37 protein-coding genes and 1 pseudogene (1 of these 38 only partly in view) are annotated in these 42,997 nt (G+C 68.5%); 22 read left to right on the forward strand and 16 right to left on the reverse strand.

What is annotated here, in order from left to right; translation table 11 throughout:
• The 3 genes in view from fdhF to AB3G45_RS29380 are tightly spaced (at most 11 nt apart) and all read right to left on the reverse strand, a layout consistent with a single transcriptional unit that may run on beyond the window.
• A protein-coding gene (gene fdhF, locus AB3G45_RS29370; RefSeq protein WP_367834063.1) for a formate dehydrogenase subunit alpha crosses the window boundary here: on the reverse strand, window positions 1-1,391 show its 5' end (the start). 1,474 nt of this gene lie to the left of the window's left edge; only the first 1,391 of its 2,865 coding nucleotides appear in the window; its start codon is at window positions 1,389-1,391; the stop codon falls past the left edge of the window.
• A gap of 11 nt (window positions 1,392-1,402) precedes the next feature.
• The gene (locus tag AB3G45_RS29375; protein WP_367834064.1) at window positions 1,403-2,959 is read right to left on the reverse strand and encodes a formate dehydrogenase beta subunit; all 1,557 of its coding nucleotides are present in this window, start codon (window positions 2,957-2,959) and stop codon (window positions 1,403-1,405) included.
• The gene (locus tag AB3G45_RS29380) at window positions 2,956-3,414 is read right to left on the reverse strand and encodes a formate dehydrogenase subunit gamma (RefSeq protein WP_367834100.1); all 459 of its coding nucleotides are present in this window, start codon (window positions 3,412-3,414) and stop codon (window positions 2,956-2,958) included. The genes AB3G45_RS29375 and AB3G45_RS29380 overlap by 4 nt, the downstream gene beginning before the upstream one ends.
• A 248-nt stretch (window positions 3,415-3,662) precedes the next feature.
• Between AB3G45_RS29380 and AB3G45_RS29385 the strand changes: the two genes are divergently transcribed.
• Entirely contained in the window at window positions 3,663-4,610 is a 948-nt protein-coding gene (locus tag AB3G45_RS29385; RefSeq protein WP_367834101.1) for an MYG1 family protein, read from the forward strand.
• 147 nt (window positions 4,611-4,757) lie between these two features.
• Window positions 4,758-6,197, forward strand: a complete 1,440-nt coding sequence (locus tag AB3G45_RS29390) for a calcium-binding protein (protein WP_367834065.1) — start codon at window positions 4,758-4,760, stop codon at window positions 6,195-6,197.
• A 19-nt stretch (window positions 6,198-6,216) separates the two neighbouring features.
• Here AB3G45_RS29390 and AB3G45_RS29395 read toward each other — a convergent pair whose 3' ends face one another.
• The 5 genes from AB3G45_RS29395 to AB3G45_RS29415 all read right to left on the reverse strand — a co-directional run bounded on the left by AB3G45_RS29395 (window position 6,217) and on the right by AB3G45_RS29415 (window position 13,246).
• On the reverse strand, window positions 6,217-8,199 hold the full coding sequence (locus AB3G45_RS29395; RefSeq protein WP_367834066.1) for a polysaccharide biosynthesis protein: 1,983 nt from the start codon (window positions 8,197-8,199) through the stop codon (window positions 6,217-6,219).
• Window positions 8,200-8,601: 402 nt separating this feature from the next.
• Window positions 8,602-9,855 (reverse strand): MFS transporter, encoded by a 1,254-nt coding sequence (locus tag AB3G45_RS29400; protein WP_367834067.1) that lies wholly within the window; start codon window positions 9,853-9,855, stop codon window positions 8,602-8,604.
• Between the two features lie 148 nt (window positions 9,856-10,003).
• Entirely contained in the window at window positions 10,004-10,234 is a 231-nt protein-coding gene (locus AB3G45_RS29405) for a hypothetical protein (protein ID WP_367834068.1), read from the reverse strand.
• A gap of 160 nt (window positions 10,235-10,394) precedes the next feature.
• Window positions 10,395-12,287 (reverse strand): tetratricopeptide repeat protein, encoded by a 1,893-nt coding sequence (locus tag AB3G45_RS29410; RefSeq protein WP_367834069.1) that lies wholly within the window; start codon window positions 12,285-12,287, stop codon window positions 10,395-10,397.
• A gap of 95 nt (window positions 12,288-12,382) precedes the next feature.
• Window positions 12,383-13,246, reverse strand: a complete 864-nt coding sequence (locus tag AB3G45_RS29415; RefSeq protein WP_367834070.1) for a LysR substrate-binding domain-containing protein — start codon at window positions 13,244-13,246, stop codon at window positions 12,383-12,385.
• 110 nt (window positions 13,247-13,356) lie between these two features.
• Between AB3G45_RS29415 and AB3G45_RS29420 the strand changes: the two genes are divergently transcribed.
• The 4 genes from AB3G45_RS29420 to AB3G45_RS29435 all read left to right on the forward strand — a co-directional run bounded on the left by AB3G45_RS29420 (window position 13,357) and on the right by AB3G45_RS29435 (window position 16,757).
• A complete protein-coding gene (locus tag AB3G45_RS29420) occupies window positions 13,357-13,905 on the forward strand; it encodes an amino acid synthesis family protein (RefSeq protein WP_367834071.1) in 549 nt (182 codons plus the stop codon).
• A 1-nt stretch (window position 13,906) separates the two neighbouring features.
• Entirely contained in the window at window positions 13,907-14,209 is a 303-nt protein-coding gene (locus tag AB3G45_RS29425; RefSeq protein WP_367834072.1) for an EthD family reductase, read from the forward strand.
• Window positions 14,210-14,211: 2 nt separating this feature from the next.
• Complete coding sequence (locus tag AB3G45_RS29430; RefSeq protein WP_367834073.1) at window positions 14,212-15,570, forward strand: aspartate aminotransferase family protein; 1,359 nt, start codon at window positions 14,212-14,214, stop codon at window positions 15,568-15,570.
• A gap of 62 nt (window positions 15,571-15,632) precedes the next feature.
• The gene (locus AB3G45_RS29435) at window positions 15,633-16,757 is read left to right on the forward strand and encodes a branched-chain amino acid ABC transporter substrate-binding protein (RefSeq protein WP_367834074.1); all 1,125 of its coding nucleotides are present in this window, start codon (window positions 15,633-15,635) and stop codon (window positions 16,755-16,757) included.
• Between the two features lie 153 nt (window positions 16,758-16,910).
• Here the strand turns inward: AB3G45_RS29435 and otsA are convergent, their stop codons facing one another.
• The 4 genes and pseudogenes from otsA to AB3G45_RS29455 form a co-directional block, all read right to left on the reverse strand.
• Window positions 16,911-18,398 (reverse strand): alpha,alpha-trehalose-phosphate synthase (UDP-forming), encoded by a 1,488-nt coding sequence (gene otsA / locus AB3G45_RS29440; RefSeq protein WP_367834075.1) that lies wholly within the window; start codon window positions 18,396-18,398, stop codon window positions 16,911-16,913.
• Window positions 18,399-18,566: 168 nt separating this feature from the next.
• Entirely contained in the window at window positions 18,567-19,385 is an 819-nt protein-coding gene (locus AB3G45_RS29445; protein WP_367834076.1) for a hypothetical protein, read from the reverse strand.
• An 84-nt stretch (window positions 19,386-19,469) separates the two neighbouring features.
• Window positions 19,470-19,679, reverse strand: coding sequence for a hypothetical protein (locus AB3G45_RS29450; RefSeq protein ID WP_367834077.1), 210 nt, complete (start codon window positions 19,677-19,679; stop codon window positions 19,470-19,472).
• Window positions 19,680-19,775: 96 nt separating this feature from the next.
• Window positions 19,776-21,053: pseudogene (locus AB3G45_RS29455) on the reverse strand (cytochrome c biogenesis protein DipZ); the annotation flags it as partial.
• A gap of 333 nt (window positions 21,054-21,386) precedes the next feature.
• Here AB3G45_RS29455 and AB3G45_RS29460 point away from each other — a divergent pair.
• The 5 genes from AB3G45_RS29460 (at window position 21,387) to AB3G45_RS29480 (ending at window position 25,704) form a co-directional block, all read left to right on the forward strand.
• Window positions 21,387-22,127 (forward strand): response regulator, encoded by a 741-nt coding sequence (locus AB3G45_RS29460; RefSeq protein ID WP_367834078.1) that lies wholly within the window; start codon window positions 21,387-21,389, stop codon window positions 22,125-22,127.
• Window positions 22,124-23,434, forward strand: coding sequence for a sensor histidine kinase (locus AB3G45_RS29465; protein WP_367834079.1), 1,311 nt, complete (start codon window positions 22,124-22,126; stop codon window positions 23,432-23,434). Before AB3G45_RS29460 ends, AB3G45_RS29465 begins: the two co-directional genes overlap by 4 nt.
• A gap of 139 nt (window positions 23,435-23,573) precedes the next feature.
• The gene (locus tag AB3G45_RS29470; RefSeq protein WP_367834080.1) at window positions 23,574-23,990 is read left to right on the forward strand and encodes an organic hydroperoxide resistance protein; all 417 of its coding nucleotides are present in this window, start codon (window positions 23,574-23,576) and stop codon (window positions 23,988-23,990) included.
• 110 nt (window positions 23,991-24,100) lie between these two features.
• Window positions 24,101-24,226 (forward strand): hypothetical protein, encoded by a 126-nt coding sequence (locus tag AB3G45_RS29475; RefSeq protein ID WP_367834081.1) that lies wholly within the window; start codon window positions 24,101-24,103, stop codon window positions 24,224-24,226.
• A 116-nt stretch (window positions 24,227-24,342) separates the two neighbouring features.
• The gene (locus AB3G45_RS29480) at window positions 24,343-25,704 is read left to right on the forward strand and encodes an amidase (protein WP_367834082.1); all 1,362 of its coding nucleotides are present in this window, start codon (window positions 24,343-24,345) and stop codon (window positions 25,702-25,704) included.
• Window positions 25,705-25,800: 96 nt separating this feature from the next.
• On the opposite strand, the gene lhgO is transcribed toward AB3G45_RS29480, so the two are convergent.
• Window positions 25,801-26,991 (reverse strand): L-2-hydroxyglutarate oxidase, encoded by a 1,191-nt coding sequence (gene lhgO, locus AB3G45_RS29485; RefSeq protein WP_367834102.1) that lies wholly within the window; start codon window positions 26,989-26,991, stop codon window positions 25,801-25,803.
• Between the two features lie 170 nt (window positions 26,992-27,161).
• Between lhgO and yghU the strand changes: the two genes are divergently transcribed.
• Complete coding sequence (gene yghU / locus AB3G45_RS29490; RefSeq protein ID WP_367834083.1) at window positions 27,162-28,079, forward strand: glutathione-dependent disulfide-bond oxidoreductase; 918 nt, start codon at window positions 27,162-27,164, stop codon at window positions 28,077-28,079.
• A 145-nt stretch (window positions 28,080-28,224) separates the two neighbouring features.
• Here the strand turns inward: yghU and AB3G45_RS29495 are convergent, their stop codons facing one another.
• From AB3G45_RS29495 to AB3G45_RS29505, 3 genes are all read right to left on the reverse strand, one after another.
• The gene (locus AB3G45_RS29495) at window positions 28,225-30,945 is read right to left on the reverse strand and encodes an EAL domain-containing protein (protein ID WP_367834084.1); all 2,721 of its coding nucleotides are present in this window, start codon (window positions 30,943-30,945) and stop codon (window positions 28,225-28,227) included.
• Window positions 30,942-32,042, reverse strand: a complete 1,101-nt coding sequence (locus AB3G45_RS29500) for a TRAP transporter substrate-binding protein (RefSeq protein WP_367834085.1) — start codon at window positions 32,040-32,042, stop codon at window positions 30,942-30,944. Before AB3G45_RS29500 ends, AB3G45_RS29495 begins: the two co-directional genes overlap by 4 nt.
• A 210-nt stretch (window positions 32,043-32,252) precedes the next feature.
• Window positions 32,253-33,125 (reverse strand): GntR family transcriptional regulator, encoded by an 873-nt coding sequence (locus AB3G45_RS29505; RefSeq protein ID WP_367834086.1) that lies wholly within the window; start codon window positions 33,123-33,125, stop codon window positions 32,253-32,255.
• A 214-nt stretch (window positions 33,126-33,339) separates the two neighbouring features.
• On the opposite strand from AB3G45_RS29505, the gene AB3G45_RS29510 reads away from it, so the two are divergent.
• The 10 genes from AB3G45_RS29510 to AB3G45_RS29555 all read left to right on the forward strand — a co-directional run bounded on the left by AB3G45_RS29510 (window position 33,340) and on the right by AB3G45_RS29555 (window position 42,820).
• Window positions 33,340-34,260, forward strand: coding sequence for an FCD domain-containing protein (locus AB3G45_RS29510; RefSeq protein ID WP_367834087.1), 921 nt, complete (start codon window positions 33,340-33,342; stop codon window positions 34,258-34,260).
• Window positions 34,257-35,615 (forward strand): acyclic terpene utilization AtuA family protein, encoded by a 1,359-nt coding sequence (locus AB3G45_RS29515; RefSeq protein WP_367834088.1) that lies wholly within the window; start codon window positions 34,257-34,259, stop codon window positions 35,613-35,615. The genes AB3G45_RS29510 and AB3G45_RS29515 overlap by 4 nt, the downstream gene beginning before the upstream one ends.
• Window positions 35,608-35,910, forward strand: a complete 303-nt coding sequence (locus AB3G45_RS29520; RefSeq protein ID WP_367834089.1) for a DUF4387 family protein — start codon at window positions 35,608-35,610, stop codon at window positions 35,908-35,910. The genes AB3G45_RS29515 and AB3G45_RS29520 overlap by 8 nt, the downstream gene beginning before the upstream one ends.
• Before the next feature lie 198 nt (window positions 35,911-36,108).
• Window positions 36,109-37,062, forward strand: coding sequence for a tripartite tricarboxylate transporter substrate binding protein (locus tag AB3G45_RS29525; protein WP_367834090.1), 954 nt, complete (start codon window positions 36,109-36,111; stop codon window positions 37,060-37,062).
• 30 nt (window positions 37,063-37,092) lie between these two features.
• A complete protein-coding gene (locus AB3G45_RS29530; protein ID WP_367834091.1) occupies window positions 37,093-37,566 on the forward strand; it encodes a tripartite tricarboxylate transporter TctB family protein in 474 nt (157 codons plus the stop codon).
• A gap of 1 nt (window position 37,567) precedes the next feature.
• Entirely contained in the window at window positions 37,568-39,085 is a 1,518-nt protein-coding gene (locus AB3G45_RS29535; RefSeq protein WP_367834092.1) for a tripartite tricarboxylate transporter permease, read from the forward strand.
• 81 nt (window positions 39,086-39,166) lie between these two features.
• The gene (locus AB3G45_RS29540) at window positions 39,167-40,246 is read left to right on the forward strand and encodes an Ldh family oxidoreductase (protein ID WP_367834093.1); all 1,080 of its coding nucleotides are present in this window, start codon (window positions 39,167-39,169) and stop codon (window positions 40,244-40,246) included.
• A complete protein-coding gene (locus AB3G45_RS29545) occupies window positions 40,246-41,031 on the forward strand; it encodes a hydroxypyruvate isomerase family protein (RefSeq protein ID WP_367834094.1) in 786 nt (261 codons plus the stop codon). Before AB3G45_RS29540 ends, AB3G45_RS29545 begins: the two co-directional genes overlap by 1 nt.
• Window positions 41,028-42,404 (forward strand): NAD-dependent succinate-semialdehyde dehydrogenase, encoded by a 1,377-nt coding sequence (locus AB3G45_RS29550; protein WP_367834095.1) that lies wholly within the window; start codon window positions 41,028-41,030, stop codon window positions 42,402-42,404. The genes AB3G45_RS29545 and AB3G45_RS29550 overlap by 4 nt, the downstream gene beginning before the upstream one ends.
• Window positions 42,405-42,412: 8 nt before the next feature.
• Entirely contained in the window at window positions 42,413-42,820 is a 408-nt protein-coding gene (locus AB3G45_RS29555) for a cupin domain-containing protein (protein ID WP_367834096.1), read from the forward strand.
• The last annotated feature ends 177 nt before the right edge of the window (window positions 42,821-42,997 follow it).

A 42,997-nucleotide genomic window follows, 5' to 3' on the forward strand; every position in this document is an offset into this window, starting at 1 on the left:
CCCGGCAGCGTCGGCAGGTGATAGGCCGCCTCGATATGCGGCGAGCGGACGAGGTTGGTGCGCCGCGGGTCGATGACGATCAGCCTGGCGCCCTGGCGCAGGCGCTGCTTCATGCGCGAGGCGAAGACCGGATGGGCGTCCGACGGGTTGGCGCCGATGACCAGCATCACGTCGGTCTCTTCGACGGAATCGAAGTCCTGCGTGCCGGCCGAGGTGCCGAAGGTCTTGCCGAGCCCGTAGCCGGTCGGCGAATGACAGACGCGCGCGCAGGTGTCGACATTGTTGTTGCCGAAGCCGGCGCGCACCAGCTTCTGCACGAGGAACGTCTCCTCGTCGGTACAGCGCGACGAGGTCAGCGCGCCGACCGAGCGCGTGCCGTATTTCGCCTGGATGCGCTTGAACTCGGCGGCGGCGTGGCTTATCGCCTCCTCCCAGCTCACCTCGCGCCAGGGATCGGTGATCCGCGCGCGGATCATCGGGTTGAGGATGCGGTCGCGGTGGTTGGTGTAGCCCCAGGCGAAGCGGCCCTTGACACAGGAATGGCCGTGGTTGGCCTGCCCGTCCTTCCAGGGGACCATGCGCACGACGTCCTCGCCCTTCATCTCCACCTTGAAGGAGCAGCCGACGCCGCAATAGGCGCAGGTGGTGATCTTCGACCATTCGGGCTTGCCCATGTCCAGCACGGTCTTCTCGCGCAGCGAGCCGGTCGGGCAGGCCTGCACGCAGGCCCCGCACGACACGCAGTCGGACTCCAGGAAGGATTGATCGCTGCCGGCCGCCATCAGCGAGCCGAAGCCGCGGCCGGTGATGGTGAGCGCGAAGGTGCCCTGCACGTCATCGCAGGCCCGCACGCAGCGCGAGCAGACGATGCACTGCGCCGGGTCGTAGGTGAAATAGGGGTTGGATTGGTCGATGCCGGTGTCGCGGTGCTTGACCGCTTCGAAGCCGTAGCGCACCTCTTCCAGGCCCACGGCGGCGGCCACCTCCAGAAGGTCGCCGCCGCGCTCGCCGTCCGGTTCGAGCGAGGTCACCGGATGGTCGGAGACGTAGAGTTCCATCACGCCCTTGCGCAGGCGGTCGAGGCGCTCGGAGCGCGTGACGACCGTCATGCCGTCTGCGACCGGCGTGGTGCAGGAGGCGGGCGTTCCGGCGCGGCCCTCGATCTCGACGAGACAGATGCGGCACGAGCCGAACGCGTCGAGCATGTCGGTGGCGCACAGCTTGGGGATCTCGGTGCCGATCTCCATCGCCGCGCGCATGATCGAGGTGCCGGCGGCGACGGTCGCCGTGCGCCCGTCGATGGTCAGCGTCACCGTTTCCGCCGCCTTCGAGGCCGGCGTGCCGTAGTCGGTTTCCTCGATCAGCCCGTGGGCCTCTTGTCCCTTTGCCATCGCACGCTCCTTTATTCGGCCGCCTGGCGGGCGGGCGGCGTTATGCCGAAATCCTCTGGGAAATGCGTCAGCGCGCTCATCACCGGATAGGGCGTGAAGCCCCCCAGCGCACAGAGCGAGCCGAATTTCATGGTCTCGCACAGGTCCTTGAGCAGCTCGATATTGGCAAGGCGCTCCTCGTCCCGGATGATCCGGTCGACCACGTCGACGCCGCGGGTCGAGCCGACCCGGCAGGGCGTGCACTTGCCGCAGGATTCCACGGCGCAGAATTCCATGGCGAAGCGCGCCTGGCGCGCCATGTCCACGGTATCGTCGAACACCACGATGCCGCCGTGGCCGATCAGGCCGTCATTGGCGGCGAAGGCCTCGTAGTCGAAGGGCGTGTCGAACAGTTCGCGCGGGAAATAGGCGCCGAGCGGCCCGCCCACCTGGACGGCGCGTACCGGCCGGCCGCTCGCCGTGCCGCCGCCGATCTCCTCCACCAGCTCGCCGAGCGTGACGCCGAAGGCCGCCTCGAACAGGCCGGCATGGCGGATGTTGCCCGCAAGCTGGATCGGCATCGTGCCGCGCGAGCGGCCCATGCCGAGGTCGCGGTAGGCGGCCGCGCCCCTGTCGAGGATGACGGGCACGGAGGCGAGCGACAGGACGTTGTTGATGACGGTCGGCCGGCCGAACAGCCCCTTGTGGGCGGGCAGCGGCGGCTTGGCGCGCACGACGCCGCGCCGTCCCTCCAGGCTGTCGAGCAGCGCCGTCTCCTCGCCGCAGACATAGGCGCCGGCGCCGACGCGCACCTCCATGTCGAACGCGTGGGGAGAGCCCGCGACGGACGCCCCGAGCATGCGACATCGCCGCGCCGCGGCGATCGCCGCCTCCATGGCCGCGATGGCGTGCGGATATTCGGAGCGGATGTAGATGTAGCCGCAGGTGGCGCCGGTGGCGATGCCGGCGATCGTCATGCCCTCGATCAGCACGAAGGGATCGCCTTCCATGATCATGCGGTCGGCGAAGGTGCCGCTGTCGCCCTCGTCGGCATTGCAGACGATGTATTTCTGCGGGGCCGCCGCCTTGGCCACCGTGTCCCACTTGATGCCGGTGGGGAAACCCGCCCCGCCGCGCCCGCGCAGGCCCGATTCGGTGACCGCGGCGACGATGGCCGCCGGGCCGATCTCCAGCGCGCGGGCAAGGCCGCGATAGCCGCCATGGGCGCGATAGTCCTCGACCGATTTCGGATCGACGATGCCGCATCGGGCAAAGGTGAGCCGCGTCTGCCGCTTGAGGAAGGGGATCTCCTGCGGATCGCCGAGCCGGAGCGGATGGGCGGTCCCGTCCACCACGGCGTCGAGCACGCCGGCCGCGTCCGCCGGCGTGACGGGTCCGTAGGCGATGCGGCCGTCCGGCCCCGCCGCCTCGACCATCGGCTCCAGCCAGTGCAGGCCGCGCGAGCCGGTGCGGACGATCTCGACGGCGATGCCGCGCGCCGCGGCCTGCCCAAGCAGGGCCTCCGCGACGCGGTCGGCATCCAGCGCCACCGCCACGGCATCGCAGGGAACGAACAATCGCAGGCTCATCGTGCTGCCTCCGTCAGGAGGGCGTCGAGCTTGGCCTCGTCGAGGCGCGCGGTGATCCGTCCGTCGAGCATGGCGGACGGCGCGGCGGAACAGAGCCCGAGACAGTAGACGGGTTCGAGGCCGATGCGCCCGTCCGCGGTGGCCTCGCCGAAGTCGACGCCGAGCCGGGCCTTGGCCCGTGCCGCGAGCCGGTCGCCGCCCATCGACTGGCAGGCCTCGGCGCGACAGAGCTTCAGCGTGTGGGCGGGCGGCGGCGACTGGCGGAAGTCGTGGTAGAAGGTGACGACGCCGTGCACTTCGGCGCGCGAGATGTTCAGGGCCTCGGCGATCAGCGCTTCCGCCGCGCGGTCGATATAGCCGAAGGTTTCCTGCAGCGTATGCAGGATGGGCAGCAGCGCGCCGGGCGCGCCTTTCGCGTCATCGATGAGATCGCGTGCGACCGTATCGTTCCACAGGCTCCACTTGCTCACGGCATCTCCTCCCGACGCGTTGACAAACTGGGTTCCGCGCCAAGGAGCGGAACGGTTTGATTGTCGTCAAAAGGGTGGAACTGTTGAATATGAAATTATGTCCGCATGAGAATATGAAGTCGAATGCCACTATGGTGCCGGGCGCCGGCCCGCGCGGCCGCCCCCTTGAAACCCCGGCCTGCAATGGGTATCCGACGCCGGTGATCCGCAACAGGAACGGCAGGTTGAACAGCATGGTCCCCGACTTTCTCGTAACCCATTCCGGCGGCTTCCATGCCGATGAGCTCCTGTCGAGCGTGATCCTGACGCGCCTGTTCCCCGATGCCCGCCTCGTGCGCAGCCGCGCGCCGGAATGGATCACGCCCGGGCCGGACAGGATCGTCTACGACGTCGGCGGGGCCTTCGATCCGGCCGCCGGGATCTTCGACCATCACCAGCGCGGCGCGCCGCTGCGCGACGACGGCAGGCCGTTCAGCTCCTTCGGGCTGGTCTGGCGGCAGTTCGGGCGGGATTTCCTGAAGGCCCTCGACGTCCCCGCCGCCGATGTCGATGCCCTCCATGCGGCCTTCGACCTCGATTTCGTGCTGCCGGTCGACCTGATGGACAACGGCGCCCTGGAGCCCTCGGCCGCCGGTGCCCTTGCCAAGCTGACGCTGCCCGTCCTCCTGGAAACGCTGAAGCCGGTCTTCGACGACAGGACGCCGGAGGCCGACGACCGGGCGTTCCACGCGGCGCTCTCCATCGCGCGCAGCCTCGTGGAGGCCGCCTTAAAGCAGGGCGCCGCCAAGTTGCGCGCGGAGGCGATCGTGCTGCGGGCGATCGCGGCGGCCGGCGAGGGGCGGGTGCTGGAGCTTCCCCTGGGCATGCCGTTCCGGCCCGCCATCGTGAAGGCGGGCGCAGACCATCTCCTGTTCGTCGTCCATCCGCGGGAAACCGACTGGTGCCTGACGGGCATACGCCGGTCGGGCGACGGGTTCGCGCTGCGCGCCGACCTGCCGGCGGCCTGGGCGGGGCTGACCGGGGAGGACCTTGCGGCGGCCTGCGGCGTGGCCGGCGCAACCTTCTGCCACAACGGCCGCTTCATCGCCGCGGCACGGACGCGGGAGGCCGCGCTCGCCATGGCGGGGATCGCGGTCGCGCAGGCGCTCGCGCCGGACGGGACGTCCCCCGTTCCGGCCTGACGGGAAGCTTGTCCCGCGAAGGGGCATCGCCCGCACGCCAAGAGCATTTCCCGCTTTTCCTGCCGCATTGACAGGGTTTTTCGGAGGAAAGATACTATAGACGGGATGTATCGCCGGCAGGCGATGCGGTCGGCCGGGGAGGCATGAATGGCAAGCGTACAGCTATATTCGGAGTTTACCCAGGGTGACACGTATAACGAAGATCTATATGGCGGCGAATTCGATCGTTATCCGGTCTTCGAGTTGGACAGGGACGTCGTCGGACGTTACAAGGGGTCTCTCAGCGAATATCTTGGACAGGATACTGCCGATTACTTCGCGCTCGACATAGCAAAGTCCGGCCTGAAGCCGGGGGACAAGGTTACGGTCTCCTTCTCCAGCTCTTCCGGGACGGATATCCATGTCGGCTGGGGTGATTATACCTACACCTACATGGAAACCTTCGGGCCGAATTTCAAGCTCAACTTCCTGAGCGACGAAAAGATGACCGGCACCCTGACGATACCCGCGGGTGCCGATGTCATCTCCTTCCAGGTCTACAACCACGGCGACCAGGGTACCTATCAGGTCGACCTGCTGCACCATGCCAAATTGCGCACGACCCTGGCTTTCATGGGCGTCGGCAACCGGCCGGAGCTTTTCAGGGTTTCCGATGCGACGGAACCGGTCAAGGTCGTGGCCGGGAAAGGCGACGACTTCGCCTGGACCGGCAAGGTCGCCGACGAGATCCAGATGGGACCCGGCCGCGACATCGCGGTCGGCCTCGACGGCGACGACTTCATCTACGGTTACGGCAAGTCGGACATTTCCGGCCTGGAAGCCAACGGTTCCGACGCGGCGGCCAAGGACGGGGCCGACCAGCTGCTGGGCGGGCGCGGCAAGGACAAGATGTATGGCGGTGCCGGCGGCGACTACATGCATGGCGAGTGGGGCAACGACACCCTCTACGGCGAATCCGGCAGCGACCTGATGTATGGCGGCTACGGCAAGGACGTGATGAACGGCGGCAGCGGCAACGACCGCATGTATGGCGGCTCGGAGAAAAAGCTCCGCGGGGACTGGTTCGGCGAGGCGCTGACGCTGACCTGGGACGGGACGACGGGCAAGACGATGACGCCGCAGAAATGGTCGATCCCCGGCGAGGTGCAGGCGGACGACAAGAGCAACGACCGCATGTCGGGCGGCAGCGGCAACGACCGCATGTGGGGCCAGGGCGGCAATGACAAGCTCTTCGGCGGCCTCGGCAAGGATTTCCTGTCCGGCGGCAGCGGCAATGACAGTTTCGTCTTCGACACGAAGCTCGGCTCCACCAATGTCGACACGATCGACGACTTCTCCGTGAAGGACGACACGATCCTGCTCGACAGGACGATCTTCACCAAGGTCGGCAAGGTCGGCGACCTGTCGTCCGGTGCCTTCTACGCCGGCGCGAAGGCGCACGACGCCTCCGACCGCATCCTCTACGACAAGGCGAGCGGCAAGCTGTGGTACGACGCCGACGGCAATGGCGGCGGCAAGGCCGTGCTGTTCGCGATCCTCGACAAGGGCCTCTCCGTGACCGTCTCGGACTTCGACATCATCTCCTGACCGGGCGGCTGCGGGCGGCTCATCCCGCCAGGATCGGTTCCCCGTATCCCGGCAGCGAGGGGCCGGTCCGCCCGTCGCCTTCCGCCGCGCCGCTCCAGGTCGGATCGGCGAAGTCCTCGCCGGCGGGCGAATACCGGATCGGCAGGTCGATGAGCAGCGCCTTGATCGTCGGAAGGTCGCCGGTCTCGCAGGCGGCGCTCAGCCTGCCCAGCACGAGGCTCAACGCCTGCCACGGCACGGTCTCCTCCATCGCGGTCAGGATGCGCGGATGCCGGGTCGGCGCCGCACCGTCGCCGATCAGCAGCTCCTCGTAGAGCTTCTCGCCGGGACGCAGCGCGGTGAAGACGATCTCGATGTCGCCCGACTGGAGGGCCTGGCCCTGCCCCTGCTCGCCGGTCATGACGGGCGTCAGGCCGCTGAGGCGCACCATCTTGGCGGCAAGGTCGGCGATCCGCACGGGCTGGCCCATGTCGAGGACGAAGACGTCGCCGCCCCGCGCCATGGCGCCGGCCTGGATGACCAGCTGGGCGGCTTCTGGGATGGTCATGAAATAGCGCGTGATCTGCGGATGGGTGACCGTCACCGGCCCGCCGGCCGCGATCTGCCGGCGAAACAGCGGGATGACCGAGCCCGACGATCCGAGGACATTGCCGAAGCGGACCATCGAGAACCGCGTGGCCTGCTGCTCCCCGGCCAGCCCCTGGCAGATGAGCTCCGCCAGCCGCTTCGACGCGCCCATGACATTGGTGGGGCGCACCGCCTTGTCGGTGGAGATCAGGATGAAGGCCCGCACGCCGGTCTCCACCGCCGCCCGGGCGACCGTCAGGGTGCCGAGGATGTTGTTGCGGACGCCTTCGATGATGTTCTGCTCGACGAGCGGGACATGCTTGTAGGCGGCGGCGTGATAGACCGTCTCCACGCGGAAGCGGCGCAATATCGCCTCGATGCGCCGGCTGTCGCGCACGGAGCCGACCAGCGGCACGATGTCCAGCGAAAGGCCCTCGCGAAGGGCGGCCTGCCGCAGTTCCAGATCGATCGTGTAGAGGGCGAACTCGGAAATCTCCAGCAGAAGCAGCCGGGACGGCCCGAGACGGAGGATCTGGCGGCACAATTCGCTGCCGATGGACCCGCCCGCGCCCGTCACGAGCACGGTCCTGCCGCGTATGTCCTTATCGAGCAGGTCCTGCCGCGGAGGCACCGGATCGCGGCCGAGCAGGTCCTCGATGGAGACGTCGGCGATCTCGTTGATCCGGGCCCTGCCCGACACGAGGTCGGCCATGCCGGGAATGGTCCGCACATGCAGCGGGTAGGCTTCCAGCTTCCGCAGGATCGCCGCGCGCTGGCCCATGCTCGCGCTCGGAATGGCGAGGAGGACGCTCTGGGCGCCGAAGGTCTTGATGATCCACGGCAGCTTGTCCGGCGCATAGACATGGGTCGCGCCGACGACGGTGCCCTGCAGGAGCGGGGAATCGTCGACGAAGGCGACGGGGGCGAATTCGGGCCCTTCCCGCAGGGAGGAGAGGATCTGCCGTCCGGATTCGCCCGCGCCGTAGATGACGACCCGGGTCTTGCGCCGCGATTCCCGGCTGAGGAACAGCGCGCGCAGGACGAACCGCGCCCCGCCTATATGCATGAGCGCGATGGGAACGTAGATGGCCGGCACGGAGCGGGGAACCGGCAGCCCGATCAGCAGGATGACGAGTTGCAGCACCGAGGCGGAGGCGACGATGCCGAGGAGGATCGTCGGCAGCACGCGCAGGCCGATGAAGCGGATGACGATGCGATAGAAGCCGAGCCGGGCGAACACGATGAGGCTGGTGGGAACCAGGATGAGCAGCGCATACCAGACCCGGTGGTCGGCCATGAAGGCAAGGCCGTCCAGCCTGAGCAGCATCGCCAGAAAGAAGCTGAAGGCGATCAGCCCGGTATCCACCAGCACCTGGACCATGCGCTTCTGCCAGCGCCGCAGCTTGAACAGCCTGGAAAGGGCCTGATGGTTCATCTCGGCCCCCGCGCCTTGGAGGGCGGGCAGATGCCCGCAGCCGCCCGCGACAGGCCGGCGGCCGCGCCGTCCGCGGCGTGCCGGAATGCGACACGGTCCCGCTGCACGTTGAAATTGCCGAAACGGACTTCCCCGGAAAACGCCACGCCCTTGCCCCCCGCCAGGACACGGGAAGCCGCAGCCCCCGCCGTCCGGAAACGCCTACAAACAAAGTCAAACCGGAAAGCGCGTTGAGCCCCCACTCGCCCCTTGGAGGAAGTTCTAATGCAATCTAGGGTTTTTTGCCAGAGCGCGAGTGCCGAAAACGACGTCAACCATGCGTTTAGTGCGTATTAATGTTAACGCAGGAGGCGCCGGCGGCATGGAGCGGGGGTAAAGGGGCCGCGACGGCGCGGTGCATCGTCACGCGCCGGGGCTTTGCCGGCGGTCCGGCGCATCGAGCGTGTCGATCCTGCGCAATTGCGGGAAGCCCCAGGCCCAGAGCACCGAGACGGCCAGCGTGCCGATGCCGCCGATGACGACGGCCGGAACGGCCCCGATGAAATGCGCCATCAGGCCCGCGCGGAATTCGCCGAGTTCGTTGGACGCGCCGATGAAGACCGAATTGACCGCGTTGACGCGTCCGCGCACCTCGTCCGGCGTCCACAGCGCCATCAGGGTTTCGCGCACATAGACCGAGATCATGTCGCCGGCGCCCATGATGGCGAGCGCCAGGATCGAGAGCCAGGGCGTCTGCGACAGGCCGAAAACCATCGTGCCGAGGCCGAAGGCGGCGACGCCGACGAACATCTTGATCCCCGAACCGTGCCGGATCGGGAAGGTGGCGAGGAAGATCGCCATGGTGATCGCGCCGACGCCCGGCGCGGCGCGCAGGAGGCCGAGGCCGAGCGGGCCGAGCACCAGGATGTCGGAGGCGAAGATCGGCATCAGCGCCACGGCCCCGCCGAGCAGCACCGCGAAGAGATCCAGCGAGATCGCGCCGAGCACCACCTTCTCCAGGCGGATGAACCGGAAGCCGGCGAGGATGTAGGACCAGCTCGTCGGCTCGCCCACCTTGCGCTGGGCAGGCTTGGGGATGACGAAGACCAGCGCCGCTGCCGCCGTCATGAAGGCGAGGGCCACCGAATAGGCCACGGTCGGGCCGAGCCCGTAGAGCAGGCCGCCCGCCATCGGGCCGACGATCGAGGCCGTCTGCCAGGACGAGGCGTTCCAGGCGAAGGAGTTGGCAAGGTCCTTCTCCGGCACGAGGTTTGGCGAAAGCGACTGCACCGCCGGCCCCATGAAGGCGCGCTCGATGCCGAAGACGAGGAGGACGGCGAAGACGGGAACGGGCGCGAAGGTGCCGGTGAGGGTGAGCAGCAGCAGGGCGATGGCGCAGAGCGCGCTGACGACGAGGCAGATCGAGACGATGGAGCGCCGGCTGTAGCGGTCGGTCACCGGGCCGGTGACCAGGATGAGCAGCAGCGAGGGCAGGAACTGCACGAGCCCGATCATGCCGAGCAGGAAGGCGCTCTTCGTGACCTCGTACATCTGCCAGCCGACCGCGACGGAAATGATCTGGATCGCGAAGGCGGCGAGGAAACGGGCGAAGAAGAAGAGGGTGTAGGACCGGTGCCGGAACGCGGCGAAGCGGTCGTCCGCCGATGAAGTATGCATGCGAGGCTCTTGCGGGAAGGACGGCTGGCCGTGGCTGACGGGATGCGCGCCGGGCTGGCGGGCTCTCGGCGGATATGAAGCCGAGGCGTAGACATCTGTCAACGGCAAACGGCGCCGGCGCCTCTCATGGCCGCGCGGGCGGCGGCGGTCAGATCCGCGACCATTCCGCGCCCGGCGGCGGCGCGGCCGGCCGGTTGCCGCGGGAGAATTCCACGAGGTCGACGGGCGCGAGGATCGCCTGGCGGGCGGCGAGAGACTGGATTCCGGCGGTCTGGCCGAGGCTGCGGGCCAGGCTTCCCGGCCCGAAGGCCTCGGCGCCTTGCGCGCCGGCGAACAGCGCGGATGTACATGCGGCGACTGCCATGAGCGTCTTGAACATTGTCCGGTCCCCGTCTTCGTTCCTGGATGTCGGCCGGGTCTCTGTCCATCGCCGTCCGATGGCCCTTTCTACACCCGGGCCGGTTGCGGCGGGCTTAAACGGTTGCGGACAATTTTATCGATGTGTCGTTTCGGGGCATTGCCCTCCCGTGCGCGGTGCGTCACGGGGCGGCGGGGACGTCGAAATGATCGGGCGCCAGGCCGGCGCGTGCGCGCCGCACCATCTCTTCCAGCCCCGCCTCCAGATGGCGGCAGAAGCGCCCGGAATCAAAGAGCGGCACATGGAGCCGCCCGGCGCGGAGCTTTTCCCTGTAGCCTGCGACGGCCTGCGGATCGGCGGCGAGGTCGACGGCCTTCGCCACGTAGCCGTCCGCGTCCGCCGCCACGAGATCGGGCAGCCCTGCCGCATTCAAAAGGCTCTCGCTGACGCGGGAGGCGAAGTTCGTCCCCCTGTAGGCCAGGACAGGCAGGCCGCTCCACAGCGCGTCGGATGTCGTCGTGTGGCCGTTGCAGGGATAGGTGTCGAGGGCGAGATCGGCGCACGGCATCCGGCTGATGTGCCGCGCATAGTCCGCCTGCCCGGCGAAGACGATGCGGTCGCGATCGATGCCGAGGGAGGCGAAGCGGGCGGCAAGGTTCGCCCGCGCGGCATCCCCCTTCGCGAAGAGCCACAGGAGGCTGCCGGGCGCCTGATGGAGGATGCGGGCCCAGAGGTCCGTCATCTCCGCCGTCACCTTGCGCTCGCTGTTGAAGGAGGCGAAGACGAAGGCATTCTCCGGCAGGCCCGCCTCCGCGCGCGTCAGGGGAGCCGGCAGCGGCCGGCTCGAAGGATCGTTCGGCTGGTAGCATTCCGGCAGGCGACAGAACTTTTCGTGGAAGAACGGCCGGGCGGCGTCCGGCAGGACGATGCGGTCGCCGATGATATAGTCGAGGTCCACGTTGACGGTCGTGCCGGGAAAGCCGAGCCAGGCGACCTGGATCGGCGCTGCCGCATGGTTGAGGATGCCGACGCGCTCGCCGTTCGTATGGCCCTTGAGGTCGATGAGGATGTCGATCCCGTGGTCGCGCACCGCCTGCGCGGCCGCGGCGTCGTCGAGGTCCCGGACGGGGACGATCCTGCCCCATGCGCTTCTGTCTTCTCCGCCGCGCTTGAGGTTCCGCTCCGCCGTGTGACAGAACAGGAAGACGTCCAACCGGCTGCGGTCGTGCCGCTTCAGGACGTCGCCGAGAAGCCGCATCGTGGCATGGCCGGGCCAGAGGTCGCAGGAGAGATAGCCGATCCTGATCCTGTCTTCGTGCCAGCGGTGCGGCATCGTGCGCCGCCGGGCCGGGCGGCCCGCATCGGCGGCAGGCGTGGTGAACGTCGCCAGCCGGTTCAGCGCCTCGTCGCCGCACCAGGTCAGGTTGGCGAGCGGCTGCTCCTGCGACAGGATGCCGGTCCTTCCTTCGTCCAGCGCGGCGCGGATGGTCGCAAGCGCCGCCTCGATGCCTTCGAAATCGCAGATCTCGCGCGACAGCATGTGGCGGTAGAAGAGAAGCTCCAGCCGGTCGGGCCAGTGCCGGAGGGCGGCGTCGACCGTTTCGTAGTTCAGCGGATCCGTCGGATTGTCGGTGAGGAGGTCGAGCGCAAGGGCGAGGTGCTTCTCCTGCCGGCTTCGCGCGAGCGGCCCGCGCATGCCCTGCAGGATCGAGCGGTTGCCGCGCTCCAGGAAGATCGAGGCGAGGACATAGGCCACTTCCGGCTCGTCCTGCGCCTTGTGGACGAGCGCGCCGGCCACCCGCAAGGCCTCGTCCTTCTCGCCCGCCGCGAAATAGAGCCGCATGGCGTCGAGCAGCAGCGCGTCGCTGCGCTGCGGGTCCAGTTGCGCAGCCTGCCGGCAGGCCGCCGCGGCCTCCGCCTTCATGTCGAGCCTGAGGAATATCCGCGCGATCAGCTCATAGGCCGCCGCCTCGGGCCGCTGTCCGATGAGCGTGTTCAGCATGGCAAGGGCGGCCGGATAGTCGCCCTTTGCGTAGAGGCCCGTGGCGGCGGAGAGGGAGGGGGTGTCGCGCATGGACTGTCCCTTGCATCGTGGCTGGAGGCGGCCGGGCCGCAGCGTCCTATAGGCCGCAAAGCCTTTGCGAGGCTGTTCGGCGGGGGGACAGGCCGTCAGATCGTCTTCAGCATGATGTCGCGCAGGCCGAGCGCGAGCGCGCTCTGGCGCTGCCCGCCGAGCGCCGGCGAGATCCGCACCATGACGGTGACGCTCGGCAGGTCCGGAAAGCCGTCGTCCGGCCCCAGCACGCGGCTGCCCGGCGGAACGTCGGCCTTCACCAGCGGCGAGACGGCAAGCCCGGCCTGCACGACGGCCTGCAGCGCCGCCATGTTCGCGCTGGTGCAGACGATCTTCCGCTCGCGCCCGACGGAGGCAAGCGCATTGACCGCCCATTTGCGAAAGATGCAGCCTTCGGGAAAGAGGGCGAGCGGCAGCGGCTGGCGCAGGTGGACGTCGCTCGTGTTCGAGCTGACCCAGTAGACGGGCTGAGTCTGCAACACCATCCCGTCCTTCGTGTCCGTTTCCGACGACAGGATGGACAGGTCGAGCGCGCCGCGCTCCAGCATCGGCTTCAGCTCGGCGGTCGGCGCGCAGTGGAGGAGCAGGTTCACATCCGGGAATTCGTTCGCGAAGCGGCTGAGGAAATTGGCCAGCAGCCCGATATAGTCGTCCGGCAGGCCGAGGCGGATGGTTCCCGTCAGTTCGCGCGACGTCGCCCTCTCGACCAGCTCGGCATTGATCCTCAGGATTCGGCGGGCATCGGAGACGAGGTCGAGGCCCCGCTGGTTGAGGTCGATCTTGCGGCCGGAGCGGATGAAGAGGCTGGCGCCGAGCGCATCCTCCAGCTTCTTCAGCTTGATGCTGACGGCCGATTCGCTGCGGAAGATCAGCTTTGCCGCCCCCTTGCAGCTACCGGCGTCCGCAAAGGCCACAACCGCGTGGAGAAGGTCGAGATCGATGGTCTTCAAATCGCGCAACCAGGTTTCGTGAACCGCAAGCTGAACTTCGATAATTTAGTTTTTCGCATGCCTGACTAGCTGCTTAACTGCGCTTCTGTCAACGCCGTCGAAGGGGTGGAAGCGCGCAAATGGTTGCAGAAATTCGCAAGATCGTGGTCGTCGTGGAAGAGACGCTGGAAGACATGGGCCGGACGGTGGAACCCCGGGCGACGAAGCTCACGGTGGCCGCCGTCGTCCGCAATCCCTATGCCGGGCGCTATGTCGAGGACCTTTCGCCGCTCTACGACACGGGCGCGGAGGTGGCCGAGCGCCTGACCGCGCGGGCACTGGAGGTACTGGGGGACAAGGCCGGGCAGATCAGCGCCTACGGCAAGGGCGCCATCGTGGGCACCGACGGGGAAATCGAGCATGCCGCGGCGCTCATCCATCCGAAGTTCGGCGCGCCCGTCCGCTCGGCCATCGGCGGCGGCAAGGCCATCATCCCCTCCACCAAGAAGGTCGGCGGGCCGGGCGCGCTCATCACCATGCCGCTGGTCAACCGCGACGACGTCTGGGTGTTCGACGACATGGACAGCACCGAGATCGCCATCGCGGATGCGCCGCGGCCGGACGAGGTCGTCGTCGCGCTCGCCTTCGGCATAGGCGGGCGTCCGCTGAAGCGCATCAAGGGGGTGTGAGATGTTCAAGGCAGCCATTCTGCTGAAGCGGAAGGACGGCGTGGGCAAGGACGAATTCGCCGACTGGTGGCTCAACCGGCATGCGCCGCTGGCGCGCGACCTGCCCGGCGTCCGGCGCGTCGTGTTCAACCTGGTGACGGACGGTCCCTATGACGGGATCTCCGAACTGTGGTTCGACAGCGCCGCGGCGCTGGAGGCGGCCTACGCCTCCGAGCACGGCCGCCGCGTGGCGGCCGACACGCTCTCGATGGTCGCCGAGCGCACGCGCCTGCCTGTCGCCGAACATGTGATCAAGGGGGAATGACCATGAACCAGGCGATCCTTCGCAACTATGAGGAAACGAACCGCAGCCTGCTCGAGCGCGACAACCGCCACGTCCTGCACGCCCTGCACAATCCCGTGTCCCACCTTCAGGGCAATGCCTGGATCAGGGGCGAGGGCACCGACATCTACGACGGCGACGGCCGGCGCTATATCGACGCCATGTCGGGCCTGTGGAACGTGACGCTCGGCCATGGCCGCAAGGAACTCGTCGAGGCGGCGAGCGCGCAGATGTCGACGCTCGCCTATTGCTCCGGCTATTCCGGCAACACCAATCCGCGCGCGACGGAACTCGGCGAGAAGCTGGCGGATATCGCCTATCCTGCGATCAACCGCTTCTTCTTCACCTCGGGCGGCGGCGAATCGACCGATACGACGATCAAGATCGCGCGGTCCTACTGGAAGGCGGCCGGCAAGCCGGACAAGGTCAAGATCGTCAGCATGACCGGCGGCTATCACGGCACGACGCTGGGGGCCATGTGCGCCACCGGCATGCCCGCCTACTGGCCGGCCTTCGAGCCGCGCATGCCCGGCTTCGTCCATGTGCCGCTGCACCATCGGCACAGGGCGGCGGGGCGGACGGAGGACGAGATTGCCGCGCTCGCGGCCGCCGACCTGGAGGCGGTCCTGCTCGAACAGGGACCGGAGACGGTCGCGCTGTTCCTCATCGAGCCCGTCATGGGCGGCGGCGCCTATGTCGCGCCCGACGGCTATTTCCGGCGGGTGCGGGAGATCTGCGACCGGCACGGCGTGCTGCTGGCCACCGACGAGGTCATCACCGGCTTCGGGCGCACCGGCCGGATGTTCGCCCTCGAACGCTGGGGCGTGCAGCCGGATATCGTGCAGTTCGCCAAGGGCATCACGAGCGGCTATGTCCCGCTCGGCGGCGTCGGCGTCTCGGACCGCATCGCCGAGGCCTTCGCCGACCAGGCGAACGCGCCGTGGATGCACTGCTATACCTATAGCGGGCATCCGGTGGCCTGCGCCGTGGCGCTGGCGACGATAGGCGTCCTGGAGAAGGAGAACCTCGTCGAGCGCGCCGCCCGTCTCGGCGAACGCCTCAAGGCCCGCCTGGAGGACGGCCTTTCGGGGAACCGGCATGTCGGCGACATTCGCGGCCTCGGCCTGATCCTCGGCATCGACCTCGTCCAGGACCGCGACGCGGGCACCGCCTTCCGTGCCGACGAGAATGTCGGGGCGCGGGTGCTGAAAGCCTGCCGCGAGGCCGGCCTCATCACGCGCGGCCGCGGCGACAGCCTCTATCTCGGCCCTCCCTTCACGATCGCGGACGCCGAACTCGACCGGCTGGCCGATATCGTGATCGAGGCCGTGGGGACGATCTGAGCCGCGCCGGCGATTTTAAAAAAACAAGAATCCAGACCACTCTTCAAAAACAGGGGAACGTCATGAAATACGCTTATGGGATTGGCTTGCTGCTCGCCACGGTCATCGGTTTCACCACCCCGGGTCGGGCGGATATCAAACTGGGCCTTGCAGGTCCGCTGACGGGACCGAATGCATCGCTCGGCGCGCAGCTCAAGCGCGGCGCCGAGCAGGCCGCCGCCGACATCAACGCGGCCGGCGGGATCCTCGGCCAGAAGATCGAGATCCTCGTCGGCGACGACGTCTCGGACCCGCGCCAGGGCGTGTCGGTCGCCAACCGCTTCGTCGCCGAGGGCGTGAACTGGGTCGTCGGCCACATCAATTCCGGCGTCTCCATCCCGGCATCCGAGGTCTACCTGGAAAACGGCATCCTGCAGATCACGCCGGGATCGACCTCGCCGACCTATACCGACCGGGACATGTGGAACACGTTCCGGACCTGCGGGCGCGACGACCAGCAGGGCTCCGTCGCCGGCAACTTCATCGCCGAACGCCTCGCCGGCAAGGCGGTGGCCATCGTCCACGACAAGACGGCCTACGGCCAGGGCGTGGCGCAGGAAACCCAGAAGGCCCTTTCGGCCAAGGGCGTCAGCGAAGTGGCCTTCGAGGGCATCAATCCGGGCGAGAAGGACTACAGCGCCCTGGTCTCCAAGCTGAAGGAGGCGAAGGCCGAGATCGTCTATTACGGCGGCATGTATCCGGAAGCCGGCCTCATCATCCGCCAGATGCGGGATCAGGGCTACGACGCGCTGATGGTCTCGGGGGACGGCATCGTCTCCAACGAGTTCGCCAGCATTGCCGGATCGGGCGCCGCCGGAACGCTGATGACCTTCACCGCCGACCCGCGCAAGATCCCGGAGAACAAGCCGATCGTCGACAGGTTCATGGCGGCCGGGTTCAATCCCGAATCCTACACGCTCTATGCCTATGCGGCCGTGCAGATCATGAAGCAGGCGGCAGAGGCGGCCGGCTCCATCGACAGCCGGAAGATGGCCGACGTGATGCATTCGGGCAAGGAATTCGACACGGTCGCCGGCAAGATCAGCTATGACGAGAAGGGCGACATGAAGGACCCGCGCTACGTCGTCTACGAATGGAAGCTCGACGCCAGCGGCAAGGTCGACTACGCCAACAACGAAGTCGAATAAGCAAGGATCCGCAACGATATGCGCCCCCGTTCACCCGGTGAACGGGGGCTTTTTGCACGGGGAGTTCGGCGTCGCCGCTCTCCCTTCTCCCCGCTGGGGAGAAGGGGAGATGGGCAGCGTCGAACTCCATGGGCGAAGAAGGCCCCGGGCGGGCTATGACCAGCGCGCGTGGGACGTCGCTGCGGCCGCTCGCAGGGGCTGTGCGCGGGTCTCGGCGGACCGGGCGGGTTTCGGAATGCCGGCGGGAGATGCCTTCTGGGGCGCGGGGCTTTCCGCCAGATCGCCGAGGAAGGTGTCGCACCAGGCGAAGACGTCGTTGGTGCGCAGCGTCTTCATCATGGCCTTCCAGCGTTCCCGGCGCTGCTCGACGGGCATGGCGAGGCTTCCGGCGATGGCGTCCGCGGTGCCCTCGACGTCGTAGGGATTGACGAGCACGGCCTCCTTCAGTTCCTGCGCGGCGCCGGCGAAGCGGGAGAGCAGCAGCACGCCGGGGTCCTCCTCGTTCTGCGCGGCGACGAATTCCTTGGCGACGAGGTTCATGCCGTCGCGCAGCGGCGTGACCAGCGCGAGCTTGGCCATGCGGTAGAGCCCGGCGAGGGCCGGGCGGCGCAGCGAGCGGTTGATATAGCGGATCGGCACCCAGTCGACCGTGCCGAGCGCGCCGTTCACCCGGCCGGCCTGCTCGGCGACGGCCCGCTGCATCGCCTCGTATTCCGGCACTTCCGAGCGCGATTTCGGCGTGATCTGCAGCAGCGTCACCTTGCGCTGGCTGTCGGTATGGCGGTTGAGGAAGGATTCGAACGCGTCGATGCGCTGGGTGATGCCCTTGGAATAGTCGAGCCGGTCGACGCCGATGATCAGCTGCTTGCCGTCGAGGCTTTGCAGCATGCGCCGGTGCAGCGTGGTCTCGGCCGCCCTTTTGGCCAGCGCGGCGAAATCGTCCGTCTCGATGCCGATCGGATAGGACCTTGCGGTGAAGGCCCGTTCGCCGACGACGAAGCGGGCGGGATCGAGCCGCTTGCCGAGGCCGCGCCGCGACAGGCAGTCGGCGAAGTTCTCGCGGTCGTGCTCGGTCTGGAAGCCGAGGACGTCATAGGCCGTCAGGCTCGTCAGGAGCGTTTCGTGCACGGGCATGGCGTGGAACACGTCCGGCGCGGGCCAGGGAATGTGCAGGAAGAAGCCGATGCGGTTGGTCACGCCCTGCCGGCGCAGTTCGGCGGCGAGCGGAATGAGATGGTAGTCGTGGATCCAGATCAGGTCGTCCTTTTCGATGAGCGGCAGGAGGCGGCTTGCGAAGAAGCGGTTCACGCGGAAATAGCCGGCCATTTCGTGCCGTTCGTATTCGGCCAGGTCCAGCCGGTAGTGGCAGATCGGCCAGAGCACCCGGTTTGCGAAACCCTGGTAATATTCCTCGACGTCGCGCTCGGTAAGATCGGTGAGCGCATAGTCGATGTTGCCCTCCTTCAGCATCTGCAACGGCCCGACGGCATCCTCCGCGCAGGACCGGCCCGACCAGCCGAGCCACAGGCCGCCGCGCGCCGCAAGCGCCGTCTGGAGGGCGACGGCAAGGCCGCCGGCGGGCGCGGTGCCGCTCTTGTCGGGAATGGGAACGCGGTTGGAGACGACGACGAGACGAGCCATGAATTCGGTACACCCTGCAGGCCGCGCCCTTCACCGCAATGAAGGCTGTGCGAGGGCGCGTTGAACCCGGAAAAGAGAAGTTTTGCGCCGGCGGACGGCGCCGGCGGACTTTTTCGCAACAGGATGTTAACGGCCGGGGAGCGGGAAGGTTCCCTCCGCCGCCGCCTTCTATTCGATCCGCGCCAGCGCCTTGGGAACGCGGTAGGCGGAGCCGTCGTAGCGCAGCCGGTGCGTCGCCGTCGCCGTCGTCGCGGTGTCCTCGCACGCGTCGTCCTTGCCGGCGGTGCTGACGGTCGTCGTGGTCTTCTCGCTCACCACGATGTCGGAAACGGCCGATCCGGGCGAGGGTTCCATCGACAGGGTGCGCTCGACGGCCTCGAACTCGCCGGCGCAGTTGGTGTCCCATTCTCCCCGGTTGCTCGCAACGACGATCTTGTCGAGCACGGGCCGGATCCGCCCGCCGTCGACGAGGAAGAGCCACAGCGTCGTTTCGCCGAAGGGATTGGGCCGCGAGCTGCCGTGGAGGGAAAGCCGCAGGCCGAAGGCCGTCCTGCCCGGGGCGAGGCGGTAGAGCGCCGTGTCGAGGGCGACATTCGAGATGTAGAGGGCGTCGTCGTTCATCAGCCCGGCAAGCCGCAGGCGCTGGCGGACCGCGAAATCCCCGCTGCCGACGACGAGGAGGTCTATATGGCCCGTATTGCCGTCGTCGGACTGCCCTGTCATCAGCGGCACGGCGACGAGGGTGAGGTCGGGGCGCGAGGGCCAGGTCCGGCAGATCATCGCATGCGGGTCGCCGTCCGCCGGCAGCCTGACGGTCGCCCCCTCGACGTCGAACGTCCCGTCCCCGCTCGCCCGCGCCGCCGGATAGGCGTTCCCGATGATCGCCGCGCCCCCGGCGGTGCAGGCGTCCGCCGCCGCCCGGGCTTCCGGCGCGCCGAAGGCGAGGGCGGTGGCGGCCAGTGCGGCGAGGGGAAAGGGCAGGTTCATGACATCATCCGCAAGCCAGAGGTGGTTCGGTTTTCGGGGGAGCATACAGGCGGCGCGGCGGCGGCACAATTTGCCCGCCCGCGTTCAAGGCTCCCGCGGCGCATGCAGCCGCTTCCTGCGCTTCACGCCCTTCAGGCGGAAGGCCACGAGATCCTCGAAGGCGCTCGCCGCGTCGTTCGCGTTCCAGAAATAACCCTGCGGTTCCAGGACGCGATGCAGCGTGTCGATGAAGATCGCCGCCTGTTCGAGCGCGGTCCAATGGCGACACTGCGCGAATCGGGCCGGGCGCTGCACCGGCCGGACAGATGGATAAAGGCCCCGGGCGCGCCAGGCAATCGCCGGCGGCCCGGATCGGCAGGACGAGGGCATTCGCGATCAGCCGAAGGTGTCTGCCTCGGCGCCCTTCGTCTCGGGCTTGACCGGGCTGCTCCCGGCCATGCTGCCGCCCGCCTCGCGCAGCAGGTCCCGGATCGCCTGCTCGGTCTCGGCATAGCTGCCCTCGCCGAAATGGCGGTAGCGGATCTGGCCCTCGGCGTCGATCAGGTAGTGGGCCGGCCAGTAGCTGTTGTCGAAGGCGCGCCAGATGCGGTAGTCGTTGTCGACGGCGACGGGATAGTCGATCCGGAAGTCGGCGACCGCCTTCCTGACATTGTCGATGTTCTTCTCGAAGGCGAATTCCGGCGCGTGCACGCCGATGACGACGAGACCCTTGTCCTTGTACTTCTCCGACCAGGCGCGGACATAGGGCGCGGTGCGGATGCAGTTGATGCAGGAATAGGTCCAGAAATCGACGAGCACGACCTTGCCGCGCAGCGACGCCATGTCGAGCGGCGGCGAGTTCAGCCAGGCGACGGCGCCGTCGAGCGCGGGCGCCGCGCCCTCGTGCGGCAGGGCGCTGCGGAAGGCCTCCGCCTCGTTCGCGGAGGCGACGGCGACCGGCGCGCGCTTCGGCTCTGCGTGCAGTCGGTCAAGAACGGCCTGTTCGAAGGCGCTGGTGCCGGCATAGGAGAGCCGTGCGAGAAAGCCGGTATCGAGGCCGAGCGCGATGGCGGCGACGCCGGCGAGGGCCGCGACGCCGAGCCCCTGGCGGATCCGCTCGCCGACGCCGAGGGAGCGCTTCAGCCCGGCAAGGAGCCGGCCGCCAAGCGCAAGGGCAAGGCCGAGCGAGGTGGCAGCCCCGGCGGCATAGGCCAGAAGCAGGCCGGTCGTCGCCAGATTGGCGCCCTTGAGGGCGGCGCCCGTCAGGACGAGGCCGAGGATGGGGCCGGCGCAGGGCGCCCACAGCAGGCCGGTGGCGACGCCGAGCATGAGGGCGCCGGCCGGATTGCCGCCGGTGCCGGACGCATTCGCCAGCCGGTTGCCGATATCGACGGCGGGGCGGGCGAGCAGAGTGGCCAAGCGCGGCGACAGGAGGCCGAGGCCGAAGACGGCGACGAGCGCGATGGCGGCGGCGCGGCCGTATTCGTTGACCTCGATCGCCCAGCCGCCGCCGACGGCGGCAAGGGTCGCGACCAGCGCGAAGGTCATCGCCATGCCGGCGAGCATGGGCAGCGTGCTCGTGGCGAAGGGCTGGCCGGCGCGGGCGAAGACGAAGGGAAGGATGGGCAGGATGCATGGGCTGAGGATGGTCAGCGCACCCCCGAGATAGGCAATGACAAGGAGGGTCATCGTCGGGTCCTCTGGATGTTTCGGGCGCTGGCTGTGATGGGCGGCCAGTGGCGGCATATCGCCAGCGGCGCGTATCCCGCATGTGTCCGCAAGGAGGCGGATTTGTACCTGAGTGTAGGGATCGTATCGCACTGTATCCGGCCGGCCCGCCGATACGGGCGCATACAGGAACGGGCCGTGCCGGACACAGGCGCGATACAGGAGCGGGCTTTGCTGGAAAAGCGGCGGCGGACGCCGCCCCGCCGTGCGCGTACCCCCTTCGCGGGAGCCCGCTGCCGGTCTACAACACGAAAAGGCCGCAGGGGCCGCCGGGAGGCATTCGGAAATCCGCCCATGGACCATGTCGATCATATCCTTGTCGTCGACGACGATCGCGAGATCCGCGAGCTCCTGTCGTCCTACCTGAAGAAGAACGGGCTGCGGGCGAGCGTCGCCGCCGACGGCCGGCAGATGCGCGCCTTCCTGGAGACGAACGCGGTGGACCTCATCGTGCTCGACGTGATGATGCCGGGCGACGACGGGCTGGTGCTCGCCCGCGAGCTGCGCGCGGGCCGGCACAAGGCGACGCCGATCCTGATGCTGACGGCGCGCAGCGACGAGATGGACCGCATCATCGGCCTCGAAATGGGCGCCGACGACTACCTGCCGAAACCCTTCGCGGCGCGCGAATTGCTCGCCCGCATCAAGGCGGTGCTTAGGCGCACGCGCATGCTGCCGCCCAACCTGCAGATCAGCGAGGCCGGCCAGCTCCTCGCCTTCGGCGACTGGCGGCTGGATACGGTCGGCCGCCACCTGCTCGACCGGGACGGCACGGAGATCGCGCTCAGCGGGGCGGAGTACCGCCTGCTGCGCGTCTTCATCGACCATCCCCAGCGCGTGCTCAACCGCGACCAGCTGCTGAACCTCACGCAGGGGCGCGATGCGGACCTGTTCGACCGCTCCATCGACCTTCTCGTCAGCCGGCTGCGCCAGCGCCTCGGCGACGATGCCCGCGAGCCGGTCTATATCAAGACGGTGCGCAGCGAGGGCTATGTCTTCTCCGTGCCGGTCGGCATCGTGGAGCCGCGCGCGTGAGGGCGGGCGTCCTGCGCCTGCTCCCCGGCACGCTGCGCGCCCGGGTCTTCCTCATCCTCTTCGTCGGGCTGGCGGCCGCCTACGGCCTGTCCTTCACCCTGCTCTCGCTCGAACGCTACATGTCGGCCAAGGCGGTGATGCTCGGCACGCTGGAAAGCGACGTGGCGACCTCGATCGCCGTGCTCGACCTCATGCCGGCGGACGAGCGCGCCGGCCTCGTCGATCGCCTCGGCCGGGGCAATTACAGCTTCGTGCTCGGCGAGGGCCTGCCGGGCGAGCCCGACGCCTCGGCGCGCGGCGCCGAGATCGCCGCGCGCATCGAGGAGGCGGTGGGCCACCGCTTCCCGCTGCGCCTCGAAAGGATCCCCGGCGAGGCGCTGCGCCTGCAGGCCCATCTGTCGCTCAGCGACGGCAGCCCCCTAACGATCGACATCTTTCCGCGCGGCGTCATGCCCGTGGCGAACTGGCTGCCCTCCGTCTTCGTCGTGCAGATGGTGCTGCTGATGCTCTGCGCCTGGTATGCGGTGCGCCAGGCGGTGCGGCCGCTGGAGCGTCTGGCCGCGGCCGCTGATGCGCTCGATCCCAATCGGCCCGGCCCGCCGCTGGGCGCGGAAGGGCCGAGCGAGGTCGCCCATGCGGCGAGCGCCTTCAATGCCATGCGCGAGCGCATCGCCCATTACCTGGAGGAGCGGGTGCAGATCCTCGCCGCCATCTCGCACGACCTTCAGACGCCGATCACCCGCATGCGGCTGCGCGCCGACATGGCTGACGACACGCCCGAGCGCGACAAGCTCCTGAGCGACCTTGCCGAGATCGAGCGGCTGGTGCAGGACGGCATCGCCTATGCCCGCAGCGCCCACGGCAACGGTGAGAAACCCTCGCGCATCGACCTCTCCTCCTTCATCGACAGCATCGCCTATGACTACCAGGACATGGGCAAGGCGGTGACGGTGGCCGGCGCGGTTTCCGGCACGGTCGCCACGAAGCCCCATGCGCTGCGCCGCATCCTCACCAATTTCATCGACAACGCCCTGAAATTCGCCGGCAGCGCCGAGATAGGCGTCGAGCGGCGGGCGGACGGCGGCACGCGCATCACCGTTCTCGACCGCGGGCCGGGCATTCCCGAGGAGAAGATCGAGGCGGCCATGCAGCCCTTCTTCCGGCTGGAGCAGTCGCGCAACCGCGAGACGGGCGGGGCGGGCCTCGGCCTTGCCATCGCCCAGCAGCTCGCCGCCGTCCTCGGCGGGTCGGTGCGGCTTTCCAACCGGCCGGGCGGCGGGCTCGCCGCCGAGATCCTGCTGCCCTGAGGGGCCGCCCGGAGCCGTGAGGGCCGCCGCTACGCTTTGATACATTTTCGCCCGTTTCGGAAACATGCCCGATACGCCGGCCGGGCAAAACGCTCCCGTCAACAGCGTCGCAGACCGCGACCGAACGAAGGAGCATCCCATGACCAAGATCGAGAAGGTTCTCTATACCGGCAGGACCCGCACCACCGGCGGGCGCGACGGGGCTGCGCGCAGCGACGACGCGGCGCTCGACATCCGCCTGTCGCCGCCCGGCAGCGGTAAGCCCGGCAGCAATCCCGAGCAGCTCTTCGCCGCCGGCTGGTCGGCCTGCTTCATCGGCGCCCTCGGCCTTGCCGCCGGCAAGCGCAAGATCCGCCTGCCGGCCGAGACCGCCGTCGACGCCGAGGTCGATCTCGGCATGGCCGGCGAGGGCTATTTCCTGGCCGCCCGCCTCACCGTCGGCCTGCCCGGCATCGAGCCGGACCTGGCATGCGCGCTCATCGAGGAGGCGCACCGGACCTGCCCCTATTCCAAGGCGACGCGCGGCAATATCGACGTCGTGCTGCGGCTCGCCTAGAGTCTGTCAGGGAAAAGTGGGAACCGATTTTCCCGAAGAGACAAACGAAAACAAAGAAACCTAGAGGCGCATCTCGAAAATACGTCCCGAACAATGCCCAGGAGGCCGCAATGAAACGCCTGTCTGTCTTTCTCGTCGTCGCCGCCGTGCTGGCGGCGCCCTGCGTCACCGATGTCCTGTCGAGGGAGCCCTCGCCGCTGGCCGGGCTGGTGGCGCTCGCGACCCTGCCGGGCTGAGGGCGGGGGGAAGCCTCGTCTTTCCTGTTGACGCTCCCGCCCCATCCTGTTGAAACAGGGCCCTGCGCGCCGGCCGGAAGGCGGGCGATGGGGCGATCAGGCAAGGAGATTTGACGATGACGATGGAACCGCGGTCGATCGCCCAGATTTCCGTTCTCCTGCAATCGGGCGCGCTCGATCCCGTCGCGCTCGCCGAGGAGACGCTGGCCGCCATCCGGTCCCACCCGGACACCACGATCTTCCTGTCGCTGCTCGACGAGCGGGCGAAGGCGGAGGCGGAGGCCGCGCGGCGGCGCTTGCGCGAAGGGCGCTCGCGCGGCGTGCTGGACGGCGTGCCGATCGCCTGGAAGGACCTCTTCGACATGAAGGGCCTTGCGACCACCGCCGGCTCGCGCGTGCTGCAGGATGCGGTGCCCGCAGGCCGCGATGCCGCCGTCGTGCAGGCGCTCGCCGAGGCCGGCATGGTCAGCGTCGGGCGGGTCAACATGAGCGAGTTCGCCTTTTCCGGCCTCGGCATCAACCCGCATTACGGCACGCCACGCAATCCCGCCTCGCCCGCCGGGGAGGACCGCATTCCGGGCGGCTCCTCGTCGGGTTCGGCCGTCGCGGTCGCCGCGGGGCTGGTGCCCGTCGCCATGGGCACGGATACGGGCGGCTCGGTCCGCATCCCCGCCGCCTTCAACGGCATCGTCGGCTACAAGGCGACGCGCGGGCGTTACGCCATGGACGGCGTGTTCCCGCTGGCCAGAAGCCTCGATTCCCTCGGCCCGCTCTGCCGCACCGTGCAGGATGCGGCCTGGATCGACGCCGCCATGCGCGGGCGGGCGCCGGCCGCGATGCTGCCGCGCCTTCTCCCCGCCGACCTCTCCCTCGTCATCCCCGAAACCGTGTTCCTCGACGGCGCCGAGCCGGAAGTCCTCGCCGCCTTCGAGGACGCCGTCGAGGCTCTGGCAAGGGCGGGCGCCCGCATCCGCCGGCAGGCCTTCCCGGAATTTTCGGCGATCTTCGACCTGATGGCCCGCCACGGCGCGCTGGTGACGGCCGAGGCCTTCGTCCTCCACCGCGCGCGCATCACCGGCCCGGCGGCCGCCGGGATCGATCCGCGCGTCGTCAAGCGCACGCTTCTCGGCGAGAAGATCACGCTGTCCGACTATCTGGAGACGCTGGACGCCCGCGAGCGCCTGACGGCCACCTTCGAGGCGCGCCTCGGCCCGGACGATCTTCTCATCAGCCCGACGCTGCCGCATGTCGCCCCGGCGATCCGGCCGCTGATCGACGACGAGGACCTGTTCTTCCAGACGAACGGCAAGACGCTGCGCAACACGCTCGTCGGCAATTTCCTCGACTGGTGCGGCGTCTCGCTGCCCTGCGGCACGGGCGCGGACGGCATGCCCGTCGGCCTCCTGCTGTCGGGCCCGAGAAACAGCGACGAGCGGGTCCTTGCCGCCGCCGCCGCGGTGGACGGGTGGCTTCGCTAGAGCATTTCCAGCCGAAGCGAGATCGCTTCGGCGTCGGATAATGCGGTAAAAACAAGAATCTAGAGTTTGTCCGGTTCGGAATGAACCAGACGGACTCTAGGGCGCCTTCAGCGTGCGGGCGGCGATCATCCGCGCGATCGGGATGGCCGAGGTGGCGGCGGGGGAGGGCGCGTTGCAGACATGCAGCATGCGATCCGTCTCCATGAACAGGAAATCGTGGATGAGGGTGCCGTCCCGCTTCACCGCCTGCGCGCGGATGCCCGCCTCGTGCGGCAGCAGGTCCTCAAGGGCAAGGCCCGGGCAGTATTTCCGGCATTCCGCGAGATATCCCGGCTTCCACAGCGAATTGCGCAATTCGGCCACGGCCGACTTCCGGTTGGCGTAGAGGGTTTTCCAGAAGCCGGGGAACAGCGCGTAGTCGGCCATGTCGGCAAGGTCGACGGACAGGCGCGGATAGCCCTCGCGGGCAAAGCCGATCACGGCATTCGGCCCGACCGTCACCCCGCCGTCGATCATCCGTGTCAGGTGGACGCCGAGGAAGGGCAAGGCGGGATCGGGGATCGGGTAGATCAGGTGGCGGACGATGTCGTTCTTTTCGGTCGGCAGGCGGTAATATTCGCCGCGGAAGGGCACGATGCGGTGCTCGATCGACAGGCCGGCAAGGCGCGCCAGCCGGTCCGACTGGAGGCCGGCGCAGGCGACCAGCTTGCGCGCCTGCCGGCTTTCGCCGGCCGTATCGACGGTCACCGCGCCCGCGTCCTCGCGCATGGCGGTGACGCGGGTCGAAAGGCATATCTTGCCGCCCAGCGCCACGATGCGGCGCCCCATGGCCCGGCAGACCTCGGCATAGTCGACGATGCCGGTCGAGGGGACGAGGAGCGCGCCGAGGCCGCGGACGTTCGGCTCGCGCTCCTTCAATTCGTCCGCGCCGAGGCGATGGACCTCGATCGTGTTCTGTTTCGAGCGTTCGAAAAGCGCGTCCATGCGCTGCATTTCGAGGGCGGAGGTGGCGACGAGAAGCTTGCCGCAGGTCTCGAAGGGAATGCCGTTTTCCGCGCAGAAGGTCTTGGTGGCGACGGCGCCCTCGCGGCACAGTTCCGCCTTCAGGCTGCCGGGCGGATAGTAGATGCCGGCATGGATGACGCCGCTGTTGTGGCCGGTCTGGTGCCGGCCGAGCGCGGCCTCCTTTTCCAGGAGGACGAGGCTGCTGCCGGGGCGCTCCTCCAGGAGCCGCATGGCCGTTGCCAGTCCGACGATGCCGCCGCCGATGATGCAGTAGTCGTGGATCATGCGTCTTCTCCCCCTCGGCGGACTATGCGCCAGCCACTTGCCCTTCGCCAGAGCTGGCCGTTGCAACGAAGCACGCGGGAGGGGATAAGAAAATGCGATCGCCTTCCTATATGGGAGAATGTGCATCCGGCAGCCGGATGCGTTCGGGCAAAGACAAGGATAGATTCATGACCGAGAAATCCCCAGCCGACAATTTCCCCGCCGGCTACGAACCCGCGAAAGTATGGACCTGGGAGAAGGGCAACGGCGGCGCCTTCGCCAATATCAACCGCCCCACCGCCGGCCCGACGCATGAGAAGGAACGGCCGGTCGGCAAGCATCCCCTGCAGCTCTATTCGCTCGCCACGCCCAACGGCGTGAAGGTCACGATCATGCTGGAGGAACTTCTGGCCGCCGGCCATGCGGGCGCCGAATACGACGCCTGGCCCATCCGCATCGGCGATGGCGACCAGTTCGGTTCGGGCTTCGTCGAGGTCAACCCGAATTCCAAGATCCCGGCGCTGATGGACCATGCGCCGGTGGGCGGCGGCGCGCCGGTGCGCGTCTTCGAATCCGCCTCCATCCTGCTCTACCTTGCCGAGAAGTTCGGCGGCGCCTTCCTGCCGGACACGCTGCGCGCCCGCACGGAAACCTTCAACTGGCTGTTCTGGCAGATGGGCTCGGCGCCCTTCCTCGGCGGCGGCTTCGGCCATTTCTACGCCTATGCGCCGATCCGCATCCAGTATGCCATCGACCGCTATGCCATGGAGGTGAAGCGCCAGCTCGACGTCCTCGACCGGCACCTGGCCGACAACCGGTTCATGGCCGGCGAGGACTATACCATCGCCGACATGGCGATCTGGCCGTGGTACGGCAATCTCGCGCTCGGCCAGGCCTATGGCGATGCCGGCACCTTCCTCGACGTCGAGAGCTATGGCCATGTCCAGCGCTGGACCGCCGAGATCGCCGCACGGCCGGCGGTGAAGCGCGGCCGCATGGTCAACCGCCTGAACGGCGACCCCGCCGAGCAGCTGCACGAACGCCACGACGCCTCCGACTTCGACACGAAGACGCAGGACAAGCTGGAGGCGAACGGGGGGCTGTAGCCCCCCTCTGCCTGCCGGCATCTCCGTCGCCGTTCTCCCCTTCTCCCCGCTGGGGAGAAGGGAAAGGAGGCAGGGGTTTCCTTCCCGTGGAGGAGGCTGGAGGCTTGCACGTCCCTCAGACTTTCGCGCCGAGGGTGCCCCGCCATCACCCGACGAGGCGGTCTCCCGCGATCGCGCCGATCTCCTCGTGGACGATGGCGGTGGCCTTCAGGAGCGGCTGGGGCCTGCCGAGCAGGTAGCCCTGCGCTTCCGTGCAGCCGGCCTTGCCGATGGCTTCGAGCTGGGCCGGGGTCTCGATGCCCTCGGCGGTGGTCGTCATGCCGAGTTCGCCCGCCAGCGCCGCGATGGCCGAGACGATGGCGGCGCTGTCGGGGCGCACCGTGATGTCGTTGACGAAGGACCGGTCGATCTTCACCGCGTCCAGCGGGGCGAGCCGCAGATGGCTGAGGCTCGAATAGCCCGTGCCGAAATCGTCGAGCACGATGCGCACGCCGAGGGCCTTCAGGCCCTTCAGCGCGGCAAGGGTGCGGTTGTCGTCGTCGAACAGCGCCGTCTCGGTGATCTCCAGTTCGAGCCGTGCGGGGTCGAGGCCGGTCTCGGCGAGCACGTCCTCGACGATCGCGACCATGTCGCCGAAGGCCAGCTGCACCGGCGACAGGTTGACGGCGATGCGCGGCAAGCCCGGCAGCTGCGCGGCATCCCGGCAGGCCCGGCGCAGGGCCCAGGCGCCGATCTCGACGATCAGCCGCGTCTCCTCCGCCAGCGGGATGAAATCCCCCGGCGGGACGGGCCCGCGCTCCGGGTGGTGCCAGCGCAGGAGCGCTTCGAAGCCGGACAGCGTGCGCGAGGCGAGGTGGTAGATCGGCTGGTAGGCGAGTTCGAACTGCTCCTCGGCGATCGCCCGGCGCAGGTCCGCCTCCAGCGCGATGCGGCTATGCAGCTGCGCGTCCATCTCCTGCGTGAAGAAGCAGAAGACGCCGCGCCCGCGCGACTTGGACTGGTAGAGCGCCACGTCGGCCTGCTTCAGCAGCGTGTCGGCATCGCCCGCGCCGTCGGAAATGGCGATGCCGATGCTGGTCGATATGGAAATCGCCCGGCCCTCGATGGAGAAGGGCTGGCTGAGGACGTCGACGATGCGCGCGCTCAGCACTTCGGCGGCATGCGGCTGGTCGTGGCCCATGCACAGGATCGCGAATTCGTCACCGCCGAGGCGCGCGACGCTGTCGGTCTGGCGCACGCATGCCGCCAGGCGCCCGGCGACATCCCGCAGCAACCGGTCGCCGACCGGGTGGCCGAGCGTGTCGTTTATGTCCTTGAAGCGGTCGAGATCGAGGAACAGCAGGGCGACCTGCCCGCCCTCGGCGCCGACCCGTTGCAGGACGTCGGCGATCTGCGTGCGGAAGGCGAGGCGGTTCTTGAGGCCGGTCAAGTCGTCGTGATGGGCGAGGAAGCGGATGCGGCTCTCCTGCCGGGTCAGGGCCGCGTTCTGCCGCCGGGCCTCCTTCGCCGCGGCATTGGCGCGGGCATTGGCGGCGGCCAGTTCCGCATGGGCGGTTTTCAGTGCGGTGATGTCGGTGCGGATGCCGACCCGCCCGCCGTCGGCCGTCCGCCGCTCGCTGACCAGCACCCAGACGCCGTTCGGCAGCATGCGTTCGATCGTCCCGCTGTCCTGCCGGCGCCAGACGAGCAGGTCCTCGATGAAGGCGTCGATATCGCCGGAAAGCTGCGGATACTGGCCCCTCTCGGCGCCGTGGCGCACGATATCCTCGAAGCGCGCGCCGGCATGGATGAAGGGCGCGCTGAGGGCATAGAGGTCGTGGTAGCGCTGGTTGCAGGTCACCAGCCGGTCGTTCTCGTCCCACATGACGAAGCCGTCGGACATGGCCGCGATCGCGTTGTCGAGCACGGCGGCGGCGCGGTCGCGTTCCGCGCCGGCCTTCTCGCGCTGGCGGATGGCGACGAGGATCGCCGCGGCGAAGGCCAGCACGAAGAGCGCGACGATCCCGGCGCCGAGGACGATGCGGTCGCGGGCGCTGCGCCAGTCGGCGAGCAGGATCGCGTTGTGCGCCGTGAGCACGACCCTGAGGTCGCCGTACAGCGATTGCCTTGCGACCGTCAACATCCCGTCGTCCGGGCCGGTGCCGGTGGTCGGGAAGGCGACGCCGTTGGCCGGCGCCTGCCGGCCGGCCTCGCGCGGCTTGCCGATGAGGAGTTCGTCATGCGGCTGCGAGGCCAGCACCTTGCCGTCGGGCCGCTCCAGGAAGATCCGCGTGCCGTGGCTGAGATTGGTCTGCGACAGCAGCTTCATGAGGGTGGGCAGGGGAACCTCGGCGACCGGGACGATGCCGATCCAGCCGGGGATCGGCCGTGCGACGTAGAGCGACCAGTCGCCCGTGGCGGCATTGCGGATCGGGCCGATCAGGGTCGTCGGGTTGCGGCCGACCAGGGCGACGTCGGCCGGCAGCGGATGGCGCACCGCCCTTGCCTGGCCCGAGGCGACGACGCTGCCGTCGGGCGCGATCAGCATGAGGTTGCGGAAGGCCATGGTCTGGAAGCTGATGCCGCCCAAGAGCTGGCCGGCCGGTCCCGCCTGGCCGGGGGCGAACTTCGCCGCCTTGAACAGCGCCGGAAGGCTCGCCAGCGCGCCGTCGACCTGCAGCAACTGGCGCTCCAGCGCGTTCTCCACCGCCTTGGCGGACCCTTCGAGCGATTGCCTTGCCGCCTGCCAGGCGGCCCGTTCCGTCTTCTCGACGACATGGACGGTGCCGAGCGCGATGATCGACAGGATGGCCGCCGTACCGGCGCCGATCACGAGCTTGAGACGTTTCATCACCGGAAGCCAGCCCCGGCCGTTCGGGTTCGTCATGGGGTTTGGGGCTCTGCCGTAAAGAGGGGTTTGAGATAGGTGTTCCAGGTCAGTTCGCAGTCCCGGCCGCAGCGCTTGAACCAGCGCGGCAGCACGACGTCGAGCAGCAGGCGCCGGCGCCGCGCCTCGTCTTCCGGCGAGGTCGGCACGACGGTCATGGGCGTCTGGGCCTCGCCGGAGCAATCCGGCGCGCCGGCATTGCAGGCCAGCCCCCGCTGCGTATCCGCCTCGGCCTGCGCCCAGATGCGCTGCTCGAGCTGCGCCACGCCCTGGCGGATCGTGTCGCGGGCATCGGCGGGCAGGGTTTCCCAATAGGGGCGGTTGGCGCCGAAGATCGACACGCCCCAGCTGAGCGCCATGGCATGGACATGGGAGGTGACGCCCGGCAGGCCGATCTCGTAGCCGCTCAGCGTGCCGGTGATCGCGCAATCGACCACGTCGTCGCGAAGGTTCGGCACGATATCGGCGAAGGGTATGGTCACCGGCACGGCGCCCAGCGCCGCCACCAGTTCCGACTGGGCGACGGACGAGGTCCTGATCCGCCGGCCGGAAAGGTCGTCGAGCCTGGTGAACGGCGTGTTGCAGAACAGCACCTGCGCGGGATAGGCGTAGACGCCGAGGAGGTGGATATCGTAGCGCTGGTCCAGCACCGCCTCCAGATGGGGCCGGTAGGCGCCGACCGTCCGGCGCAGCGTCGCCACGTCCGGGTTCAGCGTCGGCAGGTCGATCGCGCTCAGCTCGGGCTCGTCCCCGGCGGTGGCGCTGAGGAGGACGGTGCCGAAGGAGACGACGCCGAGCTTCAGGAGCTGGAGCATTTCCTGGGCGCGCAGTCCGCCCGCATCCAGCGGCCGGATCGTCGCGCTGATCCGCCCTTGCGAAAGGGGGCCGATCTCCGACTGCCAGAACGGCTGCTCGATCCGGGTGAACTGCGTAATGCCGGCAAGGCCGCCGATGATCTGCAACCGGACCGGGTCCCCGGGCGGCTGTTCGGCGAGGGCGAGGCTCGAAAGGGCGAACATGGCGGCAAGGAGGAGGCATGCCGGCCCTTTGCCGGGAAGGCGGTGTGCCACAGCGTTTGCGCACGTTCGTCCGCTCATTCGTCGTTTCCCCCCCGGGATCGTTCGCCCAAGCCGGAAATCTTCCACCATAGAAGTTAACGGACTCTATGCCGCCCGGCGAAAGAGGGTGGTCCAGGTTGCATCGGCGGCCTCGACCGCCCGCATCACGCGTCGGCGCCGTTCGCGGCGGCGAGCCGAACCAGCGACCGGCCAGCCGGCGTTCCCGCCCCTGTCGGGTTCAATATCCGGTCATGGCGCCGGCGCCTTCAGCGGCCCGAGGGCGCTCAGGTGCCTTCGCATCGCCTCGGCGGCCTCGCCGTTCCGGCCCTTCAGCAACAGTTCGAGGATGCGCACATGCTCGGCGCAGCGCCGGCGGGCCTGCTCGCGGTCGAGCCGCTGCTGGTACTCGATCAGCCGGCGCAGCCGGTCGACGCGCTTGAGGCTTTCGATGAAGAAGGCGTTGCGGCTGCATTCGGCGATAGCCTCGTGCATCTCGCTGTTGGCCTCGAACAGGCGCACGGCCGAGATGTCGAGGATTTCCCCCGCCACGAAGCGGCGCTGCTGTTCGAGATGCCGCTCCAGCACGGGCCGGTTGAGCGTGAAGCCCGGCTCCAGCAGCGCGGCCGGTTCGATCGCCTGGCGAAAGCTGTAGCTCTGCCGGTAGGTCTCCATCGAGGTCAGAACCGGCAGGAAGCGCCACCCGTGCCCCGGCAGCCGCTCCGTCCAGCCTTCCCCTTCCATGCGCCGGAGCAGGGCCTGCAGGCGCGGGCGGGTGATGGCGTAGCGGCGCAGGAGCTCGTTCTCGCTCGCCCGGTCGGGGATCTCGCCGGCCAGCCGGTCACGCGCGATGGCGAGGTAGACCTCCTCGCTGCCGTCGGAGGGCGGCGCGCTGGCGGCAAGCGCCCTGGCGGCGGAGGGATCCGCCACCTTGAAGCCGCCGCGCTCGGCCGCCGCCAGCACGCCGGCGCGCTGCAACTCGCGCAGCGCCGTGCGGATCGGCGAGCGCGAGACGAGGAAGCGCTCCGCAAGGCTGCGCTCGGTCAACGGCTCGCCGGGCGCCAGCCCCTCGGCATGCACGAGCCGGGCGATCTCGTGGGCAAGGGGGCTGGCGATCTCGGTCATGGGCGCTCCTGGAGGACCCGGCCCTTGTCGCATGTTCGGCGGGTTTCGCCAAGCGCCGGCTCTTTGTGCTTGCATAGTACCAGATTTCCGACTATTGGACTTTTGTCATTTCGAAATACCAAAGAGGGCCGACCGGCGGAAACGGTGAGGCCGGACTGATTGATTGCCTGCGGATTGTCGTATATACGCGCTTAATACCATCCAGGGGTCGATCATGAACGAACTTCATCGCTCGCTGGCGGACAGGATCGTCCGCCATATCAGGACATCGGCCATGGAACGGGGACAGCACCTGACAGAAGCCAGCCTCCAGACGCTGTTCGGCACCTCGCGCCAGCCGATCCGCTCGGCGCTCGGCATCCTGGCCGACCAGGGCATCGTCGAGCAGGTGCCCAACAAGGGCTTCTACCTGCGCGATCCCGACCGCATCGCCGCCGATCCGCTGCCGGCCGCCGCCGACACGTCGGACGAGGCGACCTATCTGCGCATCGCCGACGACCGCCTGTCGCGCCGCCTGCCGGACCGGGTCAGCGAGACCGACCTGATGCGGCGCTACGGCGTGTCGCGGCTCGCGCTGCGGCGCATCCTCACGCGCATTTCCGGCGAGGGCTGGATCGAGCGCAACGAGGGCCGCGGCTGGACCTTCGCGGTGCTGATCGATTCCCTCGAAGCCTACCGGGAATGCTACGACCTGCGCCAGGCGATCGAGGTGCACGGCATCCGCTCGCCGACGTTCCGGGCTGATCCCGCCGTGCTCGCGGATCTGCGCCGCCGGCAGGAGATCGTCGCCGACGGCGGCTGGCGGCGGTTGAGCCAGATGGAGCTGTTCGAGGCGAACGCGTCCTTCCACGAGGGGCTTGCGGCGCTTTCCGGCAACCGCTTCCTCGTCAACACGGTGCAGAAGCTCAACCAGCTGCGCCGCCTCGTCGAATACCGCCAGACGCTGAATGCCGGGCAGGTGCGCGGCCAGAACGCCGAGCACCTGGCCATTCTCGACGCGCTGGAGGCCGGCGATGCCGGCCGGGCGGCGGACCTGATGCACGACCACCTCGGCAAGGCCAAGCTGCGCAAGGCCCGCGCCGAAATGTTTTCCGCAGGCCCCGCTGGCGGGCCGGGCAAGGAGGGTGACACATGACACGCGTATTGATACCCGCGGGCGCGCTGGGACTGGGCTACGACCGCGCGGCGCTGGAACGCGGCGTCGCCAACCGGCCCGACATCATCGCCATCGACGGCGGCTCGACGGACAGCGGCCCGTCCTATCTCGGCCGCGGCGTCTCGAAATATTCGCGCGCCTCGACCAAGGTGGAATGGCGCGAGCTGATGCAGGCGCGGGCCAAGGCCGGCGTGCCGCTGGTCATCGGCACGGCCGGCACCTGCGGCGCCGATGCGGCGGTGGACTGGCTGTTCGACATCACCCGCGAGATCGCCCTGGAGGAGGGCATGAAGGTCAAGGTCGCCACGCTGAAATCCGGCCAGCCGAAGGAGCGGGTGAAGGCCGCGCTCGGCGACGGCCGCCTGCACGCGCTGCCCGCCGCGCCCGCCGTCAACGAGGCCATCGTCGACGACTGCACCAACATCGTCGCGCTTGCCGGCGTCGAGCAGGTGGCCGCGGCGCTTGCCACCGGTGCGGATATCGTGATTGCCGGCCGGACGACCGACACGGCCATCATCGCGGCGCTCCCGGTGGTGCGCGGCGACCATGCCGGCGCCGCCTGGCACGGCGCCAAGGTCGGCGAATGCGGGGCGCTCGCCACCACGCAGCCGAATTCCGGCGTGATCCAGATCGATTTCGACGCCGCCGGCTTCACCATCGAGCCGATGGCGGCGGACGCCGCCGCGACGCCCTACACCGTCTCGGCCCACATGCTCTACGAGAATTCCGATCCCTTCATCCTGCACGAGCCGGGCGGCCATCTCGACGTGACGCGCTCCGAATACGAGGCGCTCGACGGGCGGCGGGTGCGCGTCGAGGGCTCGAAATGGGTGCCGGGGCGCTATACGGTCAAGCTGGAAGGCGCGCGCATCGTCGGCTACCAGACGGTGGGCCTTGCCGTGGTGCGCGAGCGCCGCTACGTCCGGCATGTGCGCGAATGGGCGGCCGACATCGAGGCGAAGGTGCACGACAAGATCGTCGCCCGCATGGGCCTTGCGCCCGATGCCTTCACCGTGGAAATCCGGCTGATCGGCATGGATGCGACGCTCGGCGCGCTGGAGAACCGCCACGACATGCCCGTCGAGGTCGGCATCCTCGGCATCCTCACCTGCCCGACCGCCGACCAGGCGGCCGAGGCCGGCAAGATCCTCAACCCCTATCTCCTGCACCATCCCCTGACCGAGGACGAGCCGATGCCGACCTTCGCCTTTCCCTTCTCGCCCGCCGAAATGCAGCGCGGCGCGCTTTACGAGTTCTGCCTCAACCATGTGATGGAGCTGGACAACCCGCTGGCCGCCTTCGTGCTCGAAACCCACGAGGTGGGACATGCCTGAACTGGGAAGCCTCGTCAGCAAGGTGCGCTCCAAGAATGCCGGGCCGTTCTGGCTGACGGTCGACGTCTTCTGCGACGACCCGGCGACCTATGCCCGCGTGCGCGACGGGCTGAAGGACGTCACCGTGGCGCGGCTCTTCGGCGTGGAGCCGCAATTGCTCAAGCGCTTTGACATTCCCGCCTTGAACGTGGTCAAATTCTCCGTGCCGCGTCCCGTCGTCCAGGGCACGCGCGCCGACCGCGACATGCACGGCGCCGGCTGGGCCTGCCTCCTGGAGGAATTGCAGATCGATTGACCGGTCTGCCGCCTCCCCGCCGCCGGCGCGGGAGGCTCTCATGCCCGCGACGGCTTCTCCCATCTCCCGGCAAAACGAGGTTGACAAGCGGCCAGATTGTCGTAAGTGTATTAATACGACAACGGCAAGGAGGCCGCTGTCTGTGTTGCCGGCTCGGCAGCACCGGGGCTTACGGCCCGGACTTTTTGGGAGGAAATCATGATCAAAGCAGTTTTTGCCGCAGCATTGGCGTTTTCGCTTTCGGCCGCAGCGCCGGCTCTTGCCGATCCGGCCGTGGTGATGGCGCCGGGCGGCGCCGGCGGCGGCTACGACGCCATGGCGCGCCTGCCGTTCGACGCCATGTCGAAGGAAGGCATCTTCACCGACGGCGCGACCTTCACCAACAAGGGCGGCGCCGGCGGCACGATCGGCCTTGCCGAATTCGTCGGCGCGAACCGCGGCAACGACAATGCCGTCATGTCGATGGGCGTCATCCTGGTCGGTGGCATCCTGCTCAATTCCTCGCCCGTCACGCTCGACGACGTGACGCCGCTGGTGCGCCTGACCAACGACACGGGCGTCATCGCGGTGGCGACCGATTCCCCGATCAAGACGGTGGAAGACCTCGTCAAGGCGATGAAGGAGAACATCGGCGCGGTGTCGATCGGCGGCGGCTCGGCCGGCGGCGTCGACCATATCGTGATGGCGCTGATCGCCAAGGAAAGCGGCCTGGAGCCGGGCAAGCTGAACTACATCCCCTATGACAGCGGCGCGGAAGTTGTGACCGCGCTCGGCGGCGGCGCCGTGACGGTCGCCGTGTCGGGCGTCTCGGAGTTCAAGCCGATGGCCGATGCCGGCCGCATCCGCATCATCGCCGTCACCTCCGAGGGCCGCTTCGAGGGCATCGACGCGCCGAGCCTGAAGGAATCCGGCCTCAACGTGGTGGTCGGCAACTGGCGCGGTATCATCGGTGCGCCCGATATGTCGGCGGACGGCCGCAAGATGTGGCTCGACCGCTTCTCCAAGATGCACGACAGCGCTGCCTGGAAGGATATCCTCGCCAAGCAGGGCTGGGAAGACGCCTATCTCGCCGGCGACGACTTCGTCTCGTTCCTGAACGACGAGAAGACCCGCATCGGCGCCATCCTGAAGGAAGCCGGCCTCACCAAGTGAGCCGCCGCGCGTCTCGAAAGGATGTCTGACATGACGGAACGCCCCTATTGGCTTGCGGCGGGAACGATCGGCTGGGGAGCCGTCGTTTTCTGGAAGGCCGCGGAACTGCCCCAGTTCGACCAGTACGCCCATGTCGGCCCGGGCTTCATGCCCTCGGCCGTCGGGCTCGGCCTGGTCCTCATGGGTCTCCTGCTGGCGCTGCAGATCTACCGGGGCGTTCCGTTCGAGGAACAGGAAGCCGAGGACGTGAGCGAGGACCACGCGGTCAACTACACGGCGCTCTGCCTTGCCGCGGCGGCCTGCGCCCTGCCGATGCTGACGATGAAGCCGTTCGGCTTCGTCGTCACCTGCACCGGCTGCTTCGTGCTGGTGGCCGCGGCCTTCAAGTCGCGCCGCTGGCATCTCGACCTGCTGCTCGGCCTCGGCTTCTCGCTCCTGTGCTGGTGGCTCTTCCGCAAGCTGGGTGTCCAGCTCGGCGGTCTTCTTCCGATGATGGGGGTGTAGGATGGACGCGATCACCGGCCTGACGAACGGCTTTTCCGTCGCCCTGCAGCCGCAAAACCTGATGTGGGCCTTCGTCGGCACCTTCATGGGCACCGCCATCGGCGTGCTGCCGGGCATCGGACCGGCGCTGACCATCGCGCTGCTCCTGCCCGTCACCGTCTATATCGAGCCGACGGCGGCCTTCATCATGTTCGCCGGCATCTTCTACGGCGCCATGTACGGCGGCTCCACCACCTCGATCCTGCTCAACACGCCCGGCGAGAGCGGTTCCATGATGACGGCGCTGGAGGGCAACAAGATGGCCCGCAAGGGCCGCGGCGCCGCCGCGCTCTGCACGGCCGCCATCGGCTCCTTCGTCGCCGGCACCATCGGCACGCTCGGCATCACCTTCCTGGCGCCGCCCATCGCCGAACTCGCCTTCATCTTCAAGCCGCAGGACTATTTCGCCCTGATGCTGCTCGCCTTTCTCTCCGTCTCCGTGGTGATGGGAACCTCCAAGGTGCGCGGCTTCATCGCGCTCCTCCTCGGCCTCTCGCTCGGCGTCATCGGCATCGACAAGCAGACCGGCCTGCAACGGCTGACCTTCGGCGTGCCCGACCTCATGGACGGCGTCGAGATGACGGTCGTGCTCGTCTCGCTCTTCGCCATCGGCGAGACGCTCTTTGTCGCCAGCCGCTTCGGCATGCAGAAGCCCAACCTCAATCCGCTCGCCGGCGGCATCTGGATGACGAAGGAGGACTGGAAGCGCTCCTGGAAGCCGTGGCTGCGCGGCACCTTCTTCGGCTTTCCCATCGGCGCGCTGCCGGCCGGCGGCGCGGAGATCCCGACCTTCCTGTCCTATACGGTCGAGCGCAAGCTGACCAAGCATTCCGAAGAGTTCGGCCACGGCGCCATCGAGGGCGTGGCCGGTCCGGAGGCGGCGAACAACGCCGCCGCCGCCGGCGTGCTGGTGCCGCTCCTGACGCTCGGCCTGCCGACCTCGGCCACCGCCGCGATCCTGCTCGCCGCCTTCCAGAACTACGGGCTGCAGCCGGGGCCGATGCTGTTCATCAATTCGGCCGATCTCGTCTGGGGCCTCATCGCCTCGCTCTATGTCGGCAACCTGATGCTGCTCATCCTCAACCTGCCGCTGGCGGGCCTGTGGGTGCGGCTGCTCTTCATCCCGCGTCCCTATCTCTATGCCGGCATCCTGATCTTCTCGCTGGTCGGCATCTGGGGCGTGTCGAACTCCTGGGTGGACCTTGCCATGATGGCGGGCGTCGGCCTTCTCGGCTACACGATGCGCGTCTACGATTTCCCGATCGCGCCGGTGCTGATCGGCCTCATCCTGGGGCCGATGGCGGAGGTGCAGATGCGCCGCGCGCTCGCCGTGGGGCAGGGCGACCCGATGGTCTTCGTCTCCACCCCGCTCTCGGCCGTGCTGGTCGCCGTCTGCGCGCTCGTCGTGATCGTGCCGGCGATCCTGCAATGGCGGCGCAGCCGCAAGATCCACATGCCCGACGAAACCGCCGGCGCCTGACGTCGCCACATCCATGCCGATGCCCACCCGGCCGCACCCCCTGCGGCCGGGTGGGAGAACGCAACCCTCAGGGAGCCCAAAATGGCCGAAACGCTTTACTTCCGCGCCGAAGACCTGACCCGCTACGCCACCGACATGTTCCTCTCCGTGGGCATGAGCGGCGCCGATGCGGCGCTGATCGCGGGCGACCTCGTCAAGGCGAACCTGCGCGGCGTCGACAGCCACGGCGTCAGCCGCATCCCGATGTATCTGGAACGGCTGAGGCGCGGCCTCGTCAATCCGCGCCCCGACGTCAAGGTGACGAAGGCGGCCGGCGCCGTCGCCGCGGTCGACGGCGACAACGGCATGGGCTTTATCGCCTCGAACATCGCGATGAACGCCGCCTGCGACATTGCCGGCGAGATGGGCATCGGCCTTGCCGGCGTCAGCCGTTCCACCCATTTCGGCATGGGCGCCTGCTATGCCCTGCGCGCCATCGAGCGCGGCTTCATCTCGATGATCTTCACCAATTCCTCGCCCGCCATCCCCATGTGGGGCGGGCGCACCACCTTCCTCGGCGCAAGCCCCATCGCCGCCGGCATCCCGGGCGGCAAGCACCCGCCCTATGTCATGGACATGGCGATGACGGTGATCGCGCGCGGAAAAATCCGGCTGGCCGCCATGAAGGGCGATCCCATTGCCGAGGGGCTGGCGCTCGATATCGACGGCAACCCCACCACCGATGCCGCCAAGGCCTTCGAGGGCGTCTGCCTGCCCTTCGGCGGCGTCAAGGGGTCGGTGCTGGCGACGCTGATGGACCTGATGTCCGGCGTGCTGACCGGCGCGAATTTCGGCGGCGACGTGAAGAGCCTCTATTTCGACCATTCCGAGCCGCAGAATGTCGGCCACCTTTTCTTCGCCATCAAGCCGGACCTCTTCCTCTCGCTCGACGATTTCGGCGCGCGGATGGACGAGTTCTACGAGCGCATCAAGGTGCTGCCGCGCGCGGCCGGCGTCGCGGAGATCATGATGCCGGGCGAGCCCGAGCAGCGCCGCGAGGACGAGCGCCGCCGCACCGGCATCCCCGTCACCGGCAATGTCGTCGCGGACCTCACGGCCGACGGCGCGGGCGCCGGCATCGCCTTCCCCGCGGGCAGCGCGGCGCCGTTCGAGGCCGCCTGATGAACCGCCTTTCCGCCCATATCGGCTATCTCTACGGCGACCTGCCGCTTGCCGAGCGGCCGGCGGCGGCGGCGCGCGACGGTTTCACCGCCATCGAGCATCCCGAACCCTTTGCCGTGCCGGCAAGGGAGATGCGCGCCCGCCTTGCCGATCTCGGCCTCACCTTCTCGCAGGTCACCTCCGGCATGGGCGATGCGGCTGCGGGGGAGAAGGGTCTTGCCGCGCTCGCCGGCCGCGAGGCGGAGTTCCGCGCCGGCTTCGACCGCGCGCTCGCCTATGCGCTGGAGATCGATTGCCCCTTCGTCCACCCCATGGCGGGCGTGCCGAAGGGCGGGCTTCTGGATGCCGCCGAGACCTACAGGCTGAACCTCTCCTGGGCACTGAGCCGGGTGGAGGGCAGCGGCGTGCGGGTGCTCGTCGAGGCGATCACCATTCCCGGATACCACATGGGCAGCCTTGCCCTTGCGGCGGACCTGCAGGACCAGTTCCAGGGCCGTTTTGCCCTGCTGTTCGACACCTATCATGCCGCCGTGCTCGGCGAGGACCCGCGCCGCTGGATCACGCGGAATGCCGGCCGCATCGGCCATGTCCATATCGCCGACCATCCTGGCCGCCACGAACCGGGCACCGGTAAGCTCGCCTTCGAGCCGATCCTTACCGCCCTTGCGGCGGCGCGCTATGCCGGCGCCATCGGCTTCGAATACATCCCTTCCGCCGCGGCATCCGCCAGCGCCGCCTTCCTGCCGGGCTGGAAGCGGCTCCTTTCCGAAAAGGTTTCTTCATGACGACGATCACCTCCGTCAACCCCGCCACGGGAAAGCCGATCCGCAGCTTCGACCTGCAGGACGATGCCGCCGTGGACGCCGCGCTGGAGGCGGCCGTACAGGCCCAGCGTGCCTGGCGGCGCGTGCCGGTCGGCGAGCGGGTGGGGCTGCTTTCCCGCATGGCCGCGGCGCTGCGCGCCGGCAAGGCGCGCTATGCCGAGATGATCGTGCGCGAGATGGGCAAACCCATCGCGGAGGCCGAGGCCGAGATCGAGAAATGCGCGTATAACTGCGATTTCTACGCCGAGCATGCGCCGGCCTATCTTGCCGACGAGCCCGTCGCCTCCAATGCCAGCGAGAGCGTCGTCGCCTTCGAGCCGCTCGGCGTGGTGCTGGCGATCATGCCGTGGAACTATCCGTTCTGGCAGTATTTCCGCTTCGCCGCCCCGGCGCTCGCCGCCGGCAACGGCGCCATCCTCAAGCACGCCAACAACGTGCCGGAATGCGCGCTCGCCGTGCAGGAGGTGATGGAGGCCGCCGGCGGGCCGGCCGGGCTGACGGCGACGCTCCTCGTCGACACGTCCAGGGTGGCCGGCCTCATCGCCGACGACCGGATCGCGGCCGTCACGCTCACCGGCTCGACCGAAGTGGGCGCCATCGTCGCCTCGCAGGCCGGCAAGGCGCTGAAGAAGCAGGTGCTGGAACTCGGCGGCTCCGATCCGTTCATCGTGCTCGCCGATGCCGATATCGAGGCCGCCGCCGAGACCGCCGTCAAGGCGCGCTACATCAATGTCGGCCAGTCCTGCGTCAACGCCAAGCGCTTCATCGTCGAGGAGGCCGTGGCCGATCGCTTCGCCGCGCTCTTCGTGGAAAAGGCCGCCGCGCTGAAAATCGGCGATCCGATGGCGGGCGACACGAAGATCGGCCCGATGGCCCGCGAGAACCTGCGCACCGGCCTGCACGACCAGGTCGAGCGCTCGCTCGCCGAAGGGGCGGAGCTGAAGCTCGGCGGGACGCCCGTCGAGGGCGACGGCTTCTACTATCCGCCGACCGTGCTCGACCGCGTCCGGCCCGGCATGACCGCCTTCCGCGAGGAGACCTTCGGCCCGGTCGCCGCCATCATCCGCGCGAAGGACGCCGACGAGGCCGTCGCCATGGCCAATGACAGCGAATACGGCCTCGGCGCCGCGCTGTGGACGGGCGATACGGCCCGCGGCCGGGCGCTTGCCGCCCGCATCGATGCCGGCGCCGTCTTCATCAACGGCATGACCGCCTCCGACCCGCGCTACCCGTTCGGCGGCATCAAGCGCTCCGGCTACGGGCGCGAGCTCGGCGTCTACGGCATCCGCGAATTCGTCAACGTCAAGACCGTCTGGATCGGTCCTTCCAAGTGAGGCTCCACATGCCCGAACCCGCCATCCTGCGCCCGCACGAACTGAAGACCAACGACCGCGGCGGCGGCGCGCGCACCACGCCGCTCGTCACCCGCCGCTGCGGCTCCACCAGCATGATCAACGGCATCACCGCCTTCGATCCCGGCGCCGCCATCGGCCTGCATTTCCACAATTGCGAGGAAAGCGTCATGGTGATCGAGGGCGAGGCGATCGCCGAGATCGACGGGGTGCAGCACCACCTTGCCACCAACGACACGACCTGGATTCCCGCCAACGTGCCGCACCGCTTCATCAACGCGTCGGACAAGCCGATGCGCATCTTCTGGACCTATGCCACGGTGGATGCCACCCGCACCATGGTCGCCTCCGGCGAGAGCCGGACGATCGACGCCGAGCACGGCCACGCGCCGAAATGACGGGCTGACTACCGGGGGCTTTTCACCCCTGCGGGGCGGAATGGCCAAGCCGCGCCAGCGCCGCCACGATCGCCAGCCCGGCGGTCTCGACGTCCCCGGCGGAAACGTCGAGATGGGTGACCAGGCGGATGCGGCTTGCGCCCTCGACATTGACGCGGATCGCCTCGCCGAGCAGCG

It is taken from the genome of Shinella sp. S4-D37 (assembly GCF_040812195.1).
Taxonomy (GTDB): domain Bacteria; phylum Pseudomonadota; class Alphaproteobacteria; order Rhizobiales; family Rhizobiaceae; genus Shinella.

Excerpts from the sequence above, each read along its gene's own strand:
- AB3G45_RS29410 (WP_367834069.1), bottom strand. The coding sequence starts at position 12,287 with ATGCGCGACACCCCCTCCCTCTCCGCCGCCACGGGCCTCTACGCAAAG.
- AB3G45_RS29540 (WP_367834093.1), top strand. The coding sequence starts at position 39,167 with ATGGCCGAAACGCTTTACTTCCGCGCCGAAGACCTGACCCGCTACGCC.
- AB3G45_RS29435 (WP_367834074.1), top strand. The coding sequence starts at position 15,633 with ATGAAATACGCTTATGGGATTGGCTTGCTGCTCGCCACGGTCATCGGT.
- AB3G45_RS29525 (WP_367834090.1), top strand. The coding sequence starts at position 36,109 with ATGATCAAAGCAGTTTTTGCCGCAGCATTGGCGTTTTCGCTTTCGGCC.
- AB3G45_RS29480 (WP_367834082.1), top strand. The coding sequence starts at position 24,343 with ATGACGATGGAACCGCGGTCGATCGCCCAGATTTCCGTTCTCCTGCAA.
- AB3G45_RS29400 (WP_367834067.1), bottom strand. The coding sequence starts at position 9,855 with ATGCATACTTCATCGGCGGACGACCGCTTCGCCGCGTTCCGGCACCGG.
- AB3G45_RS29425 (WP_367834072.1), top strand. The coding sequence starts at position 13,907 with ATGTTCAAGGCAGCCATTCTGCTGAAGCGGAAGGACGGCGTGGGCAAG.
- AB3G45_RS29445 (WP_367834076.1), bottom strand. The coding sequence starts at position 19,385 with ATGAACCTGCCCTTTCCCCTCGCCGCACTGGCCGCCACCGCCCTCGCC.
- AB3G45_RS29510 (WP_367834087.1), top strand. The coding sequence starts at position 33,340 with ATGAACGAACTTCATCGCTCGCTGGCGGACAGGATCGTCCGCCATATC.
- AB3G45_RS29460 (WP_367834078.1), top strand. The coding sequence starts at position 21,387 with ATGGACCATGTCGATCATATCCTTGTCGTCGACGACGATCGCGAGATC.
- AB3G45_RS29420 (WP_367834071.1), top strand. The coding sequence starts at position 13,357 with ATGGTTGCAGAAATTCGCAAGATCGTGGTCGTCGTGGAAGAGACGCTG.
- AB3G45_RS29395 (WP_367834066.1), bottom strand. The coding sequence starts at position 8,199 with ATGAACCATCAGGCCCTTTCCAGGCTGTTCAAGCTGCGGCGCTGGCAG.
- yghU (WP_367834083.1), top strand. The coding sequence starts at position 27,162 with ATGACCGAGAAATCCCCAGCCGACAATTTCCCCGCCGGCTACGAACCC.
- AB3G45_RS29520 (WP_367834089.1), top strand. The coding sequence starts at position 35,608 with ATGCCTGAACTGGGAAGCCTCGTCAGCAAGGTGCGCTCCAAGAATGCC.
- AB3G45_RS29375 (WP_367834064.1), bottom strand. The coding sequence starts at position 2,959 with ATGAGCCTGCGATTGTTCGTTCCCTGCGATGCCGTGGCGGTGGCGCTG.
- AB3G45_RS29405 (WP_367834068.1), bottom strand. The coding sequence starts at position 10,234 with ATGTTCAAGACGCTCATGGCAGTCGCCGCATGTACATCCGCGCTGTTC.
- AB3G45_RS29470 (WP_367834080.1), top strand. The coding sequence starts at position 23,574 with ATGACCAAGATCGAGAAGGTTCTCTATACCGGCAGGACCCGCACCACC.
- AB3G45_RS29530 (WP_367834091.1), top strand. The coding sequence starts at position 37,093 with ATGACGGAACGCCCCTATTGGCTTGCGGCGGGAACGATCGGCTGGGGA.
- AB3G45_RS29535 (WP_367834092.1), top strand. The coding sequence starts at position 37,568 with ATGGACGCGATCACCGGCCTGACGAACGGCTTTTCCGTCGCCCTGCAG.
- AB3G45_RS29545 (WP_367834094.1), top strand. The coding sequence starts at position 40,246 with ATGAACCGCCTTTCCGCCCATATCGGCTATCTCTACGGCGACCTGCCG.
- AB3G45_RS29385 (WP_367834101.1), top strand. The coding sequence starts at position 3,663 with ATGGTCCCCGACTTTCTCGTAACCCATTCCGGCGGCTTCCATGCCGAT.
- otsA (WP_367834075.1), bottom strand. The coding sequence starts at position 18,398 with ATGGCTCGTCTCGTCGTCGTCTCCAACCGCGTTCCCATTCCCGACAAG.
- AB3G45_RS29555 (WP_367834096.1), top strand. The coding sequence starts at position 42,413 with ATGCCCGAACCCGCCATCCTGCGCCCGCACGAACTGAAGACCAACGAC.
- AB3G45_RS29430 (WP_367834073.1), top strand. The coding sequence starts at position 14,212 with ATGAACCAGGCGATCCTTCGCAACTATGAGGAAACGAACCGCAGCCTG.
- AB3G45_RS29475 (WP_367834081.1), top strand. The coding sequence starts at position 24,101 with ATGAAACGCCTGTCTGTCTTTCTCGTCGTCGCCGCCGTGCTGGCGGCG.
- AB3G45_RS29500 (WP_367834085.1), bottom strand. The coding sequence starts at position 32,042 with ATGAGCGGACGAACGTGCGCAAACGCTGTGGCACACCGCCTTCCCGGC.
- AB3G45_RS29390 (WP_367834065.1), top strand. The coding sequence starts at position 4,758 with ATGGCAAGCGTACAGCTATATTCGGAGTTTACCCAGGGTGACACGTAT.
- AB3G45_RS29515 (WP_367834088.1), top strand. The coding sequence starts at position 34,257 with ATGACACGCGTATTGATACCCGCGGGCGCGCTGGGACTGGGCTACGAC.
- AB3G45_RS29550 (WP_367834095.1), top strand. The coding sequence starts at position 41,028 with ATGACGACGATCACCTCCGTCAACCCCGCCACGGGAAAGCCGATCCGC.
- AB3G45_RS29495 (WP_367834084.1), bottom strand. The coding sequence starts at position 30,945 with ATGACGAACCCGAACGGCCGGGGCTGGCTTCCGGTGATGAAACGTCTC.
- AB3G45_RS29505 (WP_367834086.1), bottom strand. The coding sequence starts at position 33,125 with ATGACCGAGATCGCCAGCCCCCTTGCCCACGAGATCGCCCGGCTCGTG.